Genomic DNA, 57,671 nt, shown 5'->3' on the forward strand with positions numbered 1-57,671 from the left:
TGAACATTGGGAAGAAAAACCGATCACCATTGAACCAATGCAATCCTTTGTCGCACTTCGTGATGAAGCATATGGTGCCGCTCTGTTGACCGACTGCGTGAGAGAATATCAGATCACAGGAGAAGGCTATACAACGATTGCATATACGCTCTTCCGCTGTTTCGGAAAAATGGGGAAAGAAAACCTTCTTTACCGTCCAGGCCGCGCATCTGGGGAAAAAATTGTTGATACACCAGATGCTCAGCTGCAAGGTGCACTATCGTTCTCCTTTGGTATGCACTATAGCAAGGACGCAGTCAGCGAGGGACACTTAGCACAGCTTGCCAAACGGTACACCACCCCTGTTCAATGCTACGAACGGGCAGACTTTTTAAACGGTCGTTTAATTTTCTCTTTCCGAGATGAAAAAGAAGACTTACAATCTACTTATAGCCTGCTTGACATCGAGACAGATGGAGCCATTCTAAGCGCTCTGAAAAAAGAAGAGCATGGAACAGGCATTGTCATTCGTCTCTTCAATCCATATTTAACGCGTCAAACAGCCGCTTCAATCAATAGTTCATCTCTACAACACGGAGAAACAGCGAATTTAGGAGAAACACCTGAAGGACATATACTCAAAGCACAACATGGATCATTACACATTGAACCGCTTACACCTTGTCAGGTACAAACCTACATTGTAAAGAAAAAATGAACATGTAGGGGCGGGATCCATTGGATTCCGCCCCTCTTTAATGGAGGGCATTGATCATGCGAATTGGAGGCATTGAAGCAGGCGGAACGAAATTTGTCTGCGGCTACGGAACAACAGACGGAACGATTGAACACATGACTTCCTTTGCAACAGGGAATCCAGATGAAACATGCCGGCAAGTGATCGATTACTTTACAAAGCATCGTGTCGATGCCATTGGAATTGGGGCATTCGGGCCTGTCGATGTGAAAGAGCAAAGCCCAAGCTACGGGACGATTTTAGACACACCAAAAACAGCCTGGCGCCAATTCCCTTTCCTCTCTACCATAAAACAAGCCCTCGGGCTCCCGATGAAGCTTGATACCGATGTAAACTGTGCAGCACTCGGAGAAGCCCGTTTTTCAACTGAAGCAGAAAAGCCTGCCTCCTTGGTCTATATTACTGTTGGGACTGGAATAGGCGGCGGTGCCTATATTGAACATCGCCTCATTCATGGTTTGCTGCATCCAGAAATGGGTCATATCACCGTTCAGCGGCATCCTCATGACACATACGGAGGCTGCTGTCTTATTCATCATGATTGTTTAGAGGGACTGGCATCTGGACCTGCCATAGAAGGACGCTATCATACACTGGCACAAATGCTGCCAGAGGATCATCCAGCCTGGTCACTTCATGCTTACTATCTCGGGCAGATGACTGCTAACCTGCTGCTCACCCTTTCACCAGAACGCATCATTCTAGGTGGAGGCGTGATGAAACAGCCGGCTATGCTGCCGCTTATTCTTGATGAAACAGACAAACGGCTTCACAACTATTTGCAGCTGCCAAAGCCTTTACATGAAATTATCACAAAACCATCCTTTGATGGATTATCTGGTTTAATGGGCGCCATTGCTCTTGGAACTGATGCCTTACAGGCGCAAGGAGCCGCGCAATGATGATGACGGCAGATCCTCGAACCTATCAGCTGATTCAGCGGCTATTTGAAACGAAGGGGTTCGTGAAGCTGGAGGAGCTCACTGCCTCTTTTCGCTTATCTGACCGCTCTATCCGCAATTTAATCAAGGAAGCAAATGAGTATTTAAAGGAAACTGGGGCCATGATTAAAACGATTCGCGGGAAGGGATATACTCTTTTAACGAGTGACCAAGATGCTTTCTTACTTTGGCTTCATCAGCAAAAGCTTCCTGCCCGCTCTCTTGTCCCCGTCATGCCAGAAGAGCGTGTACGATTTATGATGAGAAAGCTGCTGCTTCAATCAGATTACTTAAAAATTGACCAGCTGGCTGAAGAACTGTTTATCAGCCGCATGACGGTCAGCAGTGATTTAAAAAAAGGACGAGAGCTGTTAGCCCGTTACGGCATGACCCTTGTATCAAAGCCTGGATTTGGCTTAAAGATTGAAGGAGATGAGCTGCAAAAAAGAACGTGCTATGCAGACTTACTTCTTGAAGAAGAGCCTGCTCTCTCTCATATCACCGAGCGGGAGCAGCTCCATTTTCCTGATATTTCTCTTGAAACCATTCGATCGATTGTGTTGACGAACCTGCATCAAGAGTCATTGCTCATTAAAGACATTGCCTTAAAAAATTTAGTCATTCACTTAGCCATAGCGATTCAGCAAACACGAAAAAACCAGCGGATATCCGCTAGTACTGCCCGTACACAAAGATCACCCGTTTTGATGAGAATTGCACAAAAAATCATACAGCAGGTGAGTGACACTTTTTGCGTGACCTTATCAGAGGATGAAACAGATTACTTAGTCATGCATCTATTGGCGAATCAAACGTGGAAAGAAGCCGCCCAGCATCAGACGACAGTGGAAGTTCAAGAGGCGGTTACAGTCTTTCTACAGCACATTGAAAAAATAAGCGGTCATCGTTTTGCTGATGACAGCATCCTGCAGCAAGACTTGATGCTTCATATGAAGCCGCTATTAAATCGCATCCAATATGGCGTATCATTACAAAATCCGCTTTTGCATGAAATCAAAGCGTCCTATCCTTACCCGTTTGATTTGGCTGTCAGCGGACTAAATGCCTTGCAGCTGGTGCGTACGCCAAATGAAGACGAGGCCGCATATGCTGCCTTGCATATCGCTGCTTCATTTGAAAGAAGTCAGCTCGACACCTCGCAAAAAAAGAAAGCCATTATCGTGTGCGGGTCTGGACTAGGGACGGCAAGGCTCCTTGAAATTAAATTGAAGGCAGCCTTTCAGCACGAGCTTGACATTGTTGAGCTCTATTCCTATCAGGATTATCTCATGAGCTCCTCTTTGCCGTGTGACGTCATCATCACAACCGTTCCACTCTCATCAAAGGGGAAACCAGTCATTCAAGTCAGCGCCTTTTTTGAACATCATGATATACAGCGTGTAAATGAAGTCATTCATTTATTAAATGGGCACGGGGCACCCTCAAAAGAGCTGATGGCGTTTTTTCAAGAGCGATTGACTTTCATGAATGCTGATCTAAGCAGCAAGGATGAGGTATTAGATATATTATGCAGCCGTTTAGAGGCACATCAGCTAGTATCGCCTTCTTTTCGTCCCTCGGTGCTTGAGCGGGAGCAAATGTCGTCTACCTATCTTGGCAGTGGCATTGCAATGCCGCACCCGCTCATCACAAATGAAGGCACCTCCTCTGTAGCCATCGCACACTTAAAACAGCCAATTGACTGGCAGGGAGACCAGGTTTCACTTGTCTTTTTATTAGCGATTCATAAGGATGACGCTGCCTGTATGAACCAATTCTTTGAACAGGCTGTCGATTTACTAGACAATCCAGACCGCATTCACTCCCTCAAGCAAGCCAACACATTTGATGAGCTGATGGATGCGTTGTTTCAATAAGATCAACCAAAAGGCCGCCCAATTCATGAGGCGGCCATCGTGTTATTCGTATCATCAATCGTATATGACATTTTTTCCTTCTTCACTTAATTTTTTTAAGGAGCTCAGCATATGATTGATTTCTTCATCGGAATGTCTTTCCCATGAACCTAATTCTGCAACTATTTTCAACGGAGATTTCGATCGATAAGAACGTGTTGGGTTGCCAGGAAATCTTTTATCAGTCACATTTGGATCATTTTCAAATTCGCCTAACGGTTCTACAATATAAATTCTTTCTTTCGCATCAGACCTAGCTAATTCAGCACCCCATTTGGCCGCATTAAGTGTTCCGGTGAAATAGATATGGTTTGATTTTTTATCCTGATAATTGGATAAATACAGCGGTTCAAGCAGATCTCCAACCTTCAATTCCGCTTTTGTCCCATGAAAAAATGGCCCAGGATCTAACACCTTTTGCTTGTCATTCATACAGCCACACCCCTTATCGTTTTTGACTTGCGTATAACAGTATACGGCTAGATATGGGTGAGAAACAGTCTATAAATTTAATTAAATTCGGGGTATAATGATAGTAGAGAGTTAGATGTGAACGGACATAAGTACTGTAAATAAAAACGGAAATTTCGCATTCACACCAACAATGACGAAAACAAGAATACCTTCCACAGCTGACAGCGTCACAATCAATCCATGGTTCATTGGATATTCCTTCGCAATCAATTTCTGTCCTATATAATTCAAACCATAAAAAATCAAAAACAATGTGAAGAACATAAAAAGAATCGTCATCATATAAATAGTCCCTTTCTTATAATGGATTTTTACCCAATTTTTACAATATATCATCAGACTATCATGTTAGAACAACTCGAACAATATGATCTTGCCAATAGAGTGAAGAAAGAAAAAAAGCCAACCACCCGCTCATAAGGTGATTGGCTTTTTCATATGTTATTTCCCGATGTTGTCTCCATTTTGCTGAATCAAGGTTTCATACCAATAAGAGCTCTTTTTGCGAATTCTTTTGAGGTCTTTTAGGTCAAATTCGTCGCGATTGACGTAGATGAACCCATAGCGCTTGGAGCATCCTTGGTGTGTGCTGATTAAGTCGATAGCTGACCACGGGCAGTATCCGAATACCTCGACGCCGTCTGTGATCGCCCATTTGATTTGCTCGATATGTTTTTCTAGATAATCAATTCGATAATCATCCTGAATTGATCCATCTTCTTCTAACTTGTCGAATGCACCCAATCCGTTTTCCGTGATAATAAGCGGCAGCTGATAGCGGTCATAAATCTCCCGCATCGTTGAACGGAAGCCGACAGGATCAATCTCCCAGCCAAACGCATTTTTACTTAAGAATGGGTTGTTGCCGCCTTTGTAGACGCCATCTTCACCGGATTTCAAATGCTGATCTCCGCCGCGTGCAAATTCGTCGTTGCCATCTCCTTTACTCGCTTCAACCGTTTGTGAGGTGTAGTAGTTAAAGGCAATAAAGTCTGGCTTCGCGCTTTTCAAAATATCCATATCTCCCTCTTCGATGACAGGAAGAATGTCTTTTTCTTTCATGTACGCCCAAGCAAGGTTGTTATAACGGCCGAACACGGCCATATCAAGATAAAGCCAGTTGCGGATCGCATTGTAATTCGCCGCAGCAAGCACATCTTCAGGCTTTGGAGAAGCCGGATAAATGAGCGCAATGTTTGGCGCTGGTCCAATTTTCGCTTCAGGCAGCATTTGATGACAGAGCGTCATGGCTTTTGCCTGTGCAACGAGCATATGGTGATTTTGCTGGTACAGTTCTTTTTTCGGATTTTCCAAATTTGGATCAAGTGTACCGAGCGCTGATCCATGTAAGATCATCATGTTTTGTTCATTAATGGTCAGCCAATATTTTACCTTCTGACCATACTCCTGAAATAGAACCTCAGCATAGCGCTCAAACGCATCCACTGTCCCGCGGTTAGACCAACCGCCCTTTACTTGAAGCGCATGAGGCAGATCAAAATGATACATTGTCACGATTGGTTCAATGTCATAGCGGCGCAATTCATCGATGAGAGAATGATAGAATTCAATCCCCTTTTGATTGATCTCCCCATCTCCATCTGGAATGATCCGTGTCCACGCAATGGAAAAGCGATAAGCCTTCAAGCCCATTTCTGCAAACATCTTCACATCCTCTTTATAGCGGTGATAGTGATCGCTTGCGACTTTAAAATCCGTTGTCCCTTCAGGATAACTTGATCTCATGTCAATGACAGAAGGCCCCTTGCCATCCTCGTTCCACGCACCCTCTACCTGATAGGCGGAAGTAGATCCGCCCCAGAAAAAGTCTTTTGGAAATGATGCTAGTGTTGAATATCTCATGATTTCTTCCTCCTTTTGATTAAACTAGATGTAAAAATGATTGCCCTGGTGTGATTTGTTTCTCTTCCGTTTCAATGATATCGCTAAACTCACCTGAATTGGTAATAATAACGGGTGTTGTGACTGACAGGCCTGAAGCTTGGATGGCTTCTATGTCAAACTCAGCAAGCAGTTCGCCTTCTGTGATGGTTTGCCCCTGCACAACCTTCGGGGTAAAATGCTTTCCGCCTAATTGTACGGTATCCAGTCCGATGTGAATGAGTACTTCTGCTCCGCTTTCAGAGGTTAGACCATACGCATGTCCAGTTGGGAACACCGTTGTCACAACTCCTGATACTGGTGCAAACAGCTTTCCTTCTGATGGAATGATGGCTGCGCCCTTTCCTAGTGCACCAGATGAGAATGCCTTATCCTGCACTTCCTCCAGCTTGATGACCTCGCCCTTTAAAGGACTTTTCACATGAGCTGCTTTGACCCCATGTTCGTTTTCAATTACCGGTGCAGAAGCGGCTGCCGGCGTTTCATCTTCATCTACTGGATCTTTAAATCCAATCAAATAAGTTAAGATGATCGAAAGGACGAACGAGACCGAGATACCGATGATGAACCCTGTAAATCCTTGACCATAGAAAATCGGAAGTGTCAGTAAACTTGGAAGGCCTGACGCAATTGCAATACTTTGTGAATAACCGATAATCGCACCGCCGACCCCAGCAGAGATAACAGCTGCAATAAATGGTTTTTTCAAACGAAGCGTGACCCCGTATACAGCTGGCTCTGTGATCCCAAACACAGCAGAAACTGCTGTCGATCCAGCCAATGATTTCAGTTTTTTATTCTTTGTTTTCAGCATAACACCGATAGAAGCACCGGCTTGTGAGAATACAGCTGGCGCAGTGGCCGGCTTGATATGATCCTTCCCATGGACTGCGATATTATTTAAAATCACTGGCACAAGTCCCCAGTGGATACCGAAGATGACAAGAATCTGCCAAGCCATCGCAATTAAAGCACCTGCAAGTGTAGGACTAAAGGAGAAGACTTTCAGCAAAACAGCTGCAATGCCATTCCCTGCATACACACCAAATGGTCCGAATACGATGAGTGTCAGCGGAACAACCGTGACAAGTAAAATGAGTGGTGTAATAAAGTTTTTGACACTTTCATGAATGACTTTGTTAAAGAAACGTTCGATATATCCCATCACAAACACTGCCAAAATGATTGGGATGACCGTAGATGTATAAGACATTAAGACGACTGGAATCCCGAAGAAGGTCACATCTCCGCCGCCTTTTGACAATTCTTGAATGGTTGGGTAAATAAGTGCACCTGCAATCGTCACAGCAACAAACGGATTCGCTTTAAACTTCCTAGCAGAAGTGAATGCGAGCAATAATGGCAGGAAGTAGAACAAGCTGTCAGATGCCGCAAATAAAATTTGATACGACGTATCTTCAGGAGATAACCATTTCGCGTTGATACAGATGCCTAATAGACCTTTTAAAATACCTGCACCCGCCATGACACCGAGAAGTGGTGTGAAAATCCCCGAAACAATGTCGACGAATTTCCCGAAAAGGCTTGTGCTCTCTTCACCTGATTTTGCAGATGAAGCAGCGGAATCCTCTAATAGATTCGTAAACTCTCCAATTTCTCGATATACCTCTGGTACGGTATTGCCAATGACCACTTGAAATTGGCCGCCGCTTTCCATGACTGTGACGACTCCATTTAATTTTTCAATGGCCGCTTTATCTGCTTTTGATCTGTCATTTAAGGTGAAGCGAAGCCTTGTGGCACAATGCACCAATGAATGAACGTTTTTCTCTGTGCCAATGTGTTTGATAATGTCTTCTGCTAATTGACGATAACTCATGCAAAAACCCCCTTTTTTTCAAAAAAATACGTTTTTGGGCAAAATAAAAACCTAAACGGGCACCAAAAATAGTCGCAGCTTGCTGTTGCGCTTTTTTAGTGAACGTTTAGGTTTTGCCTGCCGAACAGTCACAATCCTCTAAGACGATCATTGTGAAACCGTATTCTTTTATGTTTATGAGCAAATAGTACCACTCACCTTTTCTCATGTCAACGCTTTCTTTTAAAATCTATCTTTATTTTTCTCGTTTGATCAGTCGATTCAAATGAATTGATAGATACAGCATCTCCTCTGATGTGAGATCCCGGTGATAGGTTTGATAGACATATTCTGCGATTTTCTTTGCGCAATCGTATGCTTTCGGATACTTCACTTTGATCAGCTGATATAAGTCCTGATCCTCGCTGACAAGCAGTGTTTCGTTAATCAGACGCTGGACGAAAAAGCGCAAATGCGTGAGAAAACGGTAAAAGTTAAGCGAGTCTTCATCAAATTCCATGTTGAGATGATATTTCACAATGGTGAGAATGGCATTGACTTCCTTTGTGATATTGACCGTCGTATTCATATCCTCATTGAGCTCTGCGTTAATGATATGCATGGCAATAAAGCCCGCTTCATCCTCAGGCAGTTCAATATGAAGACGCTCTTCAATCATCTCAAGACAGTCCTTTGCCACGAGAAATTCATCTTTGTATAAGCGTTTAATCTCCCAAATAAGCGAATTCTCAATCAAATGATTTTTCTTCAGCCGTTCGATGGCATAATGAATATGGTCTGCCAGCGATACATGCAGACTTTCGTTTAATCTTCGGTTCAGCTTTGTATGTGCATATTGGATCATTTCTTCGGTCACCTTGACCACATCATACGGAACCTCTTGAAGCAGCATTTTCATCCGCTCGTGAACGGAATGATCCTCCAGGCGGAAGACTTTATCAATCAATGCTTCGTCCACCGGGTCCCCGGGACGTCGCTGGAACGCAATGCCTCTCCCCATGACGACGATTTCTTTTCCTTGTTCATCTATGACACTAATGACATTATTGTTTAGAACCTTTTGTATCTGCATTTCCAAACACCTCCGTCTATGACCAACAACTTTACAAAATATGCTCTCATCTTAACACAACTGTCAAATCACTTGGCGTTTTTATCTGACTTTTGCAATAGATTTCACCACAATTCTACCCTTTCATAGCTGGTCTGATCCTTCAATTGCCTGCATACAATACTCCTGAGGAGGTGACCTTCTGTGAAGGCTTTTTTCTGGTCTGCATCATTTTTATTCTTGCTCATGTTCACCCTCATCATTCTAGGCATCGTGTTCTGGTGGAGTGGACAAGGCTTAGGCCAGCTTTGGAGATATGTGCTCATTTCACTTGTCACAGCGGCCGTTTTGCACGGCGTCACCACTTGGCTGAAACGGCATGTGATGCACCTTTCATCCAAATAAAAACAGCTGCCCCGAGTGTTCAGGCAGCCGTTTCTTTATTCTTTGGTTGATGCAGCTTCTTTCTGAGAAGCACGCAGCTCATCATTGATTTTTTTCGCATCCTCTAAAAACTCTGTTTCATATCCACTTTTGAGTGCCCACATATAAAATAGCAGAGCTACCACTGTAATCAGTGCCATGTCCCAGCCATAATGAATGATGTTATAACCGCCGAATTTATCACTGCCAAGACAGGAAATCGTCATCATCACAAGCAGGTACACAACCATCCAAGCACCCGCCTTAAAGTTGCGGCCGAATCCTTTCCACTTCGCTTTTGCTTGATAGTAAAAATAGATAGGTAGACCGATGAGAATAATGAACAGCACCTGACCTGTTAACGGCCATCTTGCCCAATACAGCGTCAATGAGGCAAAGACAAAACCGAGAGGAGCAATGATGCTGAGTCCTTTTATTCGAAGCGGACGATATAAATCTGTCCCTGTCTTTCTCAGCGTCATGACGGTCACTGGTCCAGTCAAATAAGAAATGAGTGTTGCGACAGAGATAATTTCTGCAAGTACACCCCAGCCTCTAAATAAAAACAGAAAGATAAACGATACGGCTAAGTTAAAAAACATTGCTGGACGAGGCACGCCGTAAATAGGGTGCAGACGGCCAAGCACACTTGGCATGTATTTGTTTTTTTCCATTCCATAAATCATCCGAGACGTCGTTGCGGTATACGTAATTCCTGTACCCGAAGGTGACACAAACGCATCCGCATATAAAATCAGAACAAGCCAGTTAATCCCAAGCGCAATGGCAAGGTCCGCAAATGGCGAGTTGAAATTCAAATGACCCCATCCATTCACAATCATAGATGGATCAACAGCACCGATAAAGGCAACTTGTAAAAGGACATAAATCACAGTTGCAATGAAAATCGATCCGACAATGGCAATTGGAATCGACCGGCCTGGATTTTTTGCCTCACCGGCCATATTAATCGGGCTTTGGAAGCCATTGAAGGCAAACACAATCCCAGATGTCGCAACAGCTGTCAGCACACTCGCCCAGCCGTTAGGAGCAATACTTGTTCCAGAAGTAAAATTCTCACTATGAAAACCTACGAATAAGAGCGCACCAATTGTTAATCCTGGAATGACAATTTTAAACACAGTAATGAATGTATTCGCTTTTGAAAATAACCCTACTGTCCAATAATTAAGCAGAAAGTAAATCACAAGCAGTACACTGGCGACCATAAGACCTTCTGTCGTCAGCACTCCTTTTGTGACCAAGTGGGTTGTCCACTTTGCCCATTCCCAAGGCCAAGAGCTCATGTACTGGACGGAAGCAACCGCCTCAACTGGTATCACGGAGACAATGGCGATCCAGTTCGCCCAAGCTGCAATAAACCCAATAAAAGATCCGTGTGAATATTGCGTATATTTCACCATTCCGCCTGCCTCAGGAAACATCGATCCGAGTTCACTATAAGACAAAGCGATAAATAAAATCACAACCATCCCAATCAACCAGGATAAAATAGCAGCAGGACCGGCGATTTGAGCCGCACGCCAAGCACCGAAGAGCCATCCTGAACCAATGATTGAGCCAAGACCTACCATCATTAAAGCGAAAGTTCCCATCCTACGATGCAAATGATTCATGTTCATAACACCTTTCGATTAAAATACAGAGCATGTGTCAAGCAAGCGTCTTTCTTTCAAAGCAGCTCACTTTAAAATGGCAAATATTTCTTCTAATGAACCTTTACTCTTGTTCATTTTTTTGCCTGTTATATTATCTCTCAATTCTTCATTTTCTGAAATAGTCGAACATGCTTATTTCAAAAGAAAGCGCTTTTCCACCTGTTCAATCTATTAGACTGAATAACTACCTTTACCCTTATTTTGAAAAAAACAAAACAAAAAAGATAGAGGAAATGACTTCCTCTATCTTCTAACCCCCGTCATGTACAGAAAAAAAGGATAGAGGGGGTTCCCTCTATCCTTGTGAAATCACTTGTTCTTTTTCAATGACAGCTAGTCTTTCTTGTACTTCTTCTTCAGATAAATTGTGCTGTTTCACATACAGGTTCCGTTCGCTTGTGCGGCATTCATGACTACAGCTGCGCATATACTTATGCTCACTCTCTTCAGTGGCAATCATCTTACGGTTACATGCAGGGTTCGCACAGTTCACATAACGCTCGCAAGGCTCACCAGTGAAGAAATCTTTTCCGACAACCACATGCTCTGTTTGATTCACTGGTACTGTTAAGCGATTATCAAACACATAGCATTGACCGTCCCATAGCTTCCCTTGCACTTCTGGGTCTTTTCCGTAAGTGACAATTCCGCCGTCAAGCTGAGAGACATCTTCAAAGCCTTCACGCTTTAACCAGCCTGAAAATTTCTCACAGCGTACACCGCCTGTGCAATAAGTCAGGATTTTTTTCCCTTCAAGAATCTCTTTATTGTCACGAATCCACTCAGGTAATTCACGGAATGTCTCAATATCAGGACGAACTGCCCCTCTAAAGTGACCAACATCAAACTCGTAATCATTACGCGCATCAATCACAACAGTATCAGGTGATTGCATTTGCTCGTAAAATTCAACCGGGCTAAGATGTTTCCCCGTTAATTCCAACGGATTCACATCATCCTCAAGGCTGAGGTTCACTAGTTCATTCCGATGACGGACGTGCATTTTTTTAAACGCATGACCATCTGCTTCGTCAATTTTGATCGGCATAGACGCAAAGCGCGGATCTTCTTTTAACGCTTGCATGTACTTGTCCGTTTGCTCAATGGTTCCAGAAACCGTTCCGTTCAACCCTTCTGCTGATACGAGGATACGGCCTAACAAACCAAGCTCCTTACAGAATGCTAAATGCTCTGCTGTAAACGTCTCTGGGTCCTCAATGGGGACATATTGATAGTAAAGTAAAACGCGATATTGTTTTTCCATCTATATAAACACCTCTTAAATTTAATCAAAACATACCATTCTTTATCATACAGGAAATACATACCTAAAGGCAATGTCGGCGGCTCAATTCCATAAAACGGAAGGGTCTTTCTTCTCATATATTCGATGGTTTGATTGGAGACTATGTAAAGAAAAGATTATCGACACCATTCAAATCATTGAGGCCTTACAACCTCAAAAAACTGCACATAAAAAAGCACAGGCATCGCACCTGTGCTTTTCCTTCGATTAAAAATCAAAGTTATCTGGATCTGGACCTGTGCGCTCATCTTCATTGAGCTGATCAATGACACCCATCTCACGTGCGGACAGCTCGAAATCGAAGACTTGTGTGTTTTCGATGATTCGGCTCTTCGTCACAGATTTTGGAATGGTGATAATGCCATGCTGTAAGTCCCAGCGAAGGATCACTTGCGCTACTGATTTATCATGTTTTTTCGCGATATCCTGGAGAACAGGATGGTTCAGAAGCTTCCCGCTGCCTAATGGCGACCACGCCTCTACATGAATTCCTTTCGATTTGCAGTAGTCTCGTAAAGGCTCCTGCGTCAGCTTCGGATGAAGCTCGATTTGATTCACCATTGGCACAACTTCTGCCTCTTCCAATAAATCCTCTAAATGATGCTGATGGAAATTACACACTCCGATCGCTCGAACGCGTCCATCCTGATATAGCTTCTCTAGCGCTTTCCACGTCTCTTTATATTTACCTTCAACTGGCCAATGAATTAAATAAAGGTCTAATACATCTAGTCCCAGCTTGTTCATACTTGTTTCAAAGGCTTCGAGTGTTGATTCATAGCCTTGATCATTATTCCAGACCTTTGTCGTAATGAATAGATCATCGCGCGAGATGCCTGATTGCTGAATGGCTTTGCCTACCCCTTCTTCATTTTGATAGGCTGCTGCTGTATCAATGCTGCGGTAGCCCGCTTCAAGAGCGTCTTTGACTGCATTTACAGCCTCATCCCCATCTTTTACCTGCCATACACCAAAGCCTAGCTTCGGCATTTTTACTCCGTTTGCTAATGTGACTGTATCTGTTAATCCACTCATCAAACAAACCTCCGCTTCCTTTTTACTTACCAAGCACTATACCCGAATTTTCAATTGATCATGCATGACATTCTGACTGAGTTATTTGATATATTTTCCCATATCAATTTGATTGGCGTCAACGATTTGATATTCGCTGGTTTGATCTTTTGTTTTAGAAAAATCATATGTCGTTAGAAATGCTTGATCATAGAAAGTCAGACCGTATGTTTCCTTCTTATTCTCATACACCCTGATCCAATAAGACTCTTTTGAAGTTTTTTTAGTTTCATTCGTTTTCTTTAATTTCATACCTGAAAATTCCTTCAGCAGCTTTTGAATATCCGCTTTCTTTTCCACTTTAACACGCTCATTATCATGCTCAATTTGAATCGAAGTCACCTTGTTTTGATCAATCGAGACCACATCATCAAAAGAGTATGTTTTTGCATTGATTAGAAAATAAATACCAATTCCTAATAAAATAATGACGACTAAACCAATCATCCACTTTTTCAACCTAACTCCTCCTTCTATTCACACCACACCTATAAAAACAGTGAAGTCCAATCATCCTCCTCAGAAAATACCTGAATCCCATGCTGTTTTAGCAAGGCGGATGTCACTCCATCCCCAGCTTTTGTCCCCCCGTTAAACTCTCCGCGGTAAATCATCCGGCTGCCGCAGGAGGGGCTGTACTCTTTTAGCACAACCGCTGTTGCTTTCAGAGACTGAACCTGCTCCAGCGTGGCTTTTGCACCTTTTACATACATCTCCGTGACGTCAGTTCCATGAACATCGACAACAGCAGCCTGCCCCCGTAAAACATCATATCCATCTCCGCCAATGATTTCTGCCGGAGGTCTAGGCGTGGAGAAGCCGCCAAGGAGCTCAGGACAAACTGTGACTGCCTTTCCCTCCTGAACAAGCTCCTCAATTCGCTGATCTAATCGATGGCTGCCATTATAACGAACCTTCAACCCAGCAAGACAAGCACTGACGACAATCATGTATGTTCCTCACTTTTTTTGCTGACTTTAAAATAAATACATAAAGGCAAGAAACATATCGTATTCACCAAAAAGGGCAGAGCACAATACAAAGCAGCACCCCAAATTGGTTCTCCAGGTCCTGCAATACCAAAAAAATAAACAAATAATAGCAAGCTGACAAACAATCCCACGAATGGCATGATGAATACGTATTTTTTATAATTTTCTATCATTTCTTTCCCCAATGAGCTCCCTCCCTTTCTTCATGGCCTCGAATAACATCAATATATGTTAATTTTACCATAAAAAACCGAAATCATCTCCTCTTTACGATGGTTTCGGTTTTTTATCTATATCTTTTCTTTCCAAGCCTTTAAGAAACGCTCAATCACTTGTAATTCATCTTCATGAAACTGCTGTAGAAATTCTAAATAGGACGTGACTGCATTTTCATGTAGTTCATCATGAAGCGCTGCCAATTGCTTTCCTTCCTCTGTCAAAGAATAATAGACAGATTTCTTATCACCCTGCCGGTGGCAATAGTCCACCATGCCTTTTTCAATTAGTTTTTTCACAGCCTTTGTAATAGCTGGCTTTGATAGTTTTAGTTGTTGAGATAGAAATGTATTGTTTGATTCGTTTGGATTGGCTTGTATCATCGATAAAATGTGAAGCTGTGTGAGTGTCCATTCTTGTTTGAGTGTATCAGTCGTGGTAATCAGTGGATCTGTTGGATCATTCCGTCTCTTTTCCCTATGCATAATCAGATCTTGAATCGCTTTTAATACAATCTGCTCTTTTGTTTCCATCTGAACCTCCACTCTTAACTGGTTAATAAAATGGTACTAATAATGAAGAAAGGAGTCAAAAGAAATGTCGATGTGAGCAAAATAATAGGACATAGGACCTGAAAATTACATATGCACTTTTATACTAGATTCCCCTCATCCTGTCACATGCTATAATCATGGGGATGTCACCCAATTTATCAAAATGAAAAGGTGAGCTAAATGAAACCTGAACAACAAATGGCCATTCGCCAGTTAGAAGAAAAGATACACCTGTTTTCCTCTGCTGTAAACGGAACCTTCCTTGCATCGGACGATTTCGTTCTATCCAATACTCAAATATCGACTGACACGTTCAATTTGCTCTTACCGACATCAGCTCAAATCCAAGATCCAAAAAAAGTGAAAGCAGCCATTGAACACATGCGGTCACAGAAACTCATCTTCAGCACATGGGTTGATCACCGTTTACTCCATCCTGATTGGGCTGATTTATTAAAGGAATATCAGCTTCAAGAGGTCGAACGCAATACCATCATGATGCTAGAGCATACAGGTGACATTGATCCAGTCACATCCCCAGCACTTACAATCAAGGAAGTTCTTGATGAGCAGACACTCTTTGATTACAAACATATCTTTATTGAACTATTCAAAGGGTCGAAAGAGGCCGCCGCCTTAGAAGACTATTTCCAGCGTTTTTCGATTGAAGCATTACACTCAAAAGCTCGCATGTTCGTGGGGTATGAACACCAAAAGCCGGTCACAACAGGCTTATTATTCGAGGCAAACGACAGCTACGGTATTTATGATGTCATGACAAGGGCCGAACACCGCGGAAAAGGACTTGGCAGTGACATGTTTCATTACCTTCTAACCCAGACAGAGAATAAACAAAAATGTGTCATCTTACAAGCATCAGCGGACGGCAAAAATATTTACCAGCGTGCCGGTTTTCAGCCGATTGGCGAAATAGTTGTTTTTGACACATAAAAAGGAGAGGTATCACACACCTCCCCTTGGTCTTTTTTAATGATGAGAATGGATTTGTTTCTCTTTTTTCTGCTTGTTTTGTAAGATCGCTTTCTCCTCTTCTGTTAGATGACCAACAACCACTCGTTTTGTTGGCATGATGTGCTGACCCGCAGTTTTCACTTCTAGCCGGATATCATATAAACCATCCTCAGGGAACATATAGCTAGCTGTATATACACCTTCCCCTTTCGATTCGGTTTTTACTGCTGTTTGAATATTCTCTCCATATTTTGAAACACTTATTTTGATGTCAGATGATGCCCGAATTGGTTGACTATTTTCTTTGATAAAAATACGAAATGCTTGCTCTTTCGGACTCGATATGTGACTCGGTAAATTAGTGTTTACGTGAATTGATGCTGGTTTTTCGTAAAGCTCCTCCGTATTCGGATTGAGCTGACAAGCCGTTAGGAACATCAAGAGGAAGACCAGTATCCAACCTTTTTTCATAATCTATCCCTCCTTATTTTATGCACCTAAAAATCGCTTCAGTCTCGGAATTCTCTGAATGAACAATAGATCTATCAGCAGTACAATGATGAGCGATAGACCGACAAGCGGAAAAATAATTCCTAACCCAGTAAGAAGCAAGATAAACCACTTTAATCTGCCTTTTGCCGGCGCTTTTGGTGCACCTAATGAATCATTTGGTTTCCGATTCAGCCAAAGCAAAAACCCACTGATAACAATCCCAACAATTCCTGTACATACGAGTAAACCAACTAGTTGATTCGCTAGTCCAAATTCTGTTCCTTTATGTAATGTAATACCCAAAGCAATGGTTTTCCCTAGCCAGCCGTACTGGTCATATCGATAGTCAGCTAGAACCGCTCCCGTGTATTGATCGAGATGGACGGTCGCTTCATCTTGTGCCTTTGGCGGAAAGACCGACAATGTATAAACACCGTCTTCCGTTTGCGGAACATACACTTGATAAGCTGGATGCACCTTCTGGTCATTTGCGATGCGTACAACATCATCCATAGATAGCTTTAAAAAAGAGGATTGATCAGAAGAAGGGACATCCATCTTCTCAGCTGCCCACGGGACATCAGCTACTTCCTCTGTTTTAACTTGTGAGGTTGGTTTATCCCCAACCCATACAGATGGTGGATATCCTTCGCCTGTATTTGTAGCAAACTTTTGAAATTCATTTCCCCATAAACCGGACCATGGAAGTCCCGTTAAGATGAGAAATAACATACCTGCCGATACCCAAAAGGCTGGAACTACATGCAAATCACGTATGAGCAGCCTTTTACCTTTTGTCAAATGTGGAATGACAACACCACTGAAGCGCTTTGGCATTCGTGGCCACCATAAATAAATACCCGTCAAGATAAGAACAACGCCCCAGCAGGCCGTCAGTTCAACGATTCGGTCACCGATCGTTCCTGCCATCAGTTCCCCGTGTATTTCCTCCACACGGTTCATAAATTTCGTTTCATCCTTCATTCGCCCTAACACTTGCCCTGTATAGGGGTTCACATAAGCTGTATATGTGTCCTCATCTTGTCTAAAACCGATTTCAGCTGAACGCGTCTTTCCTTCCCCCGGCTGATACCTTGTTAGCTCTGAATTTGGATAGGCCTCCTTTACCGCTTCGATCTGTTTAGTAGGAGCTATCTTCTCTCCTTCAGCCTTCACATGGTAAAGCTTATAGTACATCGATTCCTCAATTTGCGGCTTAAACAAATAAATAGCTCCTGTTACAGCAAGTAGCACAAGAATAGGCATAAAAATCAATCCCGCATAAAAATGCCACCTCCACGCTATTTGATAAAAGGAAGCTGTACCTGTCGAACGCTTCTTTCCCGTCTTCTTCACTCCCATTCCTCCTCGCACCTTTCTCTCTTTTTAGATTACTGACCAAGCGTGCGGCAAACAAGCTGGTTGCAAACAGAATATGTGAAGTAAAAACGAACAAAAATGAATATCAAAAAAGCTGCCTAATGATAGGCAGCTACAGATTGTTGACAAAGGGCTAAAATAATTTTTATTTTAGCCCTTTGTCTTCTATTCAGCATGATGCTGACGATCCATATAAAGCGGCGGTCTCTTCAGCGAAATCACCGCACAGCTAAAGGCAATCAGTACAAACACAGCACCGAATTTAGCCAGATCAACAGATGAACCGGTCATCGTAAACATGACTCCGCCAACCGCAGATCCAATCGAAATGCCGATTTGCAAAGCCGATGTATTTAAGCTCTGCTGAATATCAGACGTGACAGGATCTGTTTGAATCAAATAACTCTGCAAAGCAGGCGTCAGTGCCCAGCTGAGCGCACCCCAAAGGACAACCATCACCATAAAGAGCGCGAACACCCCCGCTGTATAAGGAATGGTAAACATGACAACCGCAAACGCGATTGTCACAAGCAAAATCGCTTTTCCTGAACCCAGTTTGTCACTCAGCCAGCCGCCAAATCCATTCCCGCCTATAGACGCAAGCCCGAAGATCAAATAACAAATACTAATCCAAAACGGGGTCATATGCAGAACTTCCATCAGAAATGGAGTGAAATAAGAATAAAGCATATAATGGCCTGCAAGCATAAACAAACTGATCAAGTGTGCACTAAAAATCTTTGGATGCCCTAAAGAACGAATCTGCTCTCTAAGAGGCGTCACTTTTTCAACAGGCATTTTTTCCAATAGAAAATAGATCAGCACCATCGATATGGCAGAAAGAATACTGATTCCTAAAAACATCACTCTCCAGCCAAAGCTCTCTGTAATAAAAATACCGATCGGTACACCGAGAACAAGTGAGGAGCTAATACCAATAAAAATCAGCCCTAATGCCTTCGCACGATGCGCTGGTTCCACCAATTTAGCAGTGATCGTCAGTGACAACACCACCACTAGCGCTGTGCTCATCGCGATCAACACCCTTGATATCATGACAAGGGCAAAGGTCGAACTAAAATAAGTGAACACATTCCCTAATGTAAACACCAATAACGCGATTAAATAAAGGCGCTTTCGTTCGATTTTGGCTGTAGCGGTCAGCAGCACGGGTGCTGAAATGGCATACACAATCGCAAATACCGTAATAAGCTGTCCGGCTGTTGCAAGAGACACATTCAAATCCTCTGCAAGACTTGGCAGAATGCCTCCGACCACAAGCTCAACTAATCCAACCGCAAAAGTAGAAACGGCTAATAAATATACTCTCCAGTTCATGTCTAACATCCCTTCTGTATATCATCGCTTTCACTTTTGATACAGGGTGCAGACAAACAAAAAAACCCTGATTACAAAAAAGGAAAGCGCGCTTTTGTAATCAGGATTTATCGGATCCTGGTAGAAACCCTCAAACCATATTATTGAGGTTATACAAGTCTATTTTTTTCTTCACATATATTAGCATAGCATTACATAACTCGCAAGCTGTAAAAATAGGAAAACACTGACACTCCGTTACCTAAACAAAAGGCGCTGTAAAAGGAATCAGAACAGCTTGCTTTCTCCCCCATTTACAGGTAAACTGATGAAAAATCAACGTACAAGGATCAACGTAGATCTGGAATAGTAGCTTGAATCGATCTTTAACAGAGAGGGAACGGTGCTGAGAAGTTCCTATTGACATCTTCAAGTGAACCTGCCGATTTAGTTCTGTTTCATACAGCGGTTCATACCGTTATCATGATTGAGTGTAAAGCTGTGCTTTAAATTAGGGTGGTACCACCAGGAATGGTCCCTAACTTAAAGTACAGCTTTTTTGTTTTTAAAAAGGAGGAACCTGCAATGTCAAAAAAACAATTTGTTGAGAAAATTACAAGCATGGAAGACGACTTTGCCCAGTGGTATACAGATGTTGTCACAAAGGCGCGGCTCGTCGATTATTCAAGCGTGAGAGGCAGTATGATCATTCAGCCGTACGGCTTTAAAATCTGGGAGAATATTCGCGACGAACTTGACCGCCAGATTAAAGAAACGGGTCATGAGAATGTCTATATGCCGCTCTTTATCCCAGAGAGCCTGCTTCAGCAGGAAAAAGATCATATCGAAGGCTTTGCTCCTGAAGTGGCGTGGGTGACACACGGCGGTGAATCCGAATTACAAGAAAGGCTCTGCGTCAGACCAACCTCTGAAGTGCTGTTCGCTGAGCATTACAAAAACATTATTCATTCCTACCGCGATTTACCGAAGCTATATAACCAATGGGCCAATGTTGTCCGCTGGGAAAAGACAACACGTCCCTTCCTCAGAACCCTTGAATTCCTATGGCAGGAAGGGCACACGTGCCATGAGACTGAGCAAGAAGCGATTGAAGAAACAGAAAGAATGCTTCACACTTACGCTTCTCTTTGCGAAGATCTCCTTGCCATTCCTGTCATTAAAGGGAGAAAAACAGAGAAGGAAAAATTCGCCGGCGCTCGCTTCACCTATACGGTTGAAAGCTTGATGCATGATGGAAAAGCGCTGCAAACTGCCACTTCTCATTTCTTCGGGAACGGATTTGCCAAAGCATTTGGCATCGAATTCTTAAACCGTGAAGGAAAACTAGAGCATGTCCAGCAAACCTCTTGGGGTTTCACCACAAGAATCATCGGCGCTATGATCATGGTGCATGGCGATGACAGAGGGCTCGTCCTCCCGCCAAATATTGCGCCAACCCAAGTGCGTATCGTGCCAATTGCTTCTCATAAAGAAGGTGTGCTGGATCATGCCTACGAATTGAAGGATCGCCTCGCCCGCATCGCACGTGCTGACATCGACGCAAGCGATAAACAGCCAGGCTGGAAATTCAACGAGTGTGAAATGCAAGGTATTCCGCTACGTGTAGAAGTAGGACCAAAGGACATCGAAAAAGGACAGGTGATGCTTGCAAGACGAGACACTGGTGAAAAGCAAGCTGTCACGTTAGAAGCACTTGAACAAACCATCACAGCAACGCTTGAAGACATCCAGCGGACGATGTACGAAAAAGCGAAGGAACGATTACACGAAAAGACATCACACGCCCATATAATCGAAGACATCGAGCAAATTCTTGCGGAAGAAAACCGATTGATTAAAGCCATGTGGTGCGGTGACGAAGCCTGTGAAAACGACATTAAAAAAAGAACAGGCGCGACCTCACGCTGTATCCCATTCGAGCAGGAAACCATTTCTGACACATGTGTCTGCTGCGGAAAGCCTGCATCTGATATGGTATTCTGGGCGAAAGCCTATTAAGAATATGAACGATAAAGAAGCATCACTCATGATGCTTCTTTTTTGTTAAAAAGACCCAAACACCCATTGACCTCACCTGCATGATCCCCTATAATTCATATTAATATAATCGGTTTTTAAGACTTTAACTGGAGTGGTGATACATGAAACGCTGGCCCTCATTCTTTGCCGAACGCTGTCCTAAATGTAAATCAGCATTAGAAGTCTCAAAGTCCAATGCCCTGCAAGGCAAAGTCGTGAAAACATGTCCCAACCTTCATTATCAAAAAGAGTACCACCCAGCACTAGAAACGTATATCGAGCACGATGACGTCAAATAAAAAAGACCAACATGTTTGCTTTGTTGGTCTTTTCTTTATAAAATATCCAGCCAAATTTTGACCGCTGTCGCCGTAATCATCACAGCAAGTGCCCATTGCAAGTAGACGGCATTGATTTTCTGACCGACCTTCGCACCAATCGGAGCTGCCACCAAACTTGCCGCCATCAGCACAACAGCAGGAAGAAGCATGACCTGACCCGTCAATACCTTTCCAGTCGATGCGCCTATCGCAGAAAGAAACGTAATTGCAAGTGACGACGCAATCGTCATCCGTACAGGTATTTTTAAAATAGACAGCATTACAGGCACTAAAATAAATGCGCCGCCTGCACCTAATACCCCGGAAACACTGCCAATCACAAAGGCAATAGCTGATGCCAGCCCTTTATGAAAAGTGACTTCTCCCTCTGCGTCTGCACGCTGTCCTTTTTTCGGAATCAGCATGAGAATTACCGCCACAATGGCGAGTAATCCATAGACGAGGTTCATCCCTTTCTCCGGCATAAAATGTGATACATAACTGCCTAATAAGCTGCCCGCTAATATACCGCTTCCCATATATAAAATCAGCGAGCGATGTAAAAATCCGCTTTTCCGATAAGCAAGTACACCACCCAGTGTCGAAAAAAGCACTTGAATGGCGCCAATCCCTGATACCTCATGTGCTGATAGTGCCATCACACCGAAAAGAGGCGGGATATAAAGCAGCATGGGATAGTTGATCACAGATCCGCCGATCCCCACCATTCCTGATAAGAAGGAACCAATACATCCGATGATAAAAAGTGTAATCAAAAATGCAAAATCCACGCTGGTCTCCTCCTTTGCAAAAGGAAAAGGGGATCTTCAGCAGATACCCCTACATCCTTTAGGACCCTTTTCTCATCCAGAACTTCAGCACGTGACCTTCTTCTGTCTGCGTGATCAATTCATGTCCGCTTGACTTCGCCCATGCAGCTAAGTCAGCTTTAGCCCCTTTATCGGTTGCATGTATTTCTAAAACTTGACCTTTCGCCAAGTCGTTCATTTTTTTCTTCGTTCGAATAATCGGCATTGGGCATGCGAGCCCTGTTACGTCTAAAATTTGATCTGATGTCATTTGATTGCTCCTCTTCTCTTATTTTATTGGACATTACCGAATCGCACAACGGTTTGGACCCATTTCCATTTCCCGCTGCTCTTCCACATCTGGGTTCAGCTTCCCCATATTGGCTTGACGAATCTCTTGAAAGGCATGCGGCTGTGCAGGCAGACCTTCCGTCACCATCTTTCTAAACACATGTTGATCTTCAATATGAAGCCCATGATTTTCTTTTAAAAGTGAGCCAAGCTCCTTCCAAACACTGCCGTCTTCATTCATTTCTTCTATGGTCATGAAGTGCGCAGGCAGAACGATGTATTCCTTTGAAAACGCCATATACCGTTCATAAAGCGTCTCTCTCAAATCACCTACCCAGTCCTCCGCCATTCCAGCAAGATCAGGTCTTCCAATTGAATCAATAAACAAAATATCACCTGAAAGAAGATATTGATTGTCTACGATAAAAGATGTTGAGCCGATCGTATGTCCCGGGGAATAAATGGGTTGAATATCAATAGAAGCTGTTCCAATCGTTATCCGCTGTCCTTCCTCAAGACGTTCATATTCAAAGGTTACCTCTTCGGCATCTTTTGGCGGCAGCCAGTAGGTGGCACCCGTTTGTTCAGCCAGCTTTTTCCCACCAGAAATATGATCTGCATGAAGGTGAGTATCCATCACATGCGTCACAGAGACATCATGCTTTTTCGCAAAATCGATATAGACCTCCGTCATTCGAGCTGCATCTACAACCGCGGCTTCTCCATTGGACATGATCATATAGGACAGACACCCCTTGCCCATCCGTACAAATTGATACAGCTCTCCGCCGCCGCTTAAATCACCTATTTTCACTGGCTCTAGATGCTCACTCCATGCTTTCATGCCGCCCTGCAAATAATGAACAGGCACGCCAGCCTCTGACAGCATCTCCGCCACAAGAATAGAGGAACCTTCCTTGGCACAAACCACCAACACTTCACGGTCACTAGGAATGTGCTGTAAAACGCCCTCCACTCCGTCAAGCAGATCAAAATAAGGCACATTCATATCAACGATTGCTTCCCCTTCAATCTTCCAGTCCTGTACATCTGCTTGATTTCGCACATCTAGCAAAAAGAGCGGCTCTTTGCCCACGATCTTTTTTGTTAACTGCTCTGCAGTCATGGCTTTTACCGTCATGTTTTATTCAGCTCCTATTTTTCAATGGCTCCTGTCCAGCTATTCATGCCTGGCACCACATTGATTAATTGTTGAAATCCTTTCTCTTTTAGCTTCTGCGCAGCTAATTCACTTCTTCTGCCTGAATGACAGATGAGATAAATGTCCGATTCTCTTGTTAACTCCTCTGCACGATCTTCCACCTCACCAAGCGGGATATGAACAGCTCCTGGGATATGCCCCGCCTCGTATTCATCCAGCTCTCGTACATCCAAAATAAATAGAGATTGATCTTCTTTTACCTTCTGTTGAAAGGCATGCAAAGATATTTCTGAAATCATGGGCTCCCCTTCTTCCTCTTGCGCTCCGCCCTTACGAATCAAATGATGGAGCACCTGTCCTTCTACTCTTGTTCCTAAAAACTCATGGCCGGCACTTTTTGACCAAGCCGCTAAATCCGCTGCTGATCCTTTATCGGTAGCTTGCACTTCAAGTACATCTCCTGGCAAAAGCTCATTCATTTGTTTTTTTGTTTTCACAATCGGCATCGGGCATGCCAATCCTTTTGCATCTAAAATGACTGTTGGTTGCTGCATGTGATGTCCTCCTTTATATAGGGGTGGGGGTATATTTTTATGCGTGCTTAATGCCAAGCATTCATACCACCCTTGATGTTAGTAATATGAGTAAATCCTTGCTTCTTCAATATTTTCGCTGCCTGCATACTTCTCATTCCGCTTTGGCATATCACGTAGATCTCTTCATTTTTCTCAAGCTGAGAAGTTCGTTCTTTTAACTGAGGTAAAGGAATGTTTCGAAACCCTTTAATATGGTTTGTTTGAAATTCTACTGGAGATCGTACGTCAATCAGTTGTTGATGTTGTCTACGCAATTGAGGTTTCATATCGGCTGCATCAATTTGTTTTACACCCTTTACAGGAAGAAAACGGCTCACCAGCAAACCAATGACGATGATGATCAAAAGTGTTTGAATCATGTGTTAACACCTCACTAGATAAATAAATTCACATTCCCAATTTCAGCCTCTGCTAAATACGCCGCCACACCAGCATATTGAATATCATCTAATAATTCTTTCTCCTGCAGCCCTAAAAGATCCATCGTCATTGTACATGCTACGAGATTAATCTCCTGTTCCTTCGCCATATCAATGAGCTGCGGCAAGGTCATGGCATTGTGCTTTTTGATGACGTGCTTAATCATCTTTGGGCCCATTCCAGCAAAATTCATCTTTGAAATGCCCATTCGATCAGCCCCGCGCGGCATCATCTTGCCAAACATTTTTTCTAAAAAACCTTTTTTCATTGGCACCATTTCATCCTTGCGCAAGGCATTCAGCCCCCAAAAGGTATGAAAAATCGTCACCTCATGATCATAGGCTGCTGCACCATTGGCAATAATGTAAGCCGCCATTGCTTTATCATAATCTCCACTAAATAGCACAATCGTCGTGCGTTTTTTCTGTTCTTCCATTCTGCTCCTCCTTCATCATTACCCATGGGGGTATATAAAAAAACAAAAAATATATACATATACCGGTAAGGGTATATTATAACAAGTAAAAAAATCCGTCAACCTTCAAAGGCTGAAGAATTTCTTACCGGCTTTTTACCAATAGCTCAACCGCTTCTTTCACAAGACCCTCCGTATCCTTGCCTTGTTCAAGGCTTTCACGGACACATTGTTCAAGATTTGTACTCACAATCACACCCATTGCACGATCAATGGCATTGCGTGATGCAGACAGCTGCGTCACCACCTCGCGGCAATCCTTTCCCTGCTCCATCATCGCAAGAACCCCTTTAATCTGCCCCTCAATCCGGCGAAGACGGTTCTTCATCTGTTGATTATATTCCATTCACAAGCACCCCTTTCTATTCTTTCTATGAACAGATAGTATACCCTAAGAGGTATTTAGTCAAACGACTTGCCCTTCTCTTTATAGGTATTATCAGCCTTTTAATAAAAATATATAAATTATGTGAATATTTTTCCTAATTGTTTTTATAGAACAAATCATTACTTCACACTTGTTTAGTTATTGTAGGCACATTAAAAAGGATGCTACAATATGTAACACCCTTTTTATGCTTTGATTCCCTATATAAATTGAAACCTAGTCAATCTATCGAGCGACAAACACCTTACCATAATATGTAATGGTACTCACCAAACTTTTACTCTTTCTCCTTTGACAACCGATATGCATTCTCTGCTTAAACTTCTTAAAAACCAAAACTGGGCCACCTACATTTAAACCTAAATTTACCAATTCCCCATTAATCAAATTCATAAAAAGACAACCCTATTTCTATTAAAGAGCATAAGAAGGTAACCGCCAATTGAATGGTTCCCAATTAGTACGATCAATCTGTTCAGAAGGAAATGATAATTTGAGATTTTTAATTAAATTACGGTAATATTCTACATTTTGAACATCCTCTAAAATTTTCTCGAGATCAATTGCGATCCCTACCATACATGTTTTAAAAGTTGATATTGCTGTAGAAAAGGCAGCTGATATTGCTTCGGATGCAGCTATTTGCAGTCCTAATGGCAACTTTGTTAAAAATGTACTATAGGCTGCATTCTCTGCAGATTTTTTTGTTTGCATTATACATTCTTGTATCCGTTTTTTTAAATTTAAAGAAGGTATGCCCTTGGTTCCAACCTGAATGTACATAACAAATCTACTTTTACGTCTTTGTAAACACCAATAATTCACCTTTATCTTTATTTTCTGTCCAAAAATTTTTCTAGTTAATGTTTTTGTGCACGTGCCTATTTTAAATTCTGGAATATTGGGAACAGAAAACAAAACACACCTCACCGAATTATCCTTTATTTCACATTGAACAGTCCCTGCATACTCGTTATACTGCAATTTTATTTGACTTTGTATTGATTTCCAAGGTAAGTCCTTCTGAATATCAAAATTTGGTGGGACAGCTTCTGGAGCTTGATCAACCTCATCAGGGACTTGTAAATATAAAGTTTGTCTTTCATTACCTAGAGGTTCATTTGATAATAATGGATAATGATAAATACAAGAAATAACTGGATAATAAAAGAAGTGTTGTTGATGTTGATTAATCAAGGGCTCATAACCTCTAGGTAAACAATAACAATAAGGTAAATACATACAATCTCCACCTTGCATTTATTATCAATATACTATTATGTTTATATATAGAAAATTAGAATTAAAAACATTGATTTGTAGAAAATCTAACTCCCATTTCCCGAATCACCTGAGGTTCCTTCAAGGTAGGAAGAAAGAAACGATTGTTTGTTCAATGCCAAGAGGTTTCATAGCCGCAAAGAACTTTTTGAAATTAAAAATGGACAGCATTATATATAAGTTGTTCTGGTTGTCAATTCGAGAATGTCACAAAAGTAAAAATAGGGTATTAATTATAAATAAGTAAATTTTTGTTTATAATTAATCATAACTATGCAATTCCCGATAATATAATAGTAACTCAACTCTTTGTAGAACGGCCGATCTTAAATGACATTGGGCGAAATTAATAAATCAATCGAAAATCTTTGCAGATAGAATTACTTTTACCGAATTATGTTCTAGCAAATGAGACAACACAGTTGCAAACAGATCTCTTGATCAGATAGCTTCTTTTTTCCATATCGACATAAAATCTATATGAATCTACTAACTCACAAAAACAGTAGAATCAAAACATATTAACAGCTCTAAACTAATAAAAAGAAACGGATTTAATATTGCATATGAATTGGCATATCGACTGGGGAACTGTCACTTCAGTTTTTGTTGCTTTAGGAGACGCTACTACGGGGCAAATAATAGTACATCATTTTTAGAGAAGAAATAAAATTTAAAAAAGAATGTTTTCAAAACTTGTATTCTCCTATAATTGTTAAAATAGATAATTATCTTTTTGCGGAAAATCAAAAAATTATCGCCTTAAGTACAAGAAACGGGGAAGAATATAACAAAAAATACAGAGATGATTATTTTAATCCTAATAGATTATTTACTGAAATTGTTGATACAGTTGGTTCAAACTTAAAATACGCAAATCAAGAATTAATTATGCAATATCAAGATACTATAGCATTACCTCATATAGATGACTCAATTGGCTGATTGGGCAGAACCCAAAATTGAATTTTGCGGCATATTCCTAACTGAGTATGTCAACTAAGTAACGACTTAAGAGTATATTCACCAAAAATCAAAGAAACAGTTGAGAGGTGTTTAGCTTTCACTCAGTTATTTAAATGATTATTGGATATAATTCAAATGAACTTATTCGCCACCAATTAGTTATTGGGAACTTATCAAAGTATTTAAATTCAATTGCGAAACTTAACAAAAAGTTTTAAAAAATGGATTAACAAGAGAAGCTACAGTTAAGTTCGAACAGAAGTTGATACGTTATTACAACAAATACAAGATAACTCATCAGAATATGTATCACCACAAATATTTTCTAGTCTAAAAAGTCTGACCGACAATTCATGATACTCTCTTTAATTTTAAGAATGAAAAGGGAATTTTATTTACAAACGGTGATATGTTAAAAAACGGTTATTTTTTGAAACCATTAAAGAAAGCATGTGATTCCTTGCCAAACAACCAAACACCCAACCCACTCATCAATGAAAAATCACCATATCTCCTTCAGCATGCCCACAACCCAGTTCTCTGGTACCCGTGGGGGCAAGAAGCCTTCGATAAAGCCAAACGTGAAAATAAACCAGTGCTTTTTAGCATCGGTTACGCCACTTGTCACTGTCTTTTAGTATTCATTATATTTTTATCTGCTTGCCAATTCCTTAATCATTAAACCCAATTCATAAATTCCCTTTTGTAGATCTTCAAGAGATGCATAAGCATATGATAAGCGAATATAGTTCCCCTTTTCTTGAGCATAGATACTGCCGAGATTGAGAAGTATCCCTTTTGTCAAAGCTTTTGTATAAAGTGATTTCATAGATAGTGAAGGCAATATTTTTACCCAGACAAAGAATCCTCCCTTCGGAATATTCCATGTAGCAACATTCTTCAAATTGGTTTCTAAAAGACTCATGACCAATTGCCTTCTCACCTTTAATTGACTTCTTACCTGTTCTAGATGTTGTTGGTATTCACCGGATGTAAACCACTCTGCCGCTACTCTTTGGGATAACGAACTGGAGCCGTAATCTGTTTGCATTTTTATGTCGGATAAACGTTCAATCACTGATTCTGGACCGACGATCCATCCAATTCTTAAGCCGGGGCTTAATGTCTTAGATAAACTTCCTATGTAAAGCACATGCCCATTTTTATCTATTGTTTTAATAGGATTTGGAGGAATCTCATCGATCCATAACTCACGATATATGTCATCTTCAATAATGGGAAGCTGTGCATTCTCACTTGCCGCAAGTATTTCTTCCCGTCGCCGTTCTGACATTGAGATACCGGTTGGATTATGAAAACAGGGATTTGTATATAATATAGCCCTCCCCCGCTCCCCCCTTGCCACGTGGATATGTTCCGGCAAAAGTCCATCATTATCCATAGGAACTCCAGTCAGCTTCATACCGGCTGATTGAAATACGTGTAATGAATAAAGATAGGACGGCTGGTCAAGATAAACGGTCGATCCCCTTTGTAAAAGCCCCATTGATATTAGCTGTAAGGCTTGCAGCGCACCCGAAACAATAAGAATGGAAGAAGATGAGCCTTGAATTCCCAATGTTCTTAAATAGCCACTTAATGCCTCTCGTAAAGGTAAATATCCTTTTGGTTCCTCATATCCGAATGCCTCTATGTTTTGAGATACCTTTCCCATCATCTCTTTCATAGCAGTTAAAGGAAAAATCTCCTTTGAAAGTTCTCCTTTACTGAGCTGTATAAGATCAGAGTTTGATTCTGATTTATTGATCTCTTGAACGATTTTTTGGCTTGGCCGCTGGATTCCAGAGGTTACATACTGATCCCAATCGGGGGCGGAATTCTTAGCCAAAAGTGTCCATGTATTGTTCGTAACAACTGTCCCTTTTCCCATTCTGCCTTCGATTAATCCGTCCGCCATCAATTCCTCTAAAGCTGTAATTACTGTGCTCCTATTCACCTCAAAGTGTTTGGCAAGCGTGCGCTGGCTTGGAATCTTACTTCCAATCGGCCATTCTCCATTTCCTATTTTATCTTTTATAAATTGAATGATTTGTATGTACTTAGGAAGCTTTCTCATCCTTCTTTCTTCTGAAGCGCTCATAAAAAGTATCCTCCTTAAAAACTAAAGTGGTTGGGTCAAAATCCATTTAACTGGTTGAAGTCATATCATCAAATCTTTATTAGTATAGAAACACATTAAATAACTGGTTGGTTTTTGTAAAGAGGAGTGAGAAAAATGCGAAAGAAAACAATTCGAATCGGCATATCTTACAGTCTGATGATTGGGTTGTGGGCATCAGCTTTCCCGGGAATTCGCGCGGGTTTGGAGAGTTATACGCCGGAACACCTCGCTTTGTTTCGCTTGTTGATTGGGTCAATGGCATTGTTGGTTTTTGCTGTTTTGACTCATATGCATTTACCCGACATGAAGGATATCCCTGCTATTTTATCTTTAGGGTTTTTAGGTTTTACACTATATCACATTTTGCTGAATATCGGAGAAAAAACAGTCAGCGCAGGGGTAGCAAGCTTACTCGTGACCATGACACCTATTTTTTCTGCAATGTTATCTCGTCTGGTTTTTGGTGAACATTTTGGTTCTTATAAATGGATTGGCTCTATTATAAGTTTATTGGGTGTGTCGATCATTTCATTTGGGGCGGGAAACTATACAAATTCAGTGAACGGCATTTTGTTAATCCTGCTGGCAGCATTTTCGGAGAGTATTTATTTCGTTTTTCAAGCTCGCTATATAAAAAAATATGGATTTATTCCATTCGTTACATTCACTATTTGGGGCGGGACAATACCTATGCTTGTATTTCTGCCTGGCTTAGGGGAAGAGTTTTTGAACGCTTCAATGAACTCAACTTTGTCTATCGTTTATTTAGGTTTATTACCAACGGTTGTGCCTTACTTTGCACTTGCGTATGTAACTTCACTTATCGGTGCTTCAGAAGCAACAATTTCACTTTATTTAACACCAGCCGTAGCCTTGGCCATTTCTTGGGTATGGTTAGGTGAAGTACCTACGTTTATTGCACTGACAGGCGGGATGGTTACAGTCATCGGGGTGTGTTTCTCCTATCTAACAGTAAATAAAAAGATAAAGATTTTAATTCCTTATTTCTTATCTAAAAAGCAATAAGGTGATGAAGTTAACCCTGAAAATAGAGTCATAAGCAGTTCTCCTTTTTAATAACTTGGGTTTGGTTCACAAAATGGAGTGTATGAATTTTTTTAGGGAATTATGGTATGTTAAACGTACAAATTAATAGAAAGCAGGTGATCCCATGCCAAACAAAAGTAAACCCAATAGACTAATCGCTGAGAAGTCTCCTTATTTACTTCAACATGCTCATAACCCTGTGGACTGGTTCCCTTGGGGAGAAGAAGCTTTTCAAAAAGCGAAACGCGAAAACAAGCCTGTTCTCGTATCTATTGGGTATGGATAACCAAAGGAACATGTCACTGGTGCCACGTCATGGCACACGAAAGCTTCGAAGATCAACAAGTCGCTGACATCTTAAATGAGCATTTCATTTCAATCAAAGTCGATCGTGAGGAGCGTCCAGATATCGACTCGATGTATATGTCTGTTTGTCAGATGATGACGGGGCAAGGCGGCTGGCCGCTCAACGTGTTTGTCACGCCTGATCAAAAGCCTTTTTATGCGGGAACATATTTTCCAAAAAGAAGTGCATACGGGCGTCCTGGCTTCATCGAGGCACTCACACAATTGCTGGATGCGTACCATAACGACCGAGATCATATTGAATCATTGGCAGAGAAAGCGACAAATAATCTGCGGATTAAAGCAGCAGGGCAGACAGAAAACATACTGGCTCAAGAAGCAATTCACAAAGCCTATTACCAGCTCATGAGCAGCTTTGATACACTGTATGGCGGATTCGGCTCCGCACCGAAATTTCCTGCACCTCATATGCTCTCTTTTCTGATGCGCTATTACGAATGGACAGGACAGGAGAATGCGCTGTATGCAGTCACGAAAACGTTAGATGGGATGGCAAATGGCGGTATATATGACCATATTGGTTCCGGTTTTTCTCGTTATTCGACGGATGAAAAATGGCTTGTGCCACATTTTGAAAAAATGCTGTATGATAATGCCTTGCTGATGGAAGCTTACACAGAAGCGTATCAGCTCACCTCAAAACCTGAGTATGAAAAACTTGTCCAACGCCTGATCCAATTTATTAAACAAGATATGATGAATCTAGGCGGCTCCTTTTATTCAGCGATAGATGCAGATTCTGAAGGGAAAGAAGGACAATATTACGTTTGGGCAAAAGATGAGATTATCACCCATTTAGGCGAGGACCTCGGCGCATTATTCTGCGCTGTCTACCACATCACAGAAGAGGGGAACTTTGAAGGGGAAAACATCCCTCATACCATTTCCACCTCTTTTGAGGACATCAAGGCCTCTTTTTCGATCGACAATAAAACCCTTCAGTCTAAGCTGCAAGAAGCCCGTCACATTTTACAATCAGTCAGACAGCAGCGACCCGCACCGCTTGTCGATGACAAGGTGCTCACATCATGGAATGCACTGATGATCGCAGCTCTCGCCAAAGCAGGAAGAGTCTTTGATGCAGATGAAGCGATCCGTATGGCGAAGCAGGCGATGTCTTTTCTAGAAACACATCTTGTTCAACATGATCGTCTCATGGTCCGATATAGAGAAGGTGACGTGAAGCATCTCGGCTTTATCGAGGATTATGCGCATATGCTAAAAGCCTATATGTCTTTATATGAAGCGACCTTTGAATTAGATTGGCTGGAAAAAGCCACAGCCATTGCGGAGAACATGTTTGAGCTGTTTTGGGACAAGGAAAAAGGGGGCTTTTTCTTCTCGGGATCAGATGCGGAAGCGCTCCTCGTTCGAGAAAAAGAAGTGTACGACGGTGCCATGCCTTCTGGTAACAGCACCGCACTCAAGCACCTTCTCATGCTAAGCAGACTGACCGGACGTCAGGATTGGCTAGACACATTACGGCAGATGTTCCAAGCCTTTTATGTCGATGTCTCTTCCTACCCAAGCGGACACACAGCGTTTCTGCAAGGGCTCCTAAGTCAATATGCAACCAAAAGAGAAATCATCATTCTCGGAAAAAACGGCGACCCTCAAAAAGAACAGCTTTTACAGGCGCTTCAAAAACGCTTCGTTCCATTTGATATCATATTGACTGCCGAAACAGGGAAAGAATTAGCGAAGCTCGCGCCCTTTACAAAAGATTACAAAACAATTGATGGCAAAACCACCGTGTATATTTGTGAAAATTACAGCTGCCGCCAGCCAATCACCGATATCGACGAAGTGATGGAACAATTATTCCACAATTGAGTTTGTCATGAGATGACTATGAGAAGACAAAATGAGGACAAACAGATAAAAAACATGTCAATCCGCTAACAAATTGTCTGTACGGTTTTATTTTTCCTAAAAAACGGTTAGAATGCGCACTAGACGTTCTCATACCGAAGGGAGAGAAAATGATGAAAAAGGTATCATACACACTCATCGCTTGTTTGTTATCTGTTGGACTTGCAGCCTGCTCGTCAAACGATGCCAAACAAGATAAGCAAAACGATTCAGCTAAAAACAAGGAAACAACACAGGCTGATCAAAAAGAACAGCAAAAGCAAATGGAAGAAATGCAAAAGAAATTAGACGCACAAAAAATCGATGATCAAAAGGTCGTTGCGACTGTCAACAAAGACAAAATCACAGGCAGTGAATACAATAGCGCTTTATCTACCATTCAAGGACAGCTTCAGCAGTCCGGGCAAGACCCAACTTCTAAAGAAGGCGAGAAAGCAGTCAAGAAACAAACCATTGATGCGCTCGTAGGACAAGAGCTCATCCTGCAAGATGCTGAGAAGAAGGGCTTCAAAGCCTCTGACAAAGAGGTAGATAAGCAGCTAAAGGAAGAAAAGAAACAGTTTAAAGACAACGCTCAATTCGAAGAAGCACTTAAAAAGAGCGGACTCACATTGGATCAGCTGAAAAGCGACATTGCTGACAGCATTAAATACAGCCAATATGTCGACAAAGAAATCAAATCAGCCTCCGTGTCTGAGAAAGATGTCAAAGCGTATTATGATCAATACGCAGACCAAATGAAAAAACAAAAGCAAAAAGCACCAGAATACAAAGAGGTTAAATCACAAATTAAAAAACAGCTAGAATCTCAAGAAAAGCAAAAAGAAGTCCAAAAAGAAATTGAAAAACTAAAGAAATCTGCGAAAATTAATGTGTCTCTATAACCGCTAAGAAAAAATCCGCCATTGTGCGGATTTTTTTTGTTACTTCATGACCCATTTTTCCAAATTTATGACAAAAGCCTCATCATAAACGTCTCTTCCATCCGATATGATGGGAGTACAAAAGAAAGCGCTAACAATTCTTTTGTCTCTGAAAAGGTACAGGATCAAAAGCAATTCTCGTACTTTTGCTTCAGTCAATCAGACATCTACAAAAGGAGGATCTTTCATGTTCAAATGGTTTAAACCTGCTCCGCATATCGACAGGCTTGATGATGCCAAAACAGACGAGACGTATAAGCGGCTGCGGCTGCAAGTCTTTCTAGGCATCTTTATCGGGTATGCGGGCTACTATTTGCTGCGCAAAAATTTCGCTTTTGCCATTCCATATCTACAGGAAGAGGGGTTCACGAAAAGTGAATTAGGCTTTGTACTCGCAGCCGTATCTATCGCTTATGGCTTTAGTAAATTCATCATGGGGATGATCTCAGACCGCTGTAACCCCAGATACTTTTTAGCTGCCGGACTCTTTTTATCCGCTCTTATCAATATCCTATTTGTCTCATTTCCATGGGTGACATCCAGTGTATGGATCATGTTTTTATTCATGTTCTTAAACGGCTGGTTTCAAGGCATGGGGTGGCCGCCATGCGGACGTACGATGGCGCACTGGTTTTCGGTTAGTGAACGTGGTACGAAAATGTCCATTTGGAACGTCGCTCACAATATCGGCGGGGGGATTCTTGCACCGCTTATCACATTAGGGATTGTACTGTTTGCGACGTGGAAAAGTATCTTTTTCTTCCCTGCCATCATTGCCATTATCGTCTCCTTCGTGATCATACTTCTCGTACGGGATACCCCGCAATCCACTGGTCTTCCGCCAATTGAGGAATATCGAAATGACTATCCGGCACAAAAGTATGAGGATCAAGAAAAAGAATTAACAGTGAAAGAGATTTTATTTAAATATGTACTCAACAATAAATTCCTATGGTATATCGCAATCGCCAACGTGTTTGTATACTTCGTCCGTTACGGTGTCGTTGACTGGGCGCCGACCTACTTAACAGAAGCAAAGGGCTTTTCACCAGAGCATTCACGCTGGTCTTATTTTCTTTATGAATATGCAGGCATTCCCGGTACATTATTGTGCGGCTGGATCAGTGACCGCTTCTTTAGAAGCCGCCGCGCACCAGCAGGCGTCCTCTTTATGGCCGGGGTGTTAATTGCCGTTCTTGTTTACTGGCTAAACCCTGCAGGCAATCCAATGGTCGATAACATTGCCCTCATCAGCATCGGCTTTTTGATTTACGGACCGGTCATGCTCATTGGACTTCAAGCCATTGATCTCGCTCCGAAAAAAGCAGCTGGCACTGCTGCCGGACTGACAGGCTTCTTCGGCTACATTGGCGGCTCTGCCTTTGCCAATGCCATGATGGGCGTCGTCGTCGATCACTATGACTGGACAGGAGGCTTCATTTTACTGGTTGGTTCTTGTGTGCTTGCGATTGTTTTCCTCGCTATGACATGGAATACAGGAAAACGCGTAGAGCAAGCTTAATGAAAATCACATAAAAGATTCATATCCGCCCAACATGCTCTTTACATCTATTTCTTATGATGGAGGCAGTTACCGTAAAAGGAGGATAAAATATGAAGAAAAGTAGATTACTTGCTTTCGTGTTGCTCTCTTTTGCTTTACTGTCTTTTGCGTGGGTGCCGGCCACCGTATCGGCACATGAAAACCTTTTATCTCCAGATCGCATCTTAACCGTTGCACACCGCGGAGCATCAGGGTATGCACCAGAGCATACCCTGGCTTCCTACAAGCTCGCCACAAAGATGAATGCAGATTACCTCGAACTCGACCTTCAAATGACAAAGGATGGACATCTCATCGTGATGCATGATGAAACCGTTGACCGAACCACAAACGGAACAGGCTGGGTCAAAGATCTCACACTTGCTGAAATCAAACAACTTGATGCTGGTACATGGTTTAACGAAGCCAATCCCGACAGACAAAATGCCAACTATATCGGACAGAGAGTCCTGACATTAGATGAGGTGCTGCGCTATTTCGGCAAACGAGAGAATTATTATATTGAAACAAAAAAACCAGACCTTTATCCGCAAATGGAAGAAAAACTATTGGCCGCCTTAAAGAAACATCACCTTCTTGGGAAACACACAAGAAAAGGGCAGGTCATCATTCAATCCTTTAGTGAAGACAGCCTGCTAAAGCTGCAGAAATTAGCTCCACGCCTGCCAAAAGTACAACTATTAGACAGAAACCAAATGACATCCATCACAGACGATCAGCTCGACTTTATCAAAACGTACGCCGTGGGTGTTGGACCGAATTTCAGAGCATTAACACCTGAAAACGTCCAGCAGGTCAGAAGCCACGGACTCCTCCTTCATCCATATACGATAAACAGCGAAGCAGACATGACCCGTCTACTGCAATACGGCGTCACCGGCCTTTTCACCAACTATCCAGATGTCTTTAACCGTGTCAAAGCCTCGTTGTAACAACAAAAGCCTTGCGGTCCGCTCCGCAAGGCTTTTGATTATTTCACCGTTTGATTAGATGAAGCTGTTTCAATCGGCTTTCGTTTTCCAATTCCAAATACAAAAAAGCTAAGTGCAACTAAAATCAAGAACCCAATTGCTACAATAAGAGAAATACGCGTATCCTGATTAATGAGCATAAACACAAGAACCATCAATAAGAAACCAATAGTGAGATAATTAGAAACTGGTGCCAGCGGCATCTTGAACGGATGCTGATCAAGCGCTGCCCCCTTTGCCTTTCTGAAGCCAATATGACTAATCAAAATGACAAACCAAGGCACCATCCCAGGAAGGACACTCGCACTATACACATAGACAAAAATGTTTGGCGGAGAAACATAATTCAGAACAACTCCTATCGCTAAACCAATCAGCACAGCGAATGTCCCAAAATACGGTACACCGTTCTTCGAAATTTTCGTAAAGAAAGCAGGCGCCTGACCATTCACTCCTAATGTATAAAGCATACGACCCGCACTGAAAATACCACTATTACAGCCGGACATCGCTGCTGTAATGACAACAAAGTTAATAATACCAGCCGCTGCTGTAATCCCGACCTTCGCAAACGTCGCCACAAATGGACTGCCAAGGGTATTCAGCTGATCCCAAGGATACACAGTCACAATGACAAAGATCGCACCGATATAGAAAATCAAAATACGCCAGATGATACTTTTGATGGCATTTGTCAGCGTCTTTTGCGGATTTTGCGCCTCACCCGCTGTAATCCCAATGAGCTCGACACCTTGATAAGCAGCAATAACTAGAGACAATGCAAACAGGAATCCGCTAAACCCACCTGTAAAGAACCCGCCATGCGCCCAAAGGTTAGACAGCCCAATAGGAGTCCCGCCATTTCCAAAACCGAAGAAAATAATGCCTAAACCTGCAACAATCATCAAGATAATCGTCACAATTTTGATCATCGCAAACCAAAATTCAAATTCACCGAACGACTTAACCGAAATCAAATTGGCTGCTCCTAAAATGATCATCGCAATTAACCCTGGAATCCACGCAGGCAGCTCTGGGAACCAATATTTCATATAAGCCCCAACCGCAATAATTTCCGACATTCCGACAATGACCCACTGGAACCAGTTACTCCAAGCCGTCATATACCCTGCAAGCGGATGAATATATTGATGCCCGAATGTAGCAAACGACCCTGTACTCGGCTCAAGATATAACATTTCTCCCATCGCACGCATAATAAAAAAGATAAAAATACCACACACTGCGTACGCTAGAAGAACCGATGGACCTGTCCATTGAATGGCCTTCGCTGACCCCATAAATAAGCCAACACCGATTGTGCCGCCAAGAGCGATCATTTGAATATGGCGGGCACTTAACCCTCTCTTTAATTCCTTTTGAGCCACTTTTCTTCCCCCTCATCAACAAACAACATAAAAAATAAAAATCAGAATTTTCATTCTGATTGAGAAACATCAATCTTTCGATGTATATTATCATAATAAATCTACCCTTAAAAAACAATTGTTTTTTTGAGGGAAACACTATTAACAAAATATTCTGACATAAAAGTAAGTTCAAATTATTTTATATTGATATAATCAATAACCAGAAAAATCTTTAAAAAAAGACCGCTCACACGGTCTTCTAAGCTCAAGCTGTAAATTTATAGAAACATCGGCAATTGCTTTCCTAAAACACTTTCCTCTGGTAAATCACAGTAGAAAGTCCCCAAGACAGCAAGTAGAAGAGCATAATCAGCACAGCTGACCCCGTATATAAAACAGGGATCGATAAATTCATGATAAAATCAGTGAGCCCACTAAATTGCTCTGCTAAATAGAGAACAACAGGCGGTCCCATAGCAGATAATACGATAAAGCCAATGATCACTGCCGTTGTGATATAGCCAGGCTTTAAGATATAAAACAATGGAAACGTACACGCCGCGAACAATAAAAACAACCCGCTGCCAATCGCAATATCTGACAGCGAAAACAGCTTCCCAAACACAAGTAATGCAGCACTTGTCAGCCCGATCGCAATGACCATATAAAAAACGGCACCAAGATAACGGGAGGCAATAATTTCATTCCGGGTATAAGGCAAAGAATTTAATAGAATATTCGTTTCTGCCTTTTCATCATACGCATATGTGTTAAATGGAATGAAGACACTAGCGACTATAAACGTCAATACTGGATGGACATCCATGAAAATAAAAAATAAGATAAACGGAATAAAAATAAGTAACTGCTTCTTTTGCAAAATCACATCACGCTTAATTAAATGAAACATGCGCAACCCCGCCTTTCAAATAAAACATGATATCCTCAAGCGACGCCGGTTCAATCACAACAGCATCCCCAAAAATAAGTTTCACCTCATCAACCCGATCGGTTAATGCTTCAAATCCGGCTGCTGTACGCTGGATATGGACAAAGGCCTTTTCTGTATCTCGATCCAATAACTCCAGGCTTCCTTTCACAAGCGCATAACCCTCTGCCACTTCATGAATCGACTGTTGAAAAACCAGCCTTCCATTTTGTATAAACGCAATATAATCCGCAATCCGGTCTAAATCAGTCGTCACATGCGTCGAGAAAAAGATCGTCTTATTTCCATCAATCATCAATTCTTGTAACGTGCTGAGCAGCTCTCTTCTAAAAACCGGATCTAAACCAGCAGTTGGTTCATCCATGATAATCAGCTCTGCATGATGTGACAGCGCAATCGCTAGTGAAGCCTTCATCTGCATGCCTTTTGAAAATGTTTTGATCGCTTTATTCAGCGGCAGACCAAACTGTTCAATATATTGATCAAAAAGCTGGTCATCCCAGCGTTTATAGGCAGGAGCCACAATCCGTTTGATGTCCTTTAAATTCAACCCTGGAAAAAAAACATTGGCATCGTAAACAAATCCGATTCGTTCCTTAATCTCTTTTTCATGAGTATGATAATCCAATCCAAAAACTTTTATGTCACCTGAATCGGGTTTTAACAAATTCATGATCATTTTAATGGTGGTCGACTTACCCGCTCCATTCTCTCCAATAAACCCTGTGACAAAGCCTTTCTTAACCCGTAAATCAAGATCCTGAACGGAAAAATCCTTGAATTGTTTCGATACTCCTTTAAATTCAATCACATGCTCCACTCATCTCACTCCTCATATAAGAACTTTAATAACTGCTGCAATTCATCAAAAGATAAGCCTAATTCTTTCCCGTTTGTGACTACTGCTCCAAGCTGTTCCTCGATCACCTTCAATTTCTTCTCTCTCATCACTTCTAGGTTTTGTTCCGCAACAAATGATCCCTTGCCTACAATCGAATAAATAAATCCCGCCTTCTCTAACTCTTCATACGCTCGCTTTGTTGTAATCACGCTAATTTGTAAATCCTTCGCCAGCTTTCGAATAGACGGCAACGCTGCACCTTCTTCAAGCTCACCCGTTAAAATCATCGATTTGATTTGATTCGTAATTTGCTCATAGATAGGCTCCTTAGAATGGTTTGAAATCGTAATTTGCATATAAAAACCTCTTTTTTCAGAAAAATATTGTATATACACTATATATACATTATATACACACTAAAAGAATATTCAACCATTTTAAAAACGTTCTCCTCATTTATTTAAAATAAAAAACCGCACAGCCCTTAAGCCATACGGTTCTTTAACAAAATATTTTATTTCCAATATACCCATTTTCCCATAAGCCACTCCACAGGACCTCTTCTCCATTTTTTCAAATAGAGATAGCTGATGAACAGCTGTGCTGTGTACAGTCCGACAGCAAGCAGCAGCCCAAACATTGATCCCAATTGTCCAAATAGACCAAGTCCATAAGAATAGAAAATCGTTGTACAAATAATCGACTGCGCCAAATAGTTTGAGAGAGACAAACGGCCAAGCCCTGCAAGCAGGCGTTTGAAACCTTGGGCTGCCTTCGAATAGTAGAAAACAATAAAGGCTTGAATATACCCAATCGTCAGCACATAGGCACCCAGCGTAATCACCAATTCACTCCAAGGAGCATCAATGAACGTCGCACATTTTAAAACGAGCCCGATGATAATCATCCAAACCCAGCCTTTACGATAAGCCATTCCTCGATCTTCTTCTGTCAAATGACCCTTTTTCCCGATCGCCATGCCAAGCAGTGCAAATGGACCAACCATGATCGTACCAAAAAGAAAACCTAATATCGGCATAAGCGCAATGGTCACGATCGCCAGAATCATGGTCACAATCATCATATCGTCTTCAACCGTAATCCGGCTGAGCAAAATATCCCCATAATCACCTTTCGCATACACATCGGTTAATAAATCATCAGTCCCATAAACAAATTTCATCATGTATGGCAAAACGACTAATGACAACGCACCTAACACACCCGACCAAATAAGCATTGTTTTAATCCGGCTGCTCAAAAACATCATCAAGAAAAACGTACAAGCTCCATAATAAAGAAGAATGTCACCGTTCCAAATAAAGATGTAATGCAGCATCCCAAGCACAATCAGACCAAAGCCCCGGCGAACGACAATGGCATTCGTATTTAATCCCTTGGCCTTCGTCGATTCAATCAGCTTGATAAAAGAATACCCAAATAAAAAGGAAAAGATCGGATAAAAAGACCCTTGGAACAAAATTTCCGTTAGATATACACCGAATTCCTGTCCCCAAAAACTCGAATCAAACATTTTCTCAAAATCATAATCATATTGGAAATTAAGCATATTCACGATCAAAATACCTAATAAACTAAAACCACGTAAACTATCAATCAACTCAACCCTAGATCCCTTCAACACGACAGCTCCTTCGGACAATATAAAGATAAAGCATATTTATCATACCTTATTTTTAAAATTAAGGATATATCATCCTATAAAGTTGCTATTTTACTGAAGATATTTTAAACAGGTGCTTCATCATCTTCTATTAATATGTAATATGCTATCTCCATATAAAATGACTTAAAAATTCATAATACAATATCCTGTGACTTCATTTTTTCAATTTCTCTTTTTTTCTTTTGATGAAGCATTCTCCGGCCGCGATTCCATTCTTCGATTAAATGAGCTAATCCCACCAACATCATTATGATAAAACCAATATGATGATTTACCTGATACGTGAAATATAACCAGCCCATTACTACTAGAAAGACAATAGGAATGCACGCTCCCCACATCAAATGATTTCGTGTTGATAAAAAATACTGCAAAGCAAATACGCTAACGATTATAAGAAAGTACAAGAATTCATTCATCATCTTTACCCCTTTCTGCTTTATATTTTTCAATTATACCTTTGGCCACTTCTAAACTGATTTTCTCTTCAATTGCAAGTTTTTTCACATATTTAATCAATGTTTCTTGTTCTAATGTGTCATTTAAACGAATTAATTCAATAATTCTGTCTAGACGAGTCCTGACCGTAGGATAGGACACATCATAATCTTTTGCCATTTGTTTTAAAGAGCCTGAACTGAGAATGAACTTTCTGATAAATTCTCTATCCTCAGCATCTACAGCTAGAATCCACGTAGGAATATCTTTTTCCATGTATCCACAACCTCTCTTTGCTAACATCATAACATACATTAAATAAAAATGATCATAATTTCAATAATTTTTTTAACAATATTAAATTAATTTAAACTTTATTCAAAAATATATGGATAAACAGACTAGATCCATGATATTGTCTTTTTAAGATAATCAAACAATAAATTGGTATTTATGGAGGTTTATATGTATCAAACTTTAGAAAAATCACTTACTTTTTTAGGAATTACATTATTTATCTTATTATCGATTGGAAGTTTTATACTGCATGAAGGTACAAGAAATAGTGAGGAGACAAACAATTTAATTCAGAGTTTCTTACAAGATGAAAACATCACAGATATCACACCAGAACAAATAATTGTCATTCTTTCGAACGGAACTATATATATGATCATTTTATCTATGCTAAGCAGCTTAGTTGGGGCAATTTCTTTACAAGTCATGAAAAGAAATGCACGAGCTGCAGGTATTATGTTAATCACATCAGGTATTTTAAGTAGTTTATTAACTGTTTTCTCAGGCTTACTTGGCAGTGTTGCATATTTAATAGCTGGAATGATTGTAATTTCTAAAGATCATTCAGCCACAAAAAATAAAACCCATCTTTAGAGGAGGAGAGGTCATGTTTGCAATAGGATTGAAAGAGTTTAAAGTACTGTTTAAAAGTATACGATCCATCCTAATTGTTTTTATCATCATTGGAATTTCAACAGGTACTGCAAAAATCCTTAGTCAATTTAGTAATCAATTCGATTCTCTAGGTCTAGATGAAAATGCATATGTTGGTGGATTAATGGTTTTACTTTTTATTGCCGCTCCACTTTTTATCACAAGTCTCGCCCAGAACGCTGTGAATAAAGAGATTTATTCTCGTACAGTTCGTTTCTTAGTCACTAAGACGTCCAGAAGTAGTATCTTACTTGGAAAATTTCTCGGGAATTTTCTGTTTTGGGTTGCATGTTTAACAATTTCTTTCATTCTAATAATGCCTTTCTCAAACGCATTTTACTTTTTAGAATTGATTCAGTCCATCATCTTTATCTCGTACTTTTTAGGGTTAAGCTTGCTGCTATCTACTATTATTTCAAGCCCTTCAATTACGATGTTTTTAGGCATAACAATATCAATTATTTTGCCGATCATTGGTTTGATCAGCATTGGAACTACAAATGTTTTCATTCAAATCGTAAGTTACATCACACCATATTATTATTTCACACAAGATCAGGCTGACTTCACTTGTATTGTAGCAATATACCCTGCCATATTTTTACTCATAAGTATCATCACTTTAAGAAAGAGGGATTTATAGTGTATGCACTTAAAACAAAAAAACTAACAAAAAAGTATGGAAATAAGATTGTGGTTAATGAAATAGATTTGACCATTGAAAAAGGCAAAATATTTGGGTTTTTAGGGAAAAATGGTGCTGGAAAGTCAACATTTATTAATATGATAACAGGCATCATTCAACCAACAGGAGGATACTACGAATTATTAGGTTACAAAAAAGAGCAACAAAAAGAATGTTGGAGGAAAATAGGAGTTCTTCCTGATTACTCATCACTTTATGAAAACATGACAGCCATTGAACATATGGAGTATTTCAGCAAAATATTGAAGTTATATTTGAAGAAAGAGGATTTATTAGAACTCCTTGATAAAGTTGAGTTAAAAGATGCTGCAAAATTAAAAACTAAACACTTTTCTTTCGGAATGAAAAAGAAACTGGGAATTGCACAAGCACTGATCAATAATCCAGAACTCATTTTCTTAGATGAACCTACTTCTGGAGTCGATGCGAACTCAGCATTGACAATCCATGCCATGTTGAAAGAAATCGCTGCAAATGGGACAACTATATTTTTAACATCACATAACTTAAATGAGGTAGAAAAATTATGTGACGAGGTGGCCATCATGAACAAGGGTATTCTTCAAGCGAAAGGGAGTATCGAGGATTTAAGAAAAACCTATAAAAAGAATTTGACTGTTTATGTTAAACACAGTGCCATTTGTAAGAACCAGCAGGAATCTTTATTAATAGACCTGAAGGAAAACGTGGAAAAATGCAAAATTAACGAATTGAATTCCCATCTAGTGATTGAGGACGAAGCAAGAATCCCAACCATCAACAAACTATTCTTATCAAAAAATATTGATATTTTTAGATTAGAAGTCGATGAGCCCTCTTTAGAAGAAATATTTATGAACATTGACAATCCCATTTAAACAATCCATCAACTGTAGATTTATAAACGACATTTTATTAAATCTACAGTTGATAAGAATACTCTTTATAATGATGTCTGGTCTTCTTCTATGCGCATGACAAATTTAAGATAAAACAAGATGGCCAATCCTAAAAAAATAAAGGAAAATTCCCATTCAGAACTAATTGGCACCACTTCAAGAATGAAAACAATCACTAGAACGATACCAACCCCTGCATAGAAAAATGCATTTCTTTTTAACTCTGTATTTGATTGAAACATAACGATCCCCCTCTCTTATTTATTCCAAGTTTGTGTGGCGTAATTTTTATAACATATACCATCGATTAAAAAGGCTGACTTAACCACATTTAATATTATTCATCCCCTTTATCCTTTAGCTGAAAAGCGATAATTTTCCCTAATGCCTCCTCTGCAGCAAAAGGTGTGACGCTGCCTGTTGGATTTTCTTGTTCTTGTTTTAAGCACTCGTACATGTTTTTTTCAATTTTTGATGGATCAATCCAAGAGATACACCATGATGCCCAGAAACAAGTAGGCCCCTCATAACGTTTAGCAAGTGCCAGAAGAAATGGCAAGCTAGGTTTCCCAATCCTCATGAGTGACATGGCAGCGGCCATTCTTGTATCTTCTTCGTCACTTTCTAATAGCCGAGCTAGCGGTTCTGCTGCGTCCCCCGCATCTGCTCCAAATTCACCAAGTACAGCTGCTGCAATGTTCCGCAGAGAGCCTTTTTCTTTTAAAGCCTCAACAAGGACGGGCACTGCATCTTTTCCATATTTTCTTAAATCTCCTATTGCTTGAACGATCGTTACTTCATTTGTATTAGCCAATTGTTGAACGGATTGAGACAGCTTATTTTCTGGTTTCATTTACAATCAACTCCTCTTTTTAATGAACCGCACGGTATCGATAACAAAGCACATAAGATCCAGACCCAGCCACTAGAGATACAATTGTAGTCAACAAGCCATCAGTGATGAGATGAATGCTAATAACGATCATAGCACTGATCACAGACGCAAATAGCAATGATCGATAATAGGCAGCCAGAGCAAAACTCATTTCTCGTCTCAGAGGCTGCATAAAGGCAAAGAGTCGTATGGCCAAAAACCATATATAAACTCCTCCACCAAATAAGGTCCAATACAAAACATCCTGAATCTCAACCAAATAAAGAGAAATCAAGTAGAAAGCATACAACCAAAAGGTTTGAAACACCTCTAACAGAATGATTTTTTGATATAAAGCACCTGGAAAAAGGTAGAGCACTCCTGTTTGTGCGTGTCTTACAATCCCCGCATAATATGAACTAAAAAGAACAGATGCAGCAATGACAATCAAGAATAGATTCAGCCAATCTGAAAAATAAGTAAAGAGGACATAGTAAGTACCGATTAACAGCATGGTAGATAGCACATGGAAGGTGATATATTTTTTTATCAGCAATAATTCAATCCAAAGAAAAGCCCAAACGCCCGTTAATGCTGGAAGTCCCCACCATGTCCTGCTCTTTTTTTGAACGATTGGACTTGATTGAATATGTTTCCCCTCAAATTCCTCCCAAAATACTGCCTCCTTGACTAAAGACTCCTTCATCTCTAAACGATGACTAGCACTGTACATCATCATGAAAGATAGAAACATCACTCCAATAAAAATGAAGATAGAAAGAATAGAGAACTCTTCGATCATACGCCCAGCTTGAAACATCAAAGAATCAGCAATGTTCATCAATGAGGGCTGTTTCATCATCAATTGATTCAAAACAAGCAGTGCAAAGCTGAAAAACATCAATACAAAGCCGAGTAAGAGCAGTCGCTTGTATACTCTAATGGTTCTAGCACAAGACACCGCAATCATCCAAGTTTCGACCATACATAACAGCCCTGTCAGGATGAGTGATTTGCCAAGCAGAAACGGGTACTGCTGCGTCATAAAAAACAGAAGAAGATCCGCAGCCAAAGCAGAGATAATGAGAAGAGCCCCTCGCCAGAAAATATGATACATCCACACACCGATAACAACCGTCCATAAAGAAGCGCCATTTCCATATAACCAAATGATATCGTTCATTTGACTAGGCAGCCGATTTGTAAACAAGCCAAACCCCGTATAGAGAACAAACAAACAGACAATGATCCACCCAGCTGCAACCGCATTCCAATCACCCATACTTGAAACTGCGCTTAGCTGAAAACCAATTGCCGCAATGAAAAGAAGTAAGATCAGAAAAGGCATTTTCTTTTCTTGATTTTTACTGATCAAGCGCCTTTGAGATTTCATCCATAAAAGGGAGAGTGTGTTATTCACTTGACCACTCCCCCAAAAGTTGAATAACTTTTGCCCTCCACTCAACCTGTTCTTCCTTTAATTGAGGAACATTCATACTCTTCATGATGGCACCGTCTCGAATCAATACAACCCTGCTAGCCGTATCAAGGACAAACTCCAGACTATGAGTCGACACAAAGACCGACCCACCTTGACTGCTTTTTTGTCTCAGCCAATCCGACAGCCACTGTTTTGACGGTATATCTAACCCAACAGTCGGTTCATCTAATATAAAAAGGGAGGCATCTTGAACAATGGCCCCTGCTAAGACAACACGCTGCTTTTGGCCTCTTGAAAGCCTTCCACACAGTTCATTCATCTTCTTTTCCATATGTACTTCTTTCAACGCTTCATATACCTTTTCCTTGATCTGTTTTAAGCCTTTATGATATCCACGTGCACGGAATTGAACATGTTCAGCAGCCGTTAAGTCTGGATACAAATACGGCTGATCAGGAATAAGAGCTACTTGTTTTTGGACATGGGCATGACCAGGCGGGAAACCCTCTATGAGAATTTCCCCTCCATCTGGTTTATATAGACCCGTTAAACATCGAATCGTTGTCGTCTTCCCAGCACCATTAGGCCCAAGCAGCGCCACAACCTCTCCTGCTTCGATGGAAAATGACAGACCCTCTATCCCATCACCATTGCTATATCGTTTGCTTACATTCTGAACCTCCATGAATGGCATCAAATCTCTCCCTTTGATTAGAGTGATGTATGCTTATCTATGGTGTGTTATAAAATCAAAAAACGAATGTCATTAGACCCACTAATCTCTTAACCTAATATTACCATATAGAGAATAACAAGGTAATAGTAATGAGATAATCTATTCTATAAACAACGGAAAAAGAAATTATATTATGTACAAAATAAAAAAAGATTGGGCTGCAGCATCCCAATCTTTTATCTATTAACCCTATACCATCTCCTGACACGCCCAAGCATCCACCTCTACCTTTAAAGCAGGTGAAGCCAATGCCACCACATAAATCATCGTCATACAAGGCAGATGATCGCCTAAAAACTGCCCCATAATTTGTTTCCTGCTCTCAGCATCGAATTCTCCCACGAGATAAAATACTAGTTTCGTTATATCTTCCACAGCCATATCTGCCGCTTCTACATTTCGTTTCACATTCTCTAACGCTAATTCGAGCTGCTCCAACGGACTTTCGGGGATTTTCCCATCCGCCTCCATTCCCACCTGACCTGATAAGGTTAACCACCGCTGTGCTCCAGTTGTCTCTATTTGATGGATATATGGTGCAAGTGGCGGGTGAATGGTCTCAGGATTACGTGATGTTCTCATGAATAAAAACCTCTTTTCTGAAAATACAGTCAATTTTTATCATCATATCAAATTTTCAACCGTATTCAGATTTTTATGCTCATAGTAAACTTTCAGAAACAATCGCAACAGCCTGCTATAACTCTTGTTTTCTAAAAAGAAACCATCCGATGAGAAAAAAGAAAACAATCAATACTGATACACCTAGAAAACTTGTAAGTGCCTGATCCGAATAAGTCCCCTTATGAATCATCTCTTCGGCTGCACTTGTCACGCCTTTAGGTGCAAACTTCCCTAATGTCTCTTCATAAAATGAAGGTACGGTAAACAGAATAAGGTTGATCAAAAGCGACACACCGCCAGCTGTGACAGAACGTTGAAAGAACGCCGAAGCACAAATGGTCGATACCACAATCAGCAATAAATTTGGATAATAAAGAAGTGTTCCTTTTAACACATTGACCCAATCCACATGCCCAAATTGAATGTCCACATAATAAACAGAGGCAAGCACCGCCACCACCAAACTAAACAAAGTCAAACAGGCATAGGCGCATATTTTCGAGACATAATAACTCGTTCGACTGATCGGTTTCACCATAATCATCGCAGTCACTCCAGAGGCACGCTCTCCAGCGATCGTCCCCATCACGATCATAATGAGAATAAAAACACCAAGTGAATCAAATTTACTCAATGCACTCGCCAAAGCCTCTCCTGCACTAGGCTCTGGTATGTAAAATGTAGATCCTTCAGGTAAATTAGCTGATTTCGATAGAAGATCCGGCAGCATTTTGAGCGTAATAGGCTGTGTAATCATTAAAATCGTAAAAATGATAGGAACAAATAAGATTTTATAGCTAGTGAATAACTCCCTAAATTCCTTTTTCAACATCATCATGCATTCACAACCTTCATGAAAATATCTTCAAGCGTCAGCTTAGATAGTCGATAATGGAGGAGAACACCGCCAGATTCAGTGATGAGACGAGGCAGCTCCTTCAATGCTATTTGTTGATCGTTCACTCGCACCTGATAAGCATCTCCTGTCTCCAAGCATTCCTCCACCCAATCCCGCTCTTTTAACAAAGCCAATAATTTCGTATCCTTTTGTTCTAATTGAAATTCAATCACTGGCTGGATATAGTCTTCTTTGATCTGTTTCATGGAAGAGGACACCTCAATTTTGCCGCTGTTGATCATGATAATATGATCTGCCACACGTTCAATGTCATCTAAAATATGGGTAGACATAAAGATCAACATTTCTTGTTTCAGACGCTCAATCAATGTCAGAACGTCTTTTCTCCCCATGGGATCAAGTGCAGACACAGGTTCATCCAAGATGAGAACCTTCGGGCTGTTGATAAGCGCCTGCGCAATGGCAAGCCTCTGCTTCATGCCTCCGCTATAGCTGCCAATGGCACGATCCTTCGCCTCATACACCCGGCAAAGCTTCAACAGCTCCTCTGTTTTGGAGCGAATGATGTTTTTCTCTAAGTGAAATAACCCGCCAACCCAATGCATCCACTCCTGCCCCGTCATATCCTGATAAAATGCAGGATGCTGCGGACAATACCCAATCACATGACTGATTTGATCCATGTCCTTTGTCACATCCATACCCGCCACCTTCACGACACCAGACGTAGGACGAGCAAGTCCCGTCAAAATCCGGATCGTTGTTGTCTTCCCCGCTCCATTGGCCCCTAAAAAGCCAACACATCCAACCTCCCCAACAGAAAATGAAACGTTTTTTAAAATTTCATGCCGGCCATACGATTTCGTCAGCCCATGACACTCCAGCATATTCAAGCGAATCCCCCCTACTAAGATTGTTTACGGCCAAAAATGAAATACACAATAGGGCCGGCACTCGCCACAAACACAATCACCAACGCCCAAACCCACTTTAACTCTCCTCTGATCCTCGATGGATCTCTTTTCAGCAAATCGAACAAACCAATCACCATCAAAATCGCTTGCAGCAAAATAAGAGGTAATATCATCTTCATATCCATCCACGCCACTCCCTTTTCAAACGCCAATTTGTTTTGATATCACTTCTTTTGACGACATGAAGAGGGAATTCGTTCAAATAGATTTTATTTTTATCATTCGAATGATCTAGAAATATAAAAAAGCCCAGTGAAGTTTAGTTCACTGGGCTTGCTTGTGATGGTCATGATGTACCTCGCAAAATCTTTTCCATCTTCTTTCCTTTCGCTAACTCATCAATCAGCTTATCTAGATAACGAATGTTCTTCATGGTTTCTTCCTCAATGTCCTCTACCCGAACACCACAAATGACGCCTTTGATGAAGCTGCGGGAAGGATGAAGCTCAGGAGCCTCATCAAAAAAAGTTTCAACGTCTGTCTGTTTGTCCACCTGTTCCTGTAGCTCTTCCGGACTGTACCCCGTCAACCAACAAATAATCGTATCGACTTCAGCCTTTGTTCGTCCTTTTCTCTCTGCCTTTGCGATATAGAGAGGATAGACTTTTGCAAAGCTCATTGTGTAAATTTTATGTTTGGTCATGTGTTCTTCTCTCTTTCTTTGTTATTTAACCTGTATTACCTGCGCAAGGTGCGTTTGGCATTCTATTTATAATGTACTTAACACATTATAACCCATGTAAATCTTCTAATATTGTACCCTTAATCAAAAATCTTCGTACGTTCCAGTTCTAATGAAACAAAAATACCCCTTTAGAAAATGATATCTAAAGGGGTATCAAAAATCCGATTTTATTTAATTCCTACTCCACCGTCACACTCTTCGCAAGGTTACGTGGTTTATCCACATCACACCCGCGGTGAAGGGCTGCGTAGTATGCGATCAGCTGTAATGGGACAACAGATGCAAGTGGTGCAAGTGCTGGGTGTACAGCTGGAAGGACGAAACGGTCGCCTTCATCTTCTAGGCCTTTTAGTGAGATGACACATGGGTTTGCTCCGCGTGCAACGACTTCTTTGACGTTACCGCGAATGCTGAGGTTCACGTGCTCTTGCGTTGCAAGGGCAATGACCGGTGTGCCTTCTTCAATTAAAGCAATTGTGCCGTGTTTGAGTTCTCCGCCAGCAAAGCCTTCTGCTTGGATGTAAGAGATCTCTTTTAGTTTTAGTGAACCTTCAAGGCACACATAGTAGTCAAGTCCTCTTCCGATAAAGAATGCGTTACGTGTCACTGTGAAGAAGTCACGAGCGATTTGTTCCATTTCATCCTTTTGATCGACAAGGGCTTCCATTGCGTTTGCTACAATCCCAAGCTCTTTCACAAGATCAAAGTCAAGAGATTGACCGTTTAATTCAGCTGCAACGGATGCAAGGATTGCAAGTACAGCGATTTGTGCTGTGTAGGCTTTTGTTGAAGCCACTGCAATTTCTGGTCCTGCATGAAGAAGCAATGTGAAGTCCGCTTCACGAGAAAGCGTAGATCCTGGTACGTTTGTGATCGTTAATGCTTTATGACCAAGTTCTTTGACTTGAACAAGTACAGCACGGCTGTCCGCAGTCTCCCCAGATTGAGAAAGGAAGATGAACAGAGGCTTTTTCGATAGAAGCGGCATGTTGTAAGAGAATTCACTTGCTACATGGACTTCTACAGGTACTTTCGCCCAGTCTTCAATGTATTGTTTACCGACAAGTCCAGCATGGTAGCTCGTTCCGCAAGCCACAATGTAAATGCGGTCTGCTTCTGCTACTGCGCTTGCGATATCGCCAGCGACTGACAGTTTGCCGTTTTCGTCTTGATATTCTTGGATGATTTTGCGCATAACAAGCGGCTGTTCATCCGTTTCTTTTAACATGTAGTGAGGATATGTGCCTTTCTCAATGTCGCTTGCATCAAGCTCAGCGATATAAGAAGGACGTGTCATGATATCACCGTCAAGGTTTTTGATGATGACCTCGTCTTTTGTGACAATGACCATTTCTTTATCCATTAATTCCGCATATTCGTTTGTTACTTGAAGCATCGCCATTGCGTCAGAAGCCACAACGTTGAAATCTTCGCCGAAACCAACCAATAATGGGCTTTTGTTTTTCGCCACATAGATTGTTTCTTTGTTTTCGTTATCGAAAAGGGCAATTGCGTAAGAGCCTTTTAGTTGAAGAAGCGTTTGACGGAAAGCTTCTTCTGTATCAAGACCTCTGTTTACAAATTGTTCGATGACTTGAACAACAACCTCTGTATCTGTGTCGCTTTTTAGTGTGACGTCTTGTAAATATTCGCGTGTCAATTGTACATAGTTCTCAATGACACCGTTATGAACAAGCGTAAAACGGCCAGAAGCACTTTGATGCGGATGCGCATTTAGATGGCTTGGCACACCGTGAGTTGCCCAGCGTGTATGTCCGATTCCTGCTGAAGATGCCACGTTTGCATCCACGACTTCTCGAAGCTCAGCGATACGTCCTTTTTCTTTGAACACATGCACGCCTTCTTCGTTTGCCACAGCGATACCTGCTGAATCATACCCGCGGTACTCAAGCTTCTCTAAACCTTTTAATAAGATTTCCTTCGCATCATTCTGACCAATATAACCTACGATTCCACACATAAATATTCTTCCTCCCGATCATGTGAAAGGGACAAAGAAAGCCTACTAAAATAGAAGGGACATTTCTTCGTCCCTCTCTACATGTTTAATTTGGGAGATCATGTGTATTCCCTTTGTACAAAGAGTCACCTCTTTGGTTTAAAGAAACACTTACGGCTGTGATCTCTTTTTTTGATCAGCCGGGAGGCATCCGCCGAAAATTCGATAACCTCCATCCTCGTCAACTAAGCATCTTTCGTCCGATCGCTTAGTTCGGGCGCTATAATTATAAGAGAGTTCCTGAACATCTACCCTGCCTTTCCTGATAGAATAAAAATCCAGTAACACAAGGATGATTGTACTATAAGGTCTGACCTCCGTCAATCACAATTTAGCGGGTGATCCCCTTCATTTGAGAAAGTGAGACCTCCCTACACTATATGCGATGAGGCTTGTCACGTTCTACCTTTGATGTGCTCTCCTATGTATGAAGGCAGCTTCAAGTTGCCCTCGCTTATATCATTCGTATAGATCCATCCAATTATGTCGTTTATTCAAAAAAAAGCAAACCGCTGCCAGCGGTTTGCCTTCACCTATTACTCAATACCCATTTCTTCTTTCACAACAGCTGTAATTCGAGCCACATATTCATTACACAGCTCTTTTGTTTTCGCCTCTGCCATGACACGTACAAGCGGCTCTGTCCCCGATGGACGAACTAGGATACGGCCGTCACCATTCATCTCTTTTTCGACCTCTTGGATCACCGCTTTTACTTTTTCATTTTCTTCTACTTTATATTTATCAGACACTTTCACATTCACTAAAAGCTGCGGGAACTTTTCCATTTCCGCTGCAAGCTCTGATAATGTTTTCCCTGTCGCTTTGAGCGTATTCACAAGCATGATCGCAGAAAGCATGCCATCACCTGTCGTATTATAATCAAGGAAAATCAAATGACCTGACTGCTCGCCGCCGACATTATAGCCGTCTTTTTTCATCGCTTCGACCACATAGCGGTCACCAACAGCTGTTTGAATGCTCTTAATGCCTTGCTTCTCAAGCGCTTTATAGAAACCAAGGTTACTCATAACCGTTGACACGACGGTGTCATCCTTTAATCGGCCTTCATCCTTCAAATAACGTGCACATATGTACATAATTTGATCGCCGTCTACGATATCACCTTTTTCATCGACTGCAATTAAACGGTCACCGTCACCATCAAACGCAAGACCAATATCTGCACCCTTCTCCTTCACAAAAGCAGAAAGTGCTTCTGGATGAGTGGAGCCTACACCATCATTGATATTCAATCCATTTGGAGATGTTCCCATTGTAGACACATCAGCATCTAAATCTGCAAATAAATGTGTCGCTAGAGAAGAGGTTGCACCGTGTGCACAGTCAAGCGCCACGTGAATACCTGTGAAATCCTCGTCCGCTGTCTGCTTTAAGAATTGCAAGTATTTCTGACCGCCTTCAAAGTAGTCGTTCACCGTTCCAAGATCGGCTCCAACTGGGCGTGGTAATTGATCGACTGGCTGATCCATCAGCTGCTCAATTTCGTTTTCCTGTTTATCTGACAGCTTAAAGCCGTCACCGCCGAAGAATTTAATGCCGTTGTCTTGAACTGGATTGTGTGAAGCAGAAATCATGACACCCGCTTCAGCATCCATTGCCTTCGTTAAATAAGACACACCAGGTGTTGAGATCACACCTAGACGCATCACTTCAGCTCCAATTGAAAGTAAGCCTGCAACAAGCGCTCCTTCTAACATATGACCAGATACACGTGTGTCTCGACCAACGAGTACCTTTGGACGTTCTTTATCCTTCGTGAGCACATAGCCGCCAAATCTCCCAACTTTAAATGCGAGCTCTGGCGTTAATTCGCTATTCGCTACACCCCTTACACCATCAGTTCCAAAGTACTTGCCCATGTTTCAATCGCTCCTTTTTTACCATTCAAGAGGACGCTTCGTCCTTTTTTTTATCTTCTTTGACCCGCTGTCTTTGACTCGATTCTTTCTTTGCTTTATCTTGCGTGGATTCTTCTTTACTCTTCTCACCCTGACCATCGTCATCAGTTGATGGATCTTGTTGATCTTTTTGATCCTTCCGATCATTCGTCGAAGCCGGCTGATCCTCTGTATCAGTAGAAGTGAGTTTCACTTTGACCTTTGATCTCGATAATGTCCAAGTCACATTTTGAGGACCATTTATTTGAACTTTGACCTCATGGGTTCCTTCGTTCAAGTCCCCTGCATTGATATAGGCTTCAACATCTGAAGCCTTTAGTTTATCAATCGCACTTTTTGATCCCTTTGCTGTTAACGTGAGCCGTCCAGAAGAGGGGCTCACAAAATCAGAAGTGAGATCCTTGCTCAAACCCACGACAGTAATCGGTACATTATCGATCTTTTTTTCTTCAGCTGTTGCAACCTTCACTTTGATCTTAATGGTTTCGGGTGATACCTTTTTCACACCATCTGGCAGGGGAATATCGGCATCAATCTCCGTATCATCTTTGATCTTGCTTAGGTCCAGCTTGACGCCATCAATAAAATCAAGGGCATCCAGCACCTTTTGAGAGCCGTACACTGTGACCTCACTCGGGCTTGTCTCAATGCTTGAGATGCTGATCCCTTCTGGCAAGCTGCCCGTCCGCTCAATTTTAAAAGGGACCTTTTTGCTTGGACTAGAGATTGGGACCGTAATATCCACCACGGACGGACTTACTTCAACTGGCAGCTCATTCCCGCTGCTATCATACACAGTGAGCTTCGCTTCTTTTTCAATTTGCTGATCGACATCTTCTAAGTTCACAAAAGCTTTAATGACAGAAATTTTGTCGATGACGTCCTTTGATCCAGTAACTGTGACCTTTTTCGGATTCACAATGGGCTGTTCAGGTGAATAGCCGTCTTTGATTTTATTTTGATTATAAAACTCGGTTTCAACAGGAAATTCAGCTGTCGTTTTTTCTTGTATCGTCACAGTCGTCACAGATGGATTAATCGATAGTGTGAGTCCCTTCGATACATCTCTTGCCTTCAGCTCCACTTTATGTGTACCTGTCGATAAGTTCCGCATGTCTGCGTAAATTTCAAAATTCTTTGTTTGTCTTGCTGTTTTCACAGCACTTGTTGATCCTTTAATCGTGACATTGACTGTCTGCGGCACACCAGTGACGACGTACTTCTCGTCATCATAATACGCTTTAACAGGAATGTCGGTTAAAGTTGCTTCATCTGTCGTCGATGTTGGGAAAAAGGATTCACCGATTTTTTTCGGCGTGGGCGCTTGCGCTGAATTGACTGCACCATACAGCAATAAAGCGAAGACCAATGCAAGAAGCTTAACGGCCCAGCGATTATTCAAAATCTTATCCATTTTTCTTGCCCCTCCAATACCATTTGGTCGAGGAAGCATCTTTGCTGTTCTTACTAAATTCAGCAATCAGCATTTCTTCAAGCGCTTCTTCTGTCAATTCTCGGTGGAGATCACCATTTCTTGCGACAGAAATGCCGCCAGTTTCCTCAGAAACGATGACAGTTAAGCTGTCTGTCACTTCACTTATCCCAACTGCCGCCCTATGACGCGTCCCAAGCTCCTTAGAGATAAAAGGGCTTTCTGACAGTGGTAAATAACAAGCTGCAGCTGCAATCTCATCCCGCTTCATAATGACAGCACCGTCATGAAGCGGTGTATTCGGAATGAAAATGTTAATGAGCAGCTCTGAACTCACCTTTGCATTCAAAGGAATTCCTGTCTCTATGTAATCATTCATTCCGGTATCGCGCTCAATTGTCAGCAGCGCGCCAATTCTCCGTTTTGCCATATAGTTAATTGCTTTTGTAATTGCCTCGATCGTTTTCTGCTGCTGTTCCTCTACAGGTGTCCCGCTTCTTGAGAAGAAACGGCCGCGCCCAAGCTGCTCAAGCGCTCTCCTTAGCTCTGGCTGAAAAATAATAATGATCGCAAGGAATCCCCACGTAATCGCTTGATCCATCAGCCATTGAAGTGTGTTAAGACCGAGATACGCACTTCCCATCCTGACGAGAACAATGACCACAATTCCCTTTAAAAGCTGAACCGCTTTTGTTCCGCGGATGACCATCATTAATTTATATATCACATACCAAACAACGAGAATATCAACAGCATTACCGAGGTACTGCAAAAAAGGAATATCCCCTAAAGCCATTTCCTCGTCCTCCAGAATTTTCAGTTATTCTTCGTTTGATGCATTTTTTAATATAAAAAGAGCCTATGTATCAATACATAGCGTGGCTATTATACCACATTTTGTTTCAGCAAGGAAAATAGTTGCCATATCTGGCTAAGTTGCTAGTATGCGTGAATCCCACCAATGTATAGAAAAAGAGCAGCCCCCCTTAGAGACTGCTCTTTAAGCCGATTGAGTTACTTTTGCTCCTCTGGCCCAATGACCCGCATTACGTTTTGTGCTGTTGATTTCATTTTGTACCAGATCCAATCAAACACTTCATTAATTTCATTAATTTGACCAGTGACTTGTCCGGCAGAAGCAGTCAACTGTTCCCCATTGACGACGGTGACATTTCCATCAACCTTGCCTTCTACAATCAGCTTGCCATTTTTGACAGTAACATCACCCTTTACGGTTTCCCCTTTAGGTACGGTCACTGTATCATTTTCAACGACGAGATTCGGCTGCTTTGACACACTGAAATTATGATCGGTATTCCAGCTCGTAAACAGACTGCCTCCCATTAAAATGAGAAAGAGGGCAGCGGCTACCATCAGCGGGTGAGCTTTGATCCATCTTTGAACCG

The 57,671-nt window shown here is 41.4% G+C and carries 60 protein-coding genes, 2 pseudogenes, 1 riboswitch and 1 other annotated feature (2 of these 64 running past the window's edge); of the genes and pseudogenes, 18 read left to right on the plus strand and 44 right to left on the minus strand.

Going from position 1 to position 57,671, the window contains the following annotated elements; translation table 11 throughout:
• The 3 genes in view from mngB to AAZR19_RS12535 are tightly spaced (at most 56 nt apart) and all read left to right on the plus strand, a layout consistent with a single transcriptional unit that may run on beyond the window.
• Positions 1-697 carry the 3' end of a mannosylglycerate hydrolase gene (gene mngB / locus AAZR19_RS12525; RefSeq protein ID WP_434703334.1) on the plus strand. 1,967 nt of this gene lie to the left of the window's left edge, so the window shows 697 of its 2,664 coding nt (coding positions 1,968-2,664); its start codon lies beyond the left edge, outside the window; its stop codon occupies positions 695-697.
• A 56-nt stretch (positions 698-753) separates the two neighbouring features.
• Positions 754-1,638, plus strand: coding sequence for an ROK family protein (locus AAZR19_RS12530; RefSeq protein WP_163114439.1), 885 nt, complete (start codon positions 754-756; stop codon positions 1,636-1,638).
• Positions 1,635-3,554, plus strand: coding sequence for a BglG family transcription antiterminator (locus AAZR19_RS12535; protein WP_434703337.1), 1,920 nt, complete (start codon positions 1,635-1,637; stop codon positions 3,552-3,554). Before AAZR19_RS12530 ends, AAZR19_RS12535 begins: the two co-directional genes overlap by 4 nt.
• A 54-nt stretch (positions 3,555-3,608) precedes the next feature.
• On the opposite strand, the gene arr is transcribed toward AAZR19_RS12535, so the two are convergent.
• From arr to licT, 5 genes are all read right to left on the minus strand, one after another.
• Positions 3,609-4,025 carry an NAD(+)--rifampin ADP-ribosyltransferase gene (gene arr / locus AAZR19_RS12540; RefSeq protein ID WP_434703339.1) on the minus strand — a complete coding sequence of 139 codons (417 nt, stop codon included), beginning with the start codon at positions 4,023-4,025 and terminating at the stop codon, positions 3,609-3,611.
• 111 nt (positions 4,026-4,136) lie between these two features.
• Positions 4,137-4,349 (minus strand): hypothetical protein, encoded by a 213-nt coding sequence (locus AAZR19_RS12545; RefSeq protein ID WP_041106169.1) that lies wholly within the window; start codon positions 4,347-4,349, stop codon positions 4,137-4,139.
• A gap of 159 nt (positions 4,350-4,508) precedes the next feature.
• Entirely contained in the window at positions 4,509-5,930 is a 1,422-nt protein-coding gene (locus AAZR19_RS12550; protein ID WP_434703342.1) for a glycoside hydrolase family 1 protein, read from the minus strand.
• Positions 5,931-5,949: 19 nt separating this feature from the next.
• The gene (locus AAZR19_RS12555; protein WP_056764929.1) at positions 5,950-7,809 is read right to left on the minus strand and encodes a beta-glucoside-specific PTS transporter subunit IIABC; all 1,860 of its coding nucleotides are present in this window, start codon (positions 7,807-7,809) and stop codon (positions 5,950-5,952) included.
• Positions 7,810-8,044: 235 nt separating this feature from the next.
• On the minus strand, positions 8,045-8,881 hold the full coding sequence (licT, locus tag AAZR19_RS12560) for a BglG family transcription antiterminator LicT (protein WP_041088833.1): 837 nt from the start codon (positions 8,879-8,881) through the stop codon (positions 8,045-8,047).
• A 183-nt stretch (positions 8,882-9,064) separates the two neighbouring features.
• Between licT and AAZR19_RS12565 the strand changes: the two genes are divergently transcribed.
• Entirely contained in the window at positions 9,065-9,265 is a 201-nt protein-coding gene (locus tag AAZR19_RS12565; RefSeq protein ID WP_075622241.1) for a hypothetical protein, read from the plus strand.
• 35 nt (positions 9,266-9,300) lie between these two features.
• Here the strand turns inward: AAZR19_RS12565 and AAZR19_RS12570 are convergent, their stop codons facing one another.
• The 7 genes from AAZR19_RS12570 to AAZR19_RS12600 form a co-directional block, all read right to left on the minus strand.
• Positions 9,301-10,920 (minus strand): APC family permease, encoded by a 1,620-nt coding sequence (locus AAZR19_RS12570; RefSeq protein ID WP_434703345.1) that lies wholly within the window; start codon positions 10,918-10,920, stop codon positions 9,301-9,303.
• A gap of 337 nt (positions 10,921-11,257) precedes the next feature.
• Positions 11,258-12,226, minus strand: coding sequence for a rhodanese-related sulfurtransferase (locus AAZR19_RS12575; protein WP_434703347.1), 969 nt, complete (start codon positions 12,224-12,226; stop codon positions 11,258-11,260).
• A 249-nt stretch (positions 12,227-12,475) separates the two neighbouring features.
• Complete coding sequence (locus AAZR19_RS12580) at positions 12,476-13,303, minus strand: aldo/keto reductase (RefSeq protein ID WP_041106158.1); 828 nt, start codon at positions 13,301-13,303, stop codon at positions 12,476-12,478.
• A gap of 81 nt (positions 13,304-13,384) precedes the next feature.
• On the minus strand, positions 13,385-13,801 hold the full coding sequence (locus AAZR19_RS12585) for a DUF5301 domain-containing protein (RefSeq protein ID WP_434703350.1): 417 nt from the start codon (positions 13,799-13,801) through the stop codon (positions 13,385-13,387).
• A gap of 29 nt (positions 13,802-13,830) precedes the next feature.
• Positions 13,831-14,292 carry a DUF523 domain-containing protein gene (locus AAZR19_RS12590; RefSeq protein WP_226015225.1) on the minus strand — a complete coding sequence of 154 codons (462 nt, stop codon included), beginning with the start codon at positions 14,290-14,292 and terminating at the stop codon, positions 13,831-13,833.
• Positions 14,289-14,519, minus strand: a complete 231-nt coding sequence (locus tag AAZR19_RS12595) for a hypothetical protein (RefSeq protein WP_041106152.1) — start codon at positions 14,517-14,519, stop codon at positions 14,289-14,291. Before AAZR19_RS12595 ends, AAZR19_RS12590 begins: the two co-directional genes overlap by 4 nt.
• A gap of 105 nt (positions 14,520-14,624) precedes the next feature.
• Complete coding sequence (locus tag AAZR19_RS12600) at positions 14,625-15,083, minus strand: MarR family transcriptional regulator (RefSeq protein ID WP_041106150.1); 459 nt, start codon at positions 15,081-15,083, stop codon at positions 14,625-14,627.
• 201 nt (positions 15,084-15,284) lie between these two features.
• Here AAZR19_RS12600 and AAZR19_RS12605 point away from each other — a divergent pair, with 201 nt between their 5' ends.
• A complete protein-coding gene (locus tag AAZR19_RS12605; RefSeq protein WP_434703352.1) occupies positions 15,285-16,055 on the plus strand; it encodes a GNAT family N-acetyltransferase in 771 nt (256 codons plus the stop codon).
• A gap of 36 nt (positions 16,056-16,091) precedes the next feature.
• On the opposite strand, the gene AAZR19_RS12610 is transcribed toward AAZR19_RS12605, so the two are convergent.
• The 3 genes from AAZR19_RS12610 to AAZR19_RS12620 form a co-directional block, all read right to left on the minus strand.
• On the minus strand, positions 16,092-16,547 hold the full coding sequence (locus tag AAZR19_RS12610) for a FixH family protein (RefSeq protein ID WP_434703354.1): 456 nt from the start codon (positions 16,545-16,547) through the stop codon (positions 16,092-16,094).
• Positions 16,548-16,565: 18 nt separating this feature from the next.
• Positions 16,566-17,930: a PepSY-associated TM helix domain-containing protein gene (locus tag AAZR19_RS12615; protein WP_434703356.1), complete on the minus strand. Its 1,365-nt coding sequence runs from the start codon at positions 17,928-17,930 to the stop codon at positions 16,566-16,568.
• A gap of 183 nt (positions 17,931-18,113) precedes the next feature.
• A complete protein-coding gene (locus AAZR19_RS12620) occupies positions 18,114-19,286 on the minus strand; it encodes an MFS transporter (protein WP_025092506.1) in 1,173 nt (390 codons plus the stop codon).
• A 77-nt stretch (positions 19,287-19,363) separates the two neighbouring features.
• Positions 19,364-19,463, minus strand: a riboswitch (purine riboswitch).
• Positions 19,464-19,612: 149 nt separating this feature from the next.
• Positions 19,613-19,808, plus strand: a binding site (T-box leader).
• Positions 19,809-19,850: 42 nt separating this feature from the next.
• Between AAZR19_RS12620 and proS the strand changes: the two genes are divergently transcribed.
• Both proS and AAZR19_RS12630 read left to right on the plus strand, forming a co-directional pair.
• On the plus strand, positions 19,851-21,284 hold the full coding sequence (proS, locus tag AAZR19_RS12625; RefSeq protein ID WP_434703359.1) for a proline--tRNA ligase: 1,434 nt from the start codon (positions 19,851-19,853) through the stop codon (positions 21,282-21,284).
• 143 nt (positions 21,285-21,427) lie between these two features.
• On the plus strand, positions 21,428-21,604 hold the full coding sequence (locus tag AAZR19_RS12630; RefSeq protein ID WP_165585036.1) for a hypothetical protein: 177 nt from the start codon (positions 21,428-21,430) through the stop codon (positions 21,602-21,604).
• Between the two features lie 35 nt (positions 21,605-21,639).
• Here AAZR19_RS12630 and AAZR19_RS12635 read toward each other — a convergent pair whose 3' ends face one another.
• The 8 genes from AAZR19_RS12635 to AAZR19_RS12670 form a co-directional block, all read right to left on the minus strand.
• Entirely contained in the window at positions 21,640-22,416 is a 777-nt protein-coding gene (locus AAZR19_RS12635; RefSeq protein ID WP_434703361.1) for a sulfite exporter TauE/SafE family protein, read from the minus strand.
• A gap of 58 nt (positions 22,417-22,474) precedes the next feature.
• Positions 22,475-22,705 (minus strand): sulfurtransferase TusA family protein, encoded by a 231-nt coding sequence (locus tag AAZR19_RS12640; protein ID WP_075622234.1) that lies wholly within the window; start codon positions 22,703-22,705, stop codon positions 22,475-22,477.
• A gap of 33 nt (positions 22,706-22,738) precedes the next feature.
• Positions 22,739-23,866, minus strand: a complete 1,128-nt coding sequence (locus AAZR19_RS12645) for an MBL fold metallo-hydrolase (RefSeq protein WP_434703364.1) — start codon at positions 23,864-23,866, stop codon at positions 22,739-22,741.
• Positions 23,867-23,880: 14 nt separating this feature from the next.
• Positions 23,881-24,441, minus strand: coding sequence for a sulfurtransferase TusA family protein (locus AAZR19_RS12650; protein WP_041106137.1), 561 nt, complete (start codon positions 24,439-24,441; stop codon positions 23,881-23,883).
• Positions 24,442-24,488: 47 nt separating this feature from the next.
• Positions 24,489-24,842 (minus strand): rhodanese-like domain-containing protein, encoded by a 354-nt coding sequence (locus AAZR19_RS12655; RefSeq protein WP_434703366.1) that lies wholly within the window; start codon positions 24,840-24,842, stop codon positions 24,489-24,491.
• A gap of 14 nt (positions 24,843-24,856) precedes the next feature.
• Entirely contained in the window at positions 24,857-25,339 is a 483-nt protein-coding gene (locus AAZR19_RS12660) for a DsrE/DsrF/DrsH-like family protein (RefSeq protein WP_041088802.1), read from the minus strand.
• 124 nt (positions 25,340-25,463) lie between these two features.
• Positions 25,464-25,724, minus strand: coding sequence for a metal-sensitive transcriptional regulator (locus tag AAZR19_RS12665; RefSeq protein WP_003217059.1), 261 nt, complete (start codon positions 25,722-25,724; stop codon positions 25,464-25,466).
• Between the two features lie 456 nt (positions 25,725-26,180).
• Positions 26,181-27,008, minus strand: coding sequence for a hypothetical protein (locus tag AAZR19_RS12670; protein WP_434703369.1), 828 nt, complete (start codon positions 27,006-27,008; stop codon positions 26,181-26,183).
• A gap of 735 nt (positions 27,009-27,743) precedes the next feature.
• Between AAZR19_RS12670 and AAZR19_RS12675 the strand changes: the two genes are divergently transcribed.
• Both AAZR19_RS12675 and AAZR19_RS12680 read left to right on the plus strand, forming a co-directional pair.
• Positions 27,744-27,992 carry a hypothetical protein gene (locus AAZR19_RS12675; protein WP_434703371.1) on the plus strand — a complete coding sequence of 83 codons (249 nt, stop codon included), beginning with the start codon at positions 27,744-27,746 and terminating at the stop codon, positions 27,990-27,992.
• 481 nt (positions 27,993-28,473) lie between these two features.
• Positions 28,474-28,641: pseudogene (locus AAZR19_RS12680) on the plus strand (DUF255 domain-containing protein); the annotation flags it as partial.
• Positions 28,642-28,665: 24 nt separating this feature from the next.
• Here the strand turns inward: AAZR19_RS12680 and AAZR19_RS12685 are convergent.
• Positions 28,666-30,114, minus strand: a complete 1,449-nt coding sequence (locus tag AAZR19_RS12685) for a PLP-dependent aminotransferase family protein (RefSeq protein ID WP_342492201.1) — start codon at positions 30,112-30,114, stop codon at positions 28,666-28,668.
• Between the two features lie 135 nt (positions 30,115-30,249).
• Here AAZR19_RS12685 and AAZR19_RS12690 point away from each other — a divergent pair, with 135 nt between their 5' ends.
• The 6 genes and pseudogenes from AAZR19_RS12690 to AAZR19_RS12715 all read left to right on the plus strand — a co-directional run bounded on the left by AAZR19_RS12690 (position 30,250) and on the right by AAZR19_RS12715 (position 36,839).
• Positions 30,250-31,161, plus strand: a complete 912-nt coding sequence (locus AAZR19_RS12690; RefSeq protein WP_395894249.1) for a DMT family transporter — start codon at positions 30,250-30,252, stop codon at positions 31,159-31,161.
• A gap of 145 nt (positions 31,162-31,306) precedes the next feature.
• A pseudogene (locus tag AAZR19_RS12695) lies at positions 31,307-31,488 on the plus strand (DUF255 domain-containing protein); the annotation flags it as partial.
• A gap of 9 nt (positions 31,489-31,497) precedes the next feature.
• The gene (locus AAZR19_RS12700) at positions 31,498-33,381 is read left to right on the plus strand and encodes a thioredoxin domain-containing protein (RefSeq protein ID WP_434703408.1); all 1,884 of its coding nucleotides are present in this window, start codon (positions 31,498-31,500) and stop codon (positions 33,379-33,381) included.
• Between the two features lie 152 nt (positions 33,382-33,533).
• Positions 33,534-34,304, plus strand: coding sequence for a SurA N-terminal domain-containing protein (locus AAZR19_RS12705; RefSeq protein WP_024424429.1), 771 nt, complete (start codon positions 33,534-33,536; stop codon positions 34,302-34,304).
• A 226-nt stretch (positions 34,305-34,530) separates the two neighbouring features.
• Positions 34,531-35,865, plus strand: coding sequence for a glycerol-3-phosphate transporter (gene glpT / locus AAZR19_RS12710; RefSeq protein WP_041106127.1), 1,335 nt, complete (start codon positions 34,531-34,533; stop codon positions 35,863-35,865).
• Between the two features lie 92 nt (positions 35,866-35,957).
• Complete coding sequence (locus AAZR19_RS12715; protein ID WP_434703374.1) at positions 35,958-36,839, plus strand: glycerophosphodiester phosphodiesterase; 882 nt, start codon at positions 35,958-35,960, stop codon at positions 36,837-36,839.
• Positions 36,840-36,877: 38 nt separating this feature from the next.
• Here AAZR19_RS12715 and AAZR19_RS12720 read toward each other — a convergent pair whose 3' ends face one another.
• From AAZR19_RS12720 to AAZR19_RS12745, 6 genes are all read right to left on the minus strand, one after another.
• Positions 36,878-38,266: an amino acid permease gene (locus AAZR19_RS12720; RefSeq protein WP_434703376.1), complete on the minus strand. Its 1,389-nt coding sequence runs from the start codon at positions 38,264-38,266 to the stop codon at positions 36,878-36,880.
• Between the two features lie 286 nt (positions 38,267-38,552).
• Complete coding sequence (locus AAZR19_RS12725; RefSeq protein ID WP_335372209.1) at positions 38,553-39,158, minus strand: ABC-2 transporter permease; 606 nt, start codon at positions 39,156-39,158, stop codon at positions 38,553-38,555.
• The gene (locus AAZR19_RS12730; protein ID WP_041106119.1) at positions 39,142-40,017 is read right to left on the minus strand and encodes an ABC transporter ATP-binding protein; all 876 of its coding nucleotides are present in this window, start codon (positions 40,015-40,017) and stop codon (positions 39,142-39,144) included. Before AAZR19_RS12730 ends, AAZR19_RS12725 begins: the two co-directional genes overlap by 17 nt.
• Positions 40,018-40,022: 5 nt before the next feature.
• Positions 40,023-40,394 carry a GntR family transcriptional regulator gene (locus tag AAZR19_RS12735; protein ID WP_056768488.1) on the minus strand — a complete coding sequence of 124 codons (372 nt, stop codon included), beginning with the start codon at positions 40,392-40,394 and terminating at the stop codon, positions 40,023-40,025.
• A gap of 158 nt (positions 40,395-40,552) precedes the next feature.
• Entirely contained in the window at positions 40,553-41,680 is a 1,128-nt protein-coding gene (locus AAZR19_RS12740) for a DUF418 domain-containing protein (protein WP_326350029.1), read from the minus strand.
• A gap of 456 nt (positions 41,681-42,136) precedes the next feature.
• Positions 42,137-42,439: a DUF2089 family protein gene (locus AAZR19_RS12745; RefSeq protein ID WP_046313618.1), complete on the minus strand. Its 303-nt coding sequence runs from the start codon at positions 42,437-42,439 to the stop codon at positions 42,137-42,139.
• A gap of 189 nt (positions 42,440-42,628) precedes the next feature.
• On the opposite strand from AAZR19_RS12745, the gene AAZR19_RS12750 reads away from it, so the two are divergent.
• From AAZR19_RS12750 to AAZR19_RS12760, 3 genes are read left to right on the plus strand one after another with little or no spacing between them, the layout of a single operon-like run.
• Positions 42,629-43,054 (plus strand): DUF4064 domain-containing protein, encoded by a 426-nt coding sequence (locus AAZR19_RS12750; RefSeq protein ID WP_434703380.1) that lies wholly within the window; start codon positions 42,629-42,631, stop codon positions 43,052-43,054.
• 13 nt (positions 43,055-43,067) lie between these two features.
• Complete coding sequence (locus tag AAZR19_RS12755) at positions 43,068-43,757, plus strand: ABC transporter permease subunit (protein ID WP_434703382.1); 690 nt, start codon at positions 43,068-43,070, stop codon at positions 43,755-43,757.
• Entirely contained in the window at positions 43,757-44,677 is a 921-nt protein-coding gene (locus AAZR19_RS12760; protein ID WP_434703384.1) for an ATP-binding cassette domain-containing protein, read from the plus strand. Before AAZR19_RS12755 ends, AAZR19_RS12760 begins: the two co-directional genes overlap by 1 nt.
• 65 nt (positions 44,678-44,742) lie before the next feature.
• Here AAZR19_RS12760 and AAZR19_RS12765 read toward each other — a convergent pair whose 3' ends face one another.
• The 14 genes from AAZR19_RS12765 to rsiW all read right to left on the minus strand — a co-directional run.
• On the minus strand, positions 44,743-44,940 hold the full coding sequence (locus tag AAZR19_RS12765) for a hypothetical protein (protein WP_434703386.1): 198 nt from the start codon (positions 44,938-44,940) through the stop codon (positions 44,743-44,745).
• A 95-nt stretch (positions 44,941-45,035) separates the two neighbouring features.
• Positions 45,036-45,551 carry a HEAT repeat domain-containing protein gene (locus AAZR19_RS12770; protein WP_041115347.1) on the minus strand — a complete coding sequence of 172 codons (516 nt, stop codon included), beginning with the start codon at positions 45,549-45,551 and terminating at the stop codon, positions 45,036-45,038.
• A gap of 19 nt (positions 45,552-45,570) precedes the next feature.
• Positions 45,571-46,992: a sporulation killing factor system integral membrane protein gene (gene skfF / locus AAZR19_RS12775; protein ID WP_434703388.1), complete on the minus strand. Its 1,422-nt coding sequence runs from the start codon at positions 46,990-46,992 to the stop codon at positions 45,571-45,573.
• Positions 46,985-47,707 (minus strand): ABC transporter ATP-binding protein, encoded by a 723-nt coding sequence (locus tag AAZR19_RS12780; RefSeq protein WP_434703390.1) that lies wholly within the window; start codon positions 47,705-47,707, stop codon positions 46,985-46,987. The genes skfF and AAZR19_RS12780 overlap by 8 nt, the downstream gene beginning before the upstream one ends.
• Before the next feature lie 231 nt (positions 47,708-47,938).
• On the minus strand, positions 47,939-48,331 hold the full coding sequence (locus tag AAZR19_RS12785; RefSeq protein ID WP_434703392.1) for a RidA family protein: 393 nt from the start codon (positions 48,329-48,331) through the stop codon (positions 47,939-47,941).
• 115 nt (positions 48,332-48,446) lie between these two features.
• Complete coding sequence (locus tag AAZR19_RS12790; RefSeq protein ID WP_081123893.1) at positions 48,447-49,211, minus strand: ABC transporter permease; 765 nt, start codon at positions 49,209-49,211, stop codon at positions 48,447-48,449.
• Positions 49,208-50,125, minus strand: a complete 918-nt coding sequence (locus AAZR19_RS12795; protein WP_326350035.1) for an ABC transporter ATP-binding protein — start codon at positions 50,123-50,125, stop codon at positions 49,208-49,210. The genes AAZR19_RS12790 and AAZR19_RS12795 overlap by 4 nt, the downstream gene beginning before the upstream one ends.
• Positions 50,126-50,139: 14 nt before the next feature.
• A complete protein-coding gene (locus AAZR19_RS12800) occupies positions 50,140-50,331 on the minus strand; it encodes a PLD nuclease N-terminal domain-containing protein (RefSeq protein WP_142946585.1) in 192 nt (63 codons plus the stop codon).
• A 161-nt stretch (positions 50,332-50,492) separates the two neighbouring features.
• Positions 50,493-50,849 (minus strand): DUF2200 domain-containing protein, encoded by a 357-nt coding sequence (locus tag AAZR19_RS12805; protein ID WP_254806277.1) that lies wholly within the window; start codon positions 50,847-50,849, stop codon positions 50,493-50,495.
• Between the two features lie 220 nt (positions 50,850-51,069).
• Positions 51,070-52,872, minus strand: a complete 1,803-nt coding sequence (gene glmS / locus AAZR19_RS12810; protein WP_008360582.1) for a glutamine--fructose-6-phosphate transaminase (isomerizing) — start codon at positions 52,870-52,872, stop codon at positions 51,070-51,072.
• A gap of 575 nt (positions 52,873-53,447) precedes the next feature.
• On the minus strand, positions 53,448-54,794 hold the full coding sequence (gene glmM, locus AAZR19_RS12815) for a phosphoglucosamine mutase (protein ID WP_434703396.1): 1,347 nt from the start codon (positions 54,792-54,794) through the stop codon (positions 53,448-53,450).
• Between the two features lie 25 nt (positions 54,795-54,819).
• Positions 54,820-56,247 (minus strand): CdaR family protein, encoded by a 1,428-nt coding sequence (locus tag AAZR19_RS12820; RefSeq protein ID WP_434703398.1) that lies wholly within the window; start codon positions 56,245-56,247, stop codon positions 54,820-54,822.
• Complete coding sequence (gene cdaA / locus AAZR19_RS12825) at positions 56,240-57,061, minus strand: diadenylate cyclase CdaA (protein ID WP_008344027.1); 822 nt, start codon at positions 57,059-57,061, stop codon at positions 56,240-56,242. Before cdaA ends, AAZR19_RS12820 begins: the two co-directional genes overlap by 8 nt.
• Positions 57,062-57,279: 218 nt before the next feature.
• Positions 57,280-57,671: the 3' portion of an anti-sigma-W factor RsiW gene (gene rsiW, locus AAZR19_RS12830; RefSeq protein WP_024424448.1), read on the minus strand. Its footprint extends 235 nt past the window's final position; only the last 392 of its 627 coding nucleotides appear in the window; its start codon lies beyond the right edge, outside the window; the stop codon is at positions 57,280-57,282.

The sequence above is a fragment of the Bacillus sp. Je.9.29.b genome (assembly GCF_051129925.1).
In the GTDB taxonomy this organism is placed as follows: Bacteria; Bacillota; Bacilli; order Bacillales; family Bacillaceae; genus Bacillus; species Bacillus safensis.

Bases quoted from the DNA above. Each gene is read 5' to 3' on its own strand.
- AAZR19_RS12735 (WP_056768488.1), bottom strand. From the start codon at position 40,394: ATGCAAATTACGATTTCAAACCATTCTAAGGAGCCTATCTATGAGCAA.
- AAZR19_RS12750 (WP_434703380.1), top strand. From the start codon at position 42,629: ATGTATCAAACTTTAGAAAAATCACTTACTTTTTTAGGAATTACATTA.
- AAZR19_RS12610 (WP_434703354.1), bottom strand. From the start codon at position 16,547: ATGAAAAAAGGTTGGATACTGGTCTTCCTCTTGATGTTCCTAACGGCT.
- AAZR19_RS12705 (WP_024424429.1), top strand. From the start codon at position 33,534: ATGAAAAAGGTATCATACACACTCATCGCTTGTTTGTTATCTGTTGGA.
- AAZR19_RS12790 (WP_081123893.1), bottom strand. From the start codon at position 49,211: ATGATGATGTTGAAAAAGGAATTTAGGGAGTTATTCACTAGCTATAAA.
- AAZR19_RS12600 (WP_041106150.1), bottom strand. From the start codon at position 15,083: ATGGAAACAAAAGAGCAGATTGTATTAAAAGCGATTCAAGATCTGATT.
- AAZR19_RS12570 (WP_434703345.1), bottom strand. From the start codon at position 10,920: ATGAATCATTTGCATCGTAGGATGGGAACTTTCGCTTTAATGATGGTA.
- arr (WP_434703339.1), bottom strand. From the start codon at position 4,025: ATGAATGACAAGCAAAAGGTGTTAGATCCTGGGCCATTTTTTCATGGG.
- AAZR19_RS12555 (WP_056764929.1), bottom strand. From the start codon at position 7,809: ATGAGTTATCGTCAATTAGCAGAAGACATTATCAAACACATTGGCACA.
- glmS (WP_008360582.1), bottom strand. From the start codon at position 52,872: ATGTGTGGAATCGTAGGTTATATTGGTCAGAATGATGCGAAGGAAATC.
- AAZR19_RS12770 (WP_041115347.1), bottom strand. From the start codon at position 45,551: ATGAAACCAGAAAATAAGCTGTCTCAATCCGTTCAACAATTGGCTAAT.
- AAZR19_RS12620 (WP_025092506.1), bottom strand. From the start codon at position 19,286: ATGAACTGGAGAGTATATTTATTAGCCGTTTCTACTTTTGCGGTTGGA.
- licT (WP_041088833.1), bottom strand. From the start codon at position 8,881: ATGCAGATACAAAAGGTTCTAAACAATAATGTCATTAGTGTCATAGAT.
- AAZR19_RS12640 (WP_075622234.1), bottom strand. From the start codon at position 22,705: ATGACATCAGATCAAATTTTAGACGTAACAGGGCTCGCATGCCCAATG.
- AAZR19_RS12725 (WP_335372209.1), bottom strand. From the start codon at position 39,158: ATGTTTCATTTAATTAAGCGTGATGTGATTTTGCAAAAGAAGCAGTTA.
- AAZR19_RS12690 (WP_395894249.1), top strand. From the start codon at position 30,250: ATGCGAAAGAAAACAATTCGAATCGGCATATCTTACAGTCTGATGATT.
- AAZR19_RS12765 (WP_434703386.1), bottom strand. From the start codon at position 44,940: ATGTTTCAATCAAATACAGAGTTAAAAAGAAATGCATTTTTCTATGCA.
- AAZR19_RS12605 (WP_434703352.1), top strand. From the start codon at position 15,285: ATGAAACCTGAACAACAAATGGCCATTCGCCAGTTAGAAGAAAAGATA.
- AAZR19_RS12665 (WP_003217059.1), bottom strand. From the start codon at position 25,724: ATGGAATATAATCAACAGATGAAGAACCGTCTTCGCCGGATTGAGGGG.
- AAZR19_RS12820 (WP_434703398.1), bottom strand. From the start codon at position 56,247: ATGGATAAGATTTTGAATAATCGCTGGGCCGTTAAGCTTCTTGCATTG.
- AAZR19_RS12745 (WP_046313618.1), bottom strand. From the start codon at position 42,439: ATGGAAAAAGATATTCCTACGTGGATTCTAGCTGTAGATGCTGAGGAT.
- glpT (WP_041106127.1), top strand. From the start codon at position 34,531: ATGTTCAAATGGTTTAAACCTGCTCCGCATATCGACAGGCTTGATGAT.
- AAZR19_RS12780 (WP_434703390.1), bottom strand. From the start codon at position 47,707: ATGCCATTCATGGAGGTTCAGAATGTAAGCAAACGATATAGCAATGGT.
- AAZR19_RS12670 (WP_434703369.1), bottom strand. From the start codon at position 27,008: ATGTATTTACCTTATTGTTATTGTTTACCTAGAGGTTATGAGCCCTTG.
- AAZR19_RS12575 (WP_434703347.1), bottom strand. From the start codon at position 12,226: ATGGAAAAACAATATCGCGTTTTACTTTACTATCAATATGTCCCCATT.
- AAZR19_RS12805 (WP_254806277.1), bottom strand. From the start codon at position 50,849: ATGACCAAACATAAAATTTACACAATGAGCTTTGCAAAAGTCTATCCT.
- AAZR19_RS12800 (WP_142946585.1), bottom strand. From the start codon at position 50,331: ATGGATATGAAGATGATATTACCTCTTATTTTGCTGCAAGCGATTTTG.
- cdaA (WP_008344027.1), bottom strand. From the start codon at position 57,061: ATGGCTTTAGGGGATATTCCTTTTTTGCAGTACCTCGGTAATGCTGTT.
- AAZR19_RS12700 (WP_434703408.1), top strand. From the start codon at position 31,498: ATGGCACACGAAAGCTTCGAAGATCAACAAGTCGCTGACATCTTAAAT.
- AAZR19_RS12535 (WP_434703337.1), top strand. From the start codon at position 1,635: ATGATGATGACGGCAGATCCTCGAACCTATCAGCTGATTCAGCGGCTA.
- glmM (WP_434703396.1), bottom strand. From the start codon at position 54,794: ATGGGCAAGTACTTTGGAACTGATGGTGTAAGGGGTGTAGCGAATAGC.
- AAZR19_RS12655 (WP_434703366.1), bottom strand. From the start codon at position 24,842: ATGATTCAAACACTTTTGATCATCATCGTCATTGGTTTGCTGGTGAGC.
- AAZR19_RS12530 (WP_163114439.1), top strand. From the start codon at position 754: ATGCGAATTGGAGGCATTGAAGCAGGCGGAACGAAATTTGTCTGCGGC.
- AAZR19_RS12590 (WP_226015225.1), bottom strand. From the start codon at position 14,292: ATGATTGTCGTCAGTGCTTGTCTTGCTGGGTTGAAGGTTCGTTATAAT.
- AAZR19_RS12755 (WP_434703382.1), top strand. From the start codon at position 43,068: ATGTTTGCAATAGGATTGAAAGAGTTTAAAGTACTGTTTAAAAGTATA.
- AAZR19_RS12630 (WP_165585036.1), top strand. From the start codon at position 21,428: ATGAAACGCTGGCCCTCATTCTTTGCCGAACGCTGTCCTAAATGTAAA.
- AAZR19_RS12785 (WP_434703392.1), bottom strand. From the start codon at position 48,331: ATGAGAACATCACGTAATCCTGAGACCATTCACCCGCCACTTGCACCA.
- AAZR19_RS12715 (WP_434703374.1), top strand. From the start codon at position 35,958: ATGAAGAAAAGTAGATTACTTGCTTTCGTGTTGCTCTCTTTTGCTTTA.
- AAZR19_RS12550 (WP_434703342.1), bottom strand. From the start codon at position 5,930: ATGAGATATTCAACACTAGCATCATTTCCAAAAGACTTTTTCTGGGGC.
- AAZR19_RS12650 (WP_041106137.1), bottom strand. From the start codon at position 24,441: ATGCAGCAACCAACAGTCATTTTAGATGCAAAAGGATTGGCATGCCCG.
- proS (WP_434703359.1), top strand. From the start codon at position 19,851: ATGTCAAAAAAACAATTTGTTGAGAAAATTACAAGCATGGAAGACGAC.
- AAZR19_RS12685 (WP_342492201.1), bottom strand. From the start codon at position 30,114: ATGAGCGCTTCAGAAGAAAGAAGGATGAGAAAGCTTCCTAAGTACATA.
- AAZR19_RS12580 (WP_041106158.1), bottom strand. From the start codon at position 13,303: ATGAGTGGATTAACAGATACAGTCACATTAGCAAACGGAGTAAAAATG.
- AAZR19_RS12660 (WP_041088802.1), bottom strand. From the start codon at position 25,339: ATGGAAGAACAGAAAAAACGCACGACGATTGTGCTATTTAGTGGAGAT.
- AAZR19_RS12615 (WP_434703356.1), bottom strand. From the start codon at position 17,930: ATGGGAGTGAAGAAGACGGGAAAGAAGCGTTCGACAGGTACAGCTTCC.
- AAZR19_RS12645 (WP_434703364.1), bottom strand. From the start codon at position 23,866: ATGACGGTAAAAGCCATGACTGCAGAGCAGTTAACAAAAAAGATCGTG.
- AAZR19_RS12545 (WP_041106169.1), bottom strand. From the start codon at position 4,349: ATGATGACGATTCTTTTTATGTTCTTCACATTGTTTTTGATTTTTTAT.